Raw genomic sequence first — 53821 nt, 5'->3', positions numbered from 1 at the left:
CTGATCTTTCGCAGCGTGCGGCATCCGCGCCGGCCGTTGAGCGACAGCACGTTGAGCAAGGCGTATCGCGAAGCCGGGTTTACCGGGCTTCACGTCCCTCACGGCTGGCGATCGACGTTCTCGACCGTCATGAACGAACTGGCGGGGGTCGAGAGCAGGGTAGGGGATCGTGCGATTATAGACCTGATGCTCGCTCACGTGCCGGGCAACAGCGTCGAGGCGGCGTACAATCGTGCCGCGTACATGCCACGTCGGCGCGAGCTGGCGCAGGAATGGGCGGACATGCTTGTGCAGGACCTCGTGCCGCTAGAATCGCTGCTGACGGGGCTACGGCAACACGCCTGACCCGTCAGGGAGCAGCGGCATGACCGCGCGCTCCCTCTTCAAGATAGTCGGTGGCAAGGCCTCGAAGGGCCATCGGACCGGACAGCCGGTCCGTCGTAGCAGCTATCGTGCAGGCGAGCGCGAACAGCGGTATTGGAGGCCGTTCAATAAGGCTGAACGCAACGCGCGTATGCGTGCTGCGGAAACCTACGACCGCAAGCACAAGATCGCTGGCAAGCGTAACGGGCCGCTGGGCGCGATCGGCGTCGACGTGCTGCGCGAGCTGATGCGAATGATCGACTTCAAGACCGGCAGGCTCGAGCCCGCCATTGCGACGCTGGCGGACCGGCTACGCCGCTCGCGCGGCGCGATCGTCAGCGCGCTTGCGCGGCTCAAGGATCACGGCTTCCTCAACTGGATCCGGCGGTTCGAACCGATCGAGGATCCCGACGCCTTCGGCCCCCAGGTCAAGCAGGTGACGAACGCATATTGGTTCGGCCTGCCGAAGGAAGCGGCCGACATGGTTCGCCGCATGATGGGCAAGGGGCCGATGCCGGACGACGAGGTGACCCGTAGGAAGGCCAACGAAGAGGAAACCGCAGCGATGCTGGCGACGATCTCGGCCGAGGACCTGGCGGCATTCCGTGCCGGCGACGAGTCCCCTCTCGCGAAAGCCCTCGCTTCGCTAGGCCGTCGCGTAGACCTCTGTAACGCGAATTCACCGGGTGGTCAGAACCCCACCCTACAAGGTTAAATATAAAAGGAACGCCGTTGGCGTGCGCAGATTTGCTGCTCCACCAAGCCCCCGAGGCCCCGAACCCAACGGGTTCAGCATCCAACGAACGCGGGTGAGCGTGCCGGCTTGCGCCGTCCCGTGCATCCTGGGGAGGATGCGCAAATTCGGTGCCATTTTACCAACAAGCTCCATTCCTCGTTGCCGATGTGTCCAAATTCAGTCTTGATGGCATCTGCTCAAGGATGACGAGCGGGAGTGGTGAGATGATGAAACTCGTGTGGCTCGGGGTTGCGGCATGCATCATCATCCTGTTTGCCCGCAGCATGGATGTTACCCCGCGCTCGACGTCGATTTCCCGGGAAGAGATCGCACCGATCGCGCAAAAGCAGACTTCACCGGTCGTCCCGGCCGAGCCTCGCACGAAAACTGCTGACGAACTAGTTTCTGACGGAAGGGCGATATTAGCTGATGGCGAGCGGCAACGAGCGTCGGAATATATCAGCGAAATGGATGACTTCGAAACGCGTTGGTTGAGCGATGTCCAATCGTCAGCACGTGCTGAGTATGTACATTATTGCGGTTTGCGCTCGATCGAGTGGCAGATGCGAGTGCAGGGACTGGTTGAAGGCGGCATGGCTCGAGATCCCCAGTATCTCGCGTTCAACGATAAACAGCGGGCTGAAGCGATGGGTTGGAGGGACCTGGTCCGGAATTCTGAAATCCAACGCAACGGGCAGAACGGGTCTGGCTGCCGCTCCATAAGCTCTCAACCGTGGATCGTGGATCTAGACCAGATGGCGACTCAGTAAGCTCCGTTCCTCTCTCCCCGCGCTGGCGCGCTAGACCAAGCTGCAGGTGCATCAATCCGCATCATCGTCGGAGCCAAAATTGGCCGTGGAAGCCGGCAGTTCTTAAGGGGCCGCATCAGATGCCGACATTGCATCAAAAGCGACCCATAAAGCGGGCGGGCGAGGCGGGGGGAATAGCGCGTGATTTGGGGGCGCAGGATCGGCGGGCGGCAATGCATTCCGGTCGGGACCCAGGGGGCGTCAGGGGCAGGCGATCGACTTGGCGCCAACGTTGAGCTGTTCGTTAGACCGCCTCTGTACGGGCTTCTTATGGGGCCGCTGCTGCGAACTCGCCATTCAGCTTACGCCCAAAATCAGACCCTTTTGCGGGGCAATCACATGCTCAAAAGTGGACACTCATTCATCACGACGTTCGAAAGCATCCGTCAGCGCGCAGCAATTTTTCAATCGCTATCCGGAACTGACGGCGGGATTGTTCGTCGCCGGTTGGCGTAAGCGCTTTGGGATTTGGCCGAAGCCACTAGGCGTTCCTAGAAGGAACAACATCCTGAAATCAACAGGGGCCTTCCACCGACACTCGCAACATATTATACGATTATCATCCCGCCGTATTCGATGTGAATGGGCAGATAGTAGGACGACTGTCGGGCAATGTACGAGTGGCGTAAGAATCTTCTGGTCGGCTTAGCAATCGCCACCTCTTCTGCGGCTTTGGTCCACGCGCAACCGGCTCAGTCCGATGCTACGCTAAACGTACGCATCACTCCCGAAAGCGCTGAAGGAAGGGTCGTTGCGATCCGCATAAGGGAGGAAATATCCAGTCCATCGATCCCCGCCGGCCGACGCTTTCTAACGATGCCGATGCAGCTTGAGTCAATTCCCGGCGTACTTACCGATCCCTCAACGCTGAAAGCCAGCGACGCGACAGGTCCACTGCCGCTTGTCATGAGCGAAGATCCACCGTCAGCCGACCAATTTCATCAAGAACGGCACTGGTCCCCTGCCAGGGCGACGAATGGTACAATCGTCGTAACCTACATGGCAACGCCGCGGGCCGTCACACCAAAGACGCAACCCGGACCACTGAATGACGTACGCACAGAAGGCAGCGGCATTTACGGAACAACTGCATTATTGCTCGCATTGCCTGATGCGGACTGGCCGCGCCGTGTTACGTTGCAGTGGTCCTTGAATGATATGCCGCCTGGCGCGCGCGTCTCTAGTAGCTTTGGCGAAGGTAACTCGACAACTGTGCTAAGCAGGGATCAGGCCCAGGCAGGCTATTTCATGGCCGGACCTTTGTTCCGTCTGCCACCGAACGGCGAGAGTAAATTCACCGTTTATTATCTCACGCCGCCTAAATTCGATTTAGATAAAGCTGCTGCATTTACCGCTGCGACATACAATTATGCGGGCGAATTCTTTCACGACTCTTCGAAGCCATTCCGTGTTTTTATGCGGACGACGGACCGTTTTCAAGGCGGCGGCGGTGGAGGCTATCAGTCATTCATGTTCGGTAATGTGAAGGGGCAGGATAGAGACCTTGATGAAGTGCAGCATCTGATGGCGCATGAGGCAATCCATAATTGGATATCGTCTTTCGGGTCAGGATACGCGGGTAAGTGGTTTATCGAAGGCGGCACCGAGTATTACTCTACTGTAATACCGCGCCGTGCCGGCCTCAGCTCCGTCGCAGAGTTCGGTAAGCAGATCAACGAGTGGGCTCGAGACTATTATACCAATCCCCGCCGGACAATGTCGGATACGGAAGCGACGAAGGTCTTCCTCAGCGATGGGGGTGCTCAGCTTTTACCCTATCAGCGCGGCCCGCTTTACATCGCTCAGGTCGATGCACGCTTGCGCGCTGCCAGCGGCGGCCGGCGACGCGTAGATGAACTCGTAAGGCCAATGGTTCAGGCGATCCAGAAAGGTAACGCGAACGAAGCCCTTTGGGCAAAGCTGGTCGCAAACGCTCTCGGGCCAAGAGGCGCAGCTGATTACGCTGCGTTCAAGGCTGGTAAGCTTCTTGTGTTGCCGAGCAACCTTTTCGGCGCATGTTTTCGAAGCAAGACCGTGACCTATCGAGCCTTCGACGCAGGATTCCGGATTGAACCCGATCCAGACGGCACCTATCACGCCAGGTTCATCAGCACGGGGCAGGCAGGTAGTTTGGCCGGACTTCTCGATGGCGACGAAATCGAGAATAACAGCGCCTTTGCAGAGGCCCGCATGCACGAAGGACAACCCTTCACGCTTCATATCAAGCGCGGCGGAGTACCTATGGACCTGAAGGTAGATCCGTGGGGTCCCCCCGCACAGGGCCTACAGTGGGTTCGAACGGCGACACCGGAAGCGCTCTGCGACCTTTAGCGTCCGCTCGTTAAGTTACGTCCCGCCCCATAGGCTACGACACAGGATGGCTGCGGCATATATTGCGGACCGACGATGCCAAATCGACGTCTTAATTCGAATTTAATTCGACGAAAGCAGCCGGTCCGCTTTCCTCCCAAACCAGACATTGAGGTCACTGTGGAGTTCAGGTGGCATCACGCTCAACGAATAGGGGACTCGCGTTTGATTCAGCGGCCCGAGCGTTATCTCGACTAGCGGCGGGTGCGTAATAGCAGCAGGCATGGTTGTGAGGTAGCGGGCGCGAAGACCCGTCATCCTCGCCATCGCAAACCGGCATGGGTGCCAAGCTTCTTGGTGTCAGTGTTCGGTTTTGCGAAGACATTTGTCAGGCGGACGGGGATCAGCAGTTACGACGCACGTTGATGTCGCCGCTGGTTCCCCGCGCGGTGTAGTATTGACCGTTAAGTTGTTGAGCGTCGTCGGACAGGCTTACCTCAAGCCAGGCCACGCCCTCATGCGGCGCGGATCGGTGCTGAACAGTGGCCTTTGGACGATTTGAGTAGGAGTACCAAAGGCGGTATACGTCAGCGTCCGGATCCGCCTCGGCAATGACCCGTGTAGAATGCGAAACGGACTCACCAGTCTTTTACCTGATACTTATCGTAAAGAGCCCTTGTCGGATCGTAATTTCTGAAGCGATCGGACCAGGACTATTCCCATGTTTGTCCCGCCATGTCGTCACAAGCGTGCCGCTCCAAGTACCGTTCAAATTCGGGAAGAAGGCCTTGTGAAGGAACGGTAATCTTTTCCACAACCACTGCCATGTCCAGTTCGCCAATGTCGCTATGACGGTGCCGATAATGAAAGCCACGGTCGAGATTGCCTTGTAGAGCGGCGGCGTAGCGCCGCTCCACCACTGCTGCGCCCCCTGCAACCCTAGAATCGTCAACACCGTTAGGGCGACGATTATTAGCAGTTGTTTGGGCCTGGATATGAGTGCCCACATTTTACGCCTCAAGCCGTGCTATGGCGGCGCCTATGAAGTTACGGGCATCCCCGATTGTCCAAGCCTGCCCGTCACGGAATAGATACTTTATATCATTTACCTCTAGCGCGCCATTAACGTAGGCGTCATCTGCTAAAAGTTCCTGCATACGTTTGAAGACGCGTAATAGTCGACTAAAGCGATCATCATACTCAATGACGAAATGACCATCCTCAATCAAATATACTAGACATTCTACAAGAAATGAGGGGAGTCGTCGATTAATCGCGCCAATTTCGCAAAGTTCATAGTTTAGTCGTTTTGCCGCTCTGACGATTTTCTTAAAACGATGAGCAGTGCGGGCCCGCTTCGCAATGCCATTTGCATGATGCTGAGCAGGAAAATTCCAGGTTTCGCTACCGTCGGAGCCAGTGATTCCTACCCCGTTAAATGTGTCATAGCTGCCGTAGCTGTTAGCGATAACGTAAGACAATCGAAATGCAGGAACGAGATCGACGTCGGCATGCGAGCCATCTAATCCGTCAACTGAAACTGCCTTGTTGCCTACAGTCACATTCGCGGCACCGAAGGTCTTGCGGCAGTCAGCGGCAAGCTGATCTCGAACCTCTGCCGCTTCATTTGGCAATGTCTTACCAGTAAGAATGTATCCTAAGGCAGCATCTGCTTGTGCAGGAGATACTCCGGCTGCATATCGTACCATTAAAGTTGGGATTTCAACCCGCAGGTCCATGTCTGCCTCAAGGCGAACGTTGGTGTTATTGTAATAACTACCCTGAGGAAGAACTTTTACTCCAATCGTACTCAGTACGGCGTTGTTTTTGACAATGCTTGTTGCGATGTTCGCAGCGCGAGCGATCTTTGTCTCTTCATGATCGCTTGGCGGGCGTTCCCAGTGCCAGATCCGGTCATTCCAAGACGCGCGGCTCCGTTGGTCTGCCACTGCCGCTTCCACTAGCCAAATTAAAGGTGTCGGCATGCCCCCCCCCGATATGTTGCGGACCGAGGTGTAGGTAACGGCGCAACTTATTACTAGCGATTCTGCTGAAATGGCGAAGCGCTGTAGCGCGATTGCTCCCTATTCTGCACATTATGCTTATTAAAGAGCCGTTCACCGCAACCGTCACTGTCAGGCCTCGGTATCGGGCGTGCGCGATACCGAGAACCGAACCGAACACTCCCTTTCAGTTTTTCTTTCGGTAAACCGGTACCGTTCTCGCGGCGATGCCAATCAACAAAAGGCTTTTCGTGGCATCCCGTGCGGTCGAGTCCGGTTCGGGAGGGAGCATGTAAGTGTGAGCGTCGACGCCAGCGGCGCGAAATATCCTCTCGATCTTGCGAGCAACAGCCTCTCGGTCAGGCGACCAGTAATGTACAAGCACCTCGCCGCGCTCGCCCGCCGGAGCAACGACGGAGCCTGCCGTTGGTGGAAATCTAAGCCGTTGGTCGGCGCGGACGAACGCTGTGGTCAACTGCAGCAAGCGCCGCTGGGCTTGTCTGTCATTGGCCGCACCCCAAGCTATCTGCGTATCGGCAAGGTCTAAGTCGATGAAGCCTTTCACAATCTCGCCTATTTGCGTGGGTGTGAAGAGCGAAATCTTATTCGAATCGTCGAGGTGTAACTGTGTCAGGGCAAGGCGCTCGTCAACCTGTGCGGTTTCCAGCTTTGCTCTTTCCGCTTCAGCCCGTGCACTCTCCGCATCTGCCTGCGCATTTTCGGCCCGCTCGTACGCCTGCGCGATCTTCTTATCGGCGTCGAGCTTGTACCGCTCTAGGGCCCGATCTTTGTCCCGGTCAGATGCCTGAGACAATACATAGACCGCGATACTCGCCACCGTCGTAAAAAACGTAAAAATCAGAAGCGCGACGTTCGAGACTGTTAGCCAAGACAACCGCATTCTCCATCTACTAGGGTTCGTCACGAGCTGCCCTCGTAGTAATTTCACCAAGCCGTAGGCGTCTGTTCACGTTACCGCCTTTTCAGCCCGATGCCACCTCTCAGCCGTGGATCTGTAAAACTGTTTCTTATCAATACCGTTTGCCCGGTAGCCGCTCGATTACGGCGTAAGGAATGTCAATGACTTGTATAGCCGGGGGCATCGGGACCGCCGGTTGGATCGCGGCGATGCAGGAAGCGATGGAGGAGAAGCTGTCCGCTATACGCCCAATACGCGACATGCGGCAGCACTCGATCAGCTCCGGGAACCGGACGCTTGTTCAGCCTCTTCGGTCATAGGCGACCCGCTCCTTTTCGCGCACAAAATGGGCGCCCCCTGCGACAGCATAACAAATAAGCTAGTCTTCGATCAATTCATTGGTTCCCATCGTGATACGCCACCTTACCACGTGATCGACAGGCTCTGTATCTTGTACCATCATCCATACAATGTGATCGAACCACTTCCGCATACGCTTAGGGTTAGCCCGTAACGAATATAAGCCGACCTCCTGCCATGCGCTCAGTACGCTATGTGCGACCAACTCCGCCATTGTCGCGGCCGCGCGCGCATCTCGCTTTATCGACGCGTCCCATGGTGAAATGCCGCCGTGGATTAAGCGCGATCGTATATTGTAAAGGCGCTTGAAGTCCTCCTCGGTTTGTTGCCGGGAAGCCTTAGAACCGATATCATAAATCAAAGCAGCAACTCGACGTGAGACCTGTCTTGTTACGTCTGGCTCGCCGGTCAGCACTATATGTTCGACTGCGGTAATTAATTTAATAAAGCGTGTTGCAGGCGATCGTTCGCGGGCCGCCTCACCGAACCATTGTATCGCACTGAGCATCCTTAGACTCAGCGGTCGTCGTTCGCAGGGTAGAGCGGACTCTACGACAATGCCGCATATTTTTAGGCCCAGCTGCATGCCAGGATGCTCCAACTCCTTCGACCAGCCCTTCTCGAAATTAGCTCCCCCGTGGAATGTGTGATGCAGAGTTACGTCCAGCGCGCCGCGTTCATTCAGCCGTAGATCAGCCGTCCTATTCCATTGACGGGGATTGCCTCCGACCGCCATGTCTCTCGTAGCATCGGCGCCCAACATCAATTGAAGGCAGCTCAAAGCAGCTGTCACGGCATTGTGGGCATATCCTTCGGCGCTTTTCTGATCGCACTGCTTTATCGTAATAGACGCTATCCATTGGAAACCGCGATAATAACGCGCAGCTTGTGCGTATGTTTTGCGATCCCAATCGGTAAGGTCTTTAACGGAACCACGTAGTTCCTTGAGCCCTTCCAACATCGTTTTCCGAAACGCCGTGCGGTTTAAGAATGTCACGGGGCCTATGTTAATCCGATCGGGATCAGGTGTGTCCGTAAGGTGGCAGGGGAGGAAGTACGTTCGGTCTGCGAGAGATGGCTTTAGAGCATGCGCCATCTCTTCAAACGCGTTGTTTATGAGTTCTTCTGTAGGTCGGCGCCTATCTATCATCACTCGTTGCACTAGGATGGGACCAAGTGCCTGTTGAGCAGCTTCTACCGTTGCACGGCCAGATAGTGCGGTGTAGTTAAGTCCCGTTTCCGCAAGTTCGTTAAGAAGCAAATATGCCTCACGACCTATCGTCAGATGGCTTCCGCTGCCATCGGGATGCATAATATCGCAAAACACGTCCTCAGGTTCGCGATGAAAATTGCCGCCATTAAGCGTGCGCTGAAAATATATCATCTTCGTGAATACAAATTCGGCCTTTTTTACATTTGAAAGCTTGTATTCTCTGCGTGTCATGCCGCGTTGTAGCATATCAATTGCGATTGAGAATCTTTGATTGTCGATGCTGCCAGAGCGCACCGTTCAAGATAGCTGCCGTGACGGGGACGGCGTATCGTCTCGGTGCACTTCACGTGGGCGCGGCCAAGCTGAACAAATGGCCGGTTATCTCATGTCGTTGCGCCAAAGGAGACGGACCGCTCACCTTCCCATTGCCGACGCTCAGTCCCGCGGCACCCATAGGTCTCGGATCCCGAGCCCCATTTTCCCCGCGCCAAGATACTCGCCAAGGATACGGTGATCGTCCTCGCTCAACGCGGTCGGCCGACCGGTCTTGATAAAGCGTCCGAGATACCCTGGCGATCGGTTGATCATGCGCGATAGCGCGGTCAGGCTGTCGCCGCCCTCAGCAACCGCCACACGAAGCGCTTCGCGCGGATCGGCCGGCGCGAGCGCCCATCGTAACCGAGCGGCCATCAGTAGCTCATCCAGTCGATCTCCGCGTCGTCGATCGCCGCGAACGCATCGCCGTCGGCCGACATTTCGCGCAGGCGCTTGCGCACCGCCTCCGGGTCGCCGTCCTTCGGAAACTGGTGATCGGCACGCGCCGTGTCAGCAACGGCGTCGAGCCAGTCGCCGCGATCGCGCTGCTTCAGCAGCCAACGGCCGAACGGCTCTGCCGTCGCCGCAACCGTGTTTTCCTCGCCAAACATATCCAATCTCCTTGCCGACTCGATGACGCCATCGTTATCATGTTCCTAATATGTTCTCAAATATGGCGGCGCATGCAGGAGTTCAGTTTGGCCGTGGTCGGCATCAAATATCCGAACAAGGACAAGAGCAATCGCCGCTACGAGGCGATGCTCTGCGTACCCGGTGACGAGGTGCACTTGGTGCCGGAACCGAAGAATAAACACGACGCGCGAGCGGTGGCGGTCGTGACCGATCGCGGCACGCAGATCGGGTATCTGTCGGCCGAGCGCTGCGGGTGGATTGGCGGCCGAATAGCAGCGGGCGAGATTTGCCACGCCATCTTCCAGGCGCTGGATACCTACACCGCGACGATCCGGATCCGGTTCGGTGGCGAGAGTCCCACACTCCCGGGTGCGCGTCGGCAGCCGAAAGTGTGGGACGAATATTGCCAGTTACCGCCGGAGGACTGGGCAACCTAGATCGCGAAGTTCGACACGATCAGTTCGCCCGCTTTCTGTGCCGCGCCGGCACCAACTGTGTACGTCGTCTCGGCCGTGTTGACATTGAATCGCGCGAACGTCGCGCGTGCGCCTGGCGTATCGTTGATCGACAGGATGAAGAAGCCCTTGATCCCCGCGAGCTGGTCCGCGAGCTGGTCGAAGTCGGCGCGGCCAAATACATCTTGGCCGTAGTCCGTCTCGCAACCCCAGTAAGGCGGATCGAGATAGAACAGCATGCCGGCGCGATCGTAGCGCCGGATAAACTCGGCATAGCCCAGTTGCTCTATCACGACTCCAGCGAGACGCTCATGGATATCGGCCAGCAGCGGCTCCAGTTTGGTGACGTTGAACCGCGCGCCCTGCGTCTTGTCGACGCCGAAGTGTCGGCCGTTGACCTTGCCACCGAATGCCAGGCGCTGAAGGTACAGAAACCGGCATGCGCGTTCGAGGTCGGTAAGCGTCTCGGGCGGCGTCGCCTTCAGCCGTTCGAACTCGGCGCGGGCGGCAACGCGAAAGCGCAGCATATCGATCATGTACGGATAGTGGCGCTGAAGGACGCGGAAGAACGTCACGACGTCGCCAGACACGTCGTTGATGACCTCGACCTTCGGCCGCGATCGGCGGCGAAGGAAGATGCCGCCCATACCAACGAACGGCTCGGCATAGCCGTCGTGATCGACGCGCTCGATCATCGCGACTAGGCGCGACGCCAGATTACGCTTGCCGCCAATATAGCCAGCCGCGGGTGCGACGGGCTGAACAAGATTCAGGGTGTTCACTTTACGTTCTCGCCTCATAAGGCCCGCACCCTGCGAATCGGCAGGGTGCGGGACGGCCAGTGGCCGATGGTCGTGGCGAGCTTCCCCTCGTCGGTTCGCCGGGCTGCAACCCGGCGTCCCCCGCTCGGCTTGCGCCGAGGCAGAGCTTATTTCGCCGCGACTGATCGCGGCAGAAACTTGACGGCTTCCATGCCGAGCTGGTCGTTGATTTCGAGACACGCCGCTTGAATGGGCGCGATTTCGAGTTCGAAGAACATATCGACGGACTCGCTGATCTTGCCGAGTTGCGAGCCCTGCGCCGGCACGATGCCAAGCAAGGATGGCGGGACGCGGTGCGCAGCCAGCACGTCGTCGCGCGTTGCTGTCTTGATACCGAGGAACTCATCCTTCGCGCCTGCTTCGGCGATCGGTATGATCTTGATGCTACCTTCTTTGCCGTTTGGGGCATGCACCATCAAATTCCGGAAATTGCCCGGCCCCTTAGCCTGCCGCAAAGCCTCCTTCATTTTCCCGACGTCGTTGGTATCAATATCGCCGGTAGCATAGAGGATATACCCGGCATGACTGCCGTTGAGGTAATAGCGACGACGAAACAACGTAGCTGCCTCATTGAGCAGCGCAGCCTGAAGCGCGCTTAAATACTCCGGTACGCCGTAAATCTCTTGATTTACGTCCGGCTGCATTATCTGAACCACGTTGCCGGCTGGAAACTCGATTGGATCGTTTGCACCGGGCACCCACCAGAATTGCCCCGGCATGACGCCGCGCCTGGTATAGCGCGCCATCGAGTGGACCAGGCGCAGCGGGTCGCGGAACGTGTTGCGCTTCACCTCGACATAGCCGGTGCCGAACACCAGGTAATCCTGCACCACCTTGCCGAACTCGGCACGGGTCAGGAGCGACGTGGGATCGAGCGACGCGACCAGGAGGTTGCGTTTCAGCATGATCGCCGAGCTGTGATGCGGCGATACGCGGAACGCTCGCGCCAGGCCATCGAGCGGCAACGGCGGTTCATACCAGCGTCCATTGTGCCAGCATTCGAACATATCGATCAGCTGCCGCCCTTCCAGGACGGGCTCGGGATCGCCGAACGCGAACGATTCAACAGCGCCGCGGCTGTCGCTGGCGGCGACGATCGCGCCGGCCGACGCGTCCCGCGCTTCGGTGCGCGACATCGCACGCGCCTTTCTGGCCTGGCTACTCTTGCTCATGTCAGAACATCTCCATTGAGCCCTTGGGCTTTTCCTGGCCGTCGAGCGGCTCGTTGATCATGATGTGCATGGCTGCCCAGGCGAGATCGGCGTGGCCGGTCTCTTCGGTGCGGCTGGCTTTGAAAGTGACGGCGCGGCCCGACGTGGTGAGCGCCTTCTTGATCGACAGGAACGCCGACGCGAGATCCATCCACCCGCCATCGAACTCGATCCGGCCGCGCTGGAAACTATGCTGCGCCTTCATCACCATCGCGGTTTTCGCCTCGAGCGAATAATCGATCTTGGTGAGCCCGCGGACCTTGCCGACCAGAAGCTGGCACACGGCATCACCGATGCCGTTCGCGTCGATCCCGAAATAGGTGCAGTTGTACCGCGACAGCCGGGCAACGATGAACTCGGCCTGCTCCTGATAATCGCCGCGCAGCTGATGGCGCTCCAGAAACCGAAACTTGCCGCCAGGTCCGCTCGGCGGGAGTGCGATCACCAGCGCGGCATTGTCGCCGTCGACGCTGCCTTGCGGATCGTAGCCCGCCCACACCGGCTGGTCGCCGACCGGGCGCGCGGCCAGGACGTTGAACCACTTCCACTCGATCTGCGTGTCGACGGTGCAGGCGAGGATATCGTTGAACTTGAACGCCGACAGGCTGTCGTCGACAAATTGGCACCCGTACAAATTGGCATATTCGTCGGGCGCGTTTTCGTCGCGCACCTCTTCCAGGTTAAACAGGTCACAGCCTTGCTCGGCTGCGTCCTCCAGCGTCAGCATGTGCCGCCAGATCCGGTCGTCGCCCAGCGCGCCGGCCTTCAGGGCGTCGTAGCTGACGTCGATCGTGACCTGGTCGGCTTTCTTGCGCCGGCGATTGTAGGAAGACCCAGTCCAGAGCCCGTACGCCTGGTGTGCAACGGTCGACGGCGTCGACAGGTACGTCTTGCGCCAGTGCTTATGGCTGGCCATCGCTTTCGCGACCTTGTTCAGCTCGTCAAAGCCGAACGTCCAGAAGAACTCGTCGAAATAGAAATTGCCGGTGTAGCCCTGCGCAGTTCGCGCGTTGGTGCCAAGGAAGATCAGCTCGGCGGTTGGCTTGTCTTCGGGTAGCAGCTCCGACGACACGATGATCGGGTCGCCCTTGAGCTTGACGCCAACCCGTGCCGCAAATGCTACAATGTATTTCTTAAATACGTGCGCCTGATTTTTCGATGCCGACAGGAATATCTGGTTGCCGCCACCTTCGAGCGCGTCGAGCAATGCCTCTCGCGCGAAGTAGAATGTCGCGCCGATCTGGCGCGACTTGAGCAACATGCGCGTGCGCTGATGCCGGTTGGCGTACCATAGCTCGTTATATTCGAAATTCTCCCGGTGGAAGATTTCCTTGAGTTGGTCGATCTGCTCGGCAGTGAAATGGTTCGGGGGTGCCTTGTCCTTCTTCGGACCGGAATTTCGGTTGGCGACGTTGTCGTTGAGATGCCCCTCATGGCCGCCAGGTGCTTTGTACCGCTCGATCTTCGCGGTCATCGCTACCTGCCGCATCAGCAGGTCGATCTCTTTGAAGTCCCCGCCGGTCTTGTTGTCTTTCCAGATCAGCGTGTTGAGGCGACCCTCCAGCGAGTCCTGGATCTTCTCGACGCAGGTGGCATCGTCCCACCCCCCGCGCTGTTTCCAGCTCTCAACCGTAGCGCGCGCATAGCCTTTGCCGGTCTCGTCGTTGGCATAACCGAGCTGGCCCAGCTCCTCGGTGATCTGGCTCACGCCCCAGCCGCGCCAATACAGGCTGCGCGCCATGCGTTGCGCCGTCACCGGGATCGGGAACGTCGCGGCCGGCAGCGGCATGTCGATATCGGGGCGCAGAAGCTTGCTCATTGCCGCGGAGCCTAGCCACGGCCAGCCCGCCAACCGGAGCGCCTGTGCTTGTAGAAAGGGTTTCTACAAGGCGGCTCGCTTGAGGTGAGACCCGTATTCGGTCCCTGTTCTCCTGGTCAACGCGGTGGATGCCGCCAGCCAGATTTCGAACCGAGGACCGCAACGCGATGGGCACCAAGAGCAAGCTTTTCAGGGTTTTCGTCGAAGGCGAGACCATCAGCGACGGTCGCAAGGTCACCGCCGAGATCGTCGATCAGTGCGTCGAAACCTTCAATGCCGAGACCTACTCGCCGCGGATCAATATCGAACATGTCCCTGGCTATAGCCCGGAGCCCCCCTTCAACGGTTATGGCGACGTCGTTCTGTTGAGCGCATCGACCGACGATATCGTGATCGCCGGCAAGACCGAAAAGCGCCGCGCCCTCTACGCCGTTGTTGATGCCAACGACCAATTGGTCGAGCTGGCGAAGAAGGACCAAAAGCCGTTCCCGTCGGTCGAGCTGACCCCCAACTATGCTGGCTGCGGCAAGTTCGGCGTCATCGGCCTCGCCTTTACCGACACGCCCGCCAGCATCGCCACCCAGCGTCTAAAGTTCTCGAACCGCGTGCCCGGCAGCGTCTTCGCCTATGCGGCCGACGCCGTGACGATCGAATTCGAGGCAGCGCCTGCGGATGCCGCGAAGGTCGAGAACGCCATCGCCGGTTTCTCTTCGGCCCTCACCGCAAAATTCAAGGCGGGCGACCCGGAAAAGCCCAAGGAAGAGCCAATGCCGAAACCGGCGAACGATAACGGCTTCGACCTGGCCGCGTTCACGATCGAGCTGCAGGCTGCCGTCAGCGGCTCGATCGCCGCAGCGCTGAAGCCGGTGACGGACGCGCAGACCGCGTTCCAGTCCGAATTCGCAACGCTGAAGGGCAAGCTCGAAACGACCGAGGTGCCGAACGGCTTCTCGCGCACGCCGCACGCCGGCGGGGCGGTCGACGCTCAGTACGCCACCGACTGCTGATCGCAGCCCGCCGCATCCCGTCTATTCCCCCGGAGCTTCTTCATGCAGACCCCCACTCGCCTACTGTTCAACGCCTTCGTCGGTCAGCTTGCCAAGCTGAACAGTCTCGACCCCAGCCTTACGGTTATCCCCGGTGAACTGAAGCAGTTTGCCGTCGCCCCGGTGATCGAGCAGCGGCTGCAGGCCAAGCTCCAGCTTGGCAGCGACTTCCTGAGTCGCATCAACGTCGTGCCCGTCGCCGCGCAGCAGGGCGCACGCGTCGGCGTCGGCGTCGGCCGCTCGCTCGCCGGTCGTACCGACACTGCCGCAGGCCATCGCCGCAATCCCGGCGATCCGACCTCCAGCGATACGATCGACCAGTATTTCTGCAAAAAGACCGATTACGATTATTCGTGGGGCTACACCCTGCTCGATGCCTGGTCGCATCGCCCCGAATTCCAGCAGCTCGTCCGCGACGCCGTGCTGGTCCAGAAGGCCGAGGACGTCATCACGATCGGTTTCAACGGTGTCGACGCCGCGGTTGAGACGAATCGCAACACGTTCGCGCTGCTTCAGGATGTGAACTACGGCTGGCTCTACAAGATGCGCACCTATGCGCCGTCGCGTGTGATGAGCCACGGCACCAAGGACAATCTGAAGGTCTACGTCTCCGACACCGGCACCGCCGACTACGTCAATCTCGACGCCCTGGTGTTCGATGCGATCGGCAACCTGATCCATGAACGCTACCGCACGGCGACCGACCTGGTCGTGATCGTCGGCTCCGACCTGGTCCAGGAGAAATACTTCAAGATCATCAGCGCGGCCGGCGACAAGGCAACCGAACAGGTCGCCCGCGACATCATCATGTCGAGCCGCCAGTTGGGCGGTAAGCCGACCATGCAGGTGCCATTCTTCCCGGCGAACGCGATCCTCATCACGAGCCTGAAGAACCTTTCCTACTACTGGCAAACCGGATCCGCGCGTCGCGCCGTGAAGGACGAGCCGGAGTACGATCGCGTCGCAAACTACGAGTCGATCAACGACGCGTTCATGGTCGAGGAATACGCGAAGGCCTGCCTCATCGAGAACATCCAGCTTGGACCGAAGGCTTAACCGCCTTCGAATCCTACGACCTGCACGCCCCCTCGCTACGGAAATGATCATAAGCCCAGCTCGACTTCACCGGGAACGCATCGCCGCTGCTGCGGCTATGCCTGGCCCGAAACAGATCGTCTCCAGCGACGGGGGCGGGCAACCTACCGCTGCCGTATCCATGCCCGTCATGTCGCCTGCGCTTGAGCATCGCCTCACCAGCGCGATTGCCGCAGGCGGCAACGCCGCGGTGCAGCTCGCGACCGGCGTGGATCCGGACGTCGCGCAGATCATGCTGCGCCTGACCCACGATCTGCGCCGCCTGAAAGACATCCAGTCGATCGAGCGCAAGATCGACGCAAAGCGCGAGATGCTGCCCGATTATCGTCCGTGGTGCGATTTCCGCCTAGAACTGGGTGCATCGGCTGAGGGCCGCGAACTGCCGACGTCGGGTGCCGACGACGTGCTGCCAACCATGATGATCTGGTCGATCGACGTCGGCGATTGGCCGCGCGCACTCGAACTGGCCGCGCATGTGTTGCGCTTCGACGTGCCGCTGCCGGCACGCTACCAGCGCGGGGCAGCCCCGTTGATTGCCGAGGAAGTCGCGACGGTCGCGCTCAAGGCCCAGGCGAAGGGGCAGTCATTCCCTCTCGACGTCCTGCATGAGGTCGATTTCCTGACCGGCGACGTCGACATGCACGACGAGATTCGCGCCAAGCTCATGAAGGCGCTCGGCACGGAACTCGCGCGCGAGGCCGACAACGTTGCAGGCACGCCCGGATTCACCGCTGCTGCCGCCCGAGCGCTGGAGCCACTGCGACGTGCGCAGGATCTGCACGATCGCGTCGGTGCCAAGATGACGATTGGCCGACTGCAAAAGGCGATCGACGGCGTCGCAAAGGCCGCAGCTGAGGAGGCCGCAAAGCCCGCGACCGACTCCGTGAAGATCGATGCCGACAAGCCGGCCGCGTCGGTTTCCGCCCCGGATGTTGCCGACAAGACCGAGACAGATCCCGCTGCCGTTGCAGCTGACACCGAACAGACCGGCCAACCGCCGGTCGCATAACTCGCTCCCCGGCGCTCGGGGGCGGATCGCGCGAGACGGGAGGCCTCAGGGCCGAAGGGCCGTCGATCGACCCGATCCCCACCCCCGTAAACTTTCGTCCCTGCTCTGAAAGACACCATCGTGCTCGTCATCGCCACCACCCTGTTGACCGTCATCGCCCTGGCGGCCGGGGCATGGCTGACGTTGTACGCGATCATCCTCCTGATCGACGTCACGGTCGACCTGTCGATCGCGAACGTCGCCGGCGCAGTTGCATCCATGCGACACGCCATCTTCGCCGTCTGGATCGGCCTGGCGCTCTTCAGCGCGGGCTCAACCGGCGTCGCAAAGATCCTCGCGTGAACAGATTCAGCTGCCCGCCGGTCTTGGCACCCCCGCCGGCCGCGCCCGCCGAGGCCATCATCACCAATGACGGCTGGTTCCCCGACATCGATCCTACTGCCGCACGCCTCGGCTTGCGCGTGAAGGACAGCGTTACGCCCGAGCGCCTGCGTCGGGCGCTGATCGGCGCGATCATCACTACCGGCAATCAACTGGTCGCGTGGCAGGCAACCCAGCTCGCCGCAGGATATGCCAGCTTCGGTGCGGTCCCGACGACTGTCATCGACGGCAAGGGCCGCCTGGTGCTGCTCTACGAGCGCGCGATCGGTAGCTACGCCAAGGCCGAGCTGGTCGAGACGTACCGTGACGTCGACCTTACCGGCGCGGGTCAGCGCAAGGTGGAGGATGCCGAGCCGTCGATCGGTGAGCTGCGCCGCGATGCCATTCACGCGATCCGCGACATTCTCGGAACCACGCGCACCGACATCGAGCTGATCTGATGCCGGACACGCTCACTGCCTTGCAGGGGGACACGCTGGACGAACTGATCTGGCGCGAACGTGCGTTTGGGGCGGCCGACATCAGCCGCGTGCTCGATCTCAATCCCGGCATTGTCGACCTCGGCCCGGTGCTGCCCGTCGGTACCGTCGTGATCGTGCCTACTGGCTCGGCTCCGGCGGCAACGGTGCTTCCCCTCATCCAGCTTTGGGACTGACCGTATGAAGGATCTACTCCACGAATTCGGCGTGTCGCTGCTGGCGTTCCTGTTCGGACTGACGCCGGCCGCGCTCGGTGCCGCGGTCAGCCTCGCCTACGAAACCGGCCTGACTTGGTCGCGCCGCTTCCAGCAAATGTCCGTCGGCATCGTCGTCAGTTATTTTGCGAGCGGTGTCATCCGCGTGCTGTGGCCGTGGGGCCATCCCGACCCGTTCGTCATTCAGGCGGTCGGGTTCGTCGTCGGCATGATCGCATTCAAGGCGACGCCCAAGTTCATCGCCGGTCTCAGCGAGCGCGTGACCGACATTCCCGCGGCATTCTTCGACCGCTTCTTCCCACGAAAGGATGGCCTGTGACCTATGACATGGCACGGCTGTCGGCCGAGATCGCCCGCGATGAAGGCGACAAGCTGCGCGTCTATCGTTGCACGGAGGGCAAGCGTTCCATCGGCAGGGGGCGCAACCTGGACGACGTCGGTATCTCCGCTGAGGAGACGCGCTTGCTTGGGATTACCCTGACAAGCTGCCTCACCCGCGGCATCACGCAGGTGCAATCCGATGCGCTGTTCGCAAACGACATCAAGCGTAGCGAGCGCGATCTCGACGCGAAACTTCCTTGGTGGCGTACCCTTAATGGCGTCCGCCAACGCGTGCTGCTGAACATGTGCTTCAATATGGGCATTGGCCGCGCGCCAGACGCCAAGCGGCAGATCACCGGTGCTGGTCTCCTCGGCTTCTACGGCACGTTGCCGAAGCTCCAGCGCGGCGACTGGGCGGGTGCCGTCGCCGGCATGAAGGCGTCGAAGTGGCACGATCAGGTCGGTGCCCGCGCCATCCGTCTCGAGGCGATGATGCTCACCGGAAAGGAGCCGAAATGATCAAGAATGTGTTCGCCAAGCTGCGCGGCGACTTTGCGTTCATCGTCCTCGTAATCGTCGCGGCGGTCGGTGCCTGGCAGTATGTCGAGGCGCGGCAGGCGCGCGCCGATCGCGACGATCTCCAGCATACCGCGCAGGTCATCTGCGCTGGTTCCGGTACCGGCTTCGCCGCAGCCGGCAAGACGCCGCGCGGGGAAGCCTGCGCCGCCACGGTCGCCGGGCTCGTTCGATTTAAGGCCAGCAGCGACCAGCTCGCCGCGGCGACGCTCGCCCAGGCGATGGCCGATCACGACGCACGACAGAACGACGACACCCGCGCCGCGCGCGCTGCTGCTGAGGCAGCAAGCTCGGCCGCACAACGAATGGAGATGGCAGATGCGCAAGCTGAACGGACGAACCTTGTCGATCGCGATTGGTTTCGCGCTGTTAACGGTGTTGCCGGCCTGCGCGCGGCCCGCTGAGGCCCCGCCTGCGGTCGTCTCCGCGCCGATCGTCGTCAAGGTGAAGGACACGCCCCCCGCCGAGCTGCTCGGCTGCGCTGACCGCCCCGAGGGACTCCCCGAGGATCCGGCGCTGATCGCCCAGATCCCGACGAAGATCCGCGCCGGCATTATCCGCCTCGCGCGCGCCTTCGCCGCCAACGCCGATCACCTCGATCGTCTCATCAACTGGAACACGCCCGCTGCGTGCCCGTCGCCCAAGGGATAATATTTTGGCCGGTACCCGCTTCGTCGTCACCGAACACGCTGACCTCGCTACACCCCGCGCGCCTGTTTCGTCGCAGATCCGCCCCGCCGCCAAATCCGCGACCGTTTTGGCGACGGCTACCGGCGTCGTTTTCACGTTGTCGCGCCTGCTCGGCAGCACCAGTCAGCTGGCGCTCGTCACCGGATCGAGTGCGAACCTGAAGCTCGACGTCGCGACCGGCGCGATCAGCGCGACCGCGGCGATCGGCGCAGGGTTCAGCCAGAAGGTGCTGGTCCGTGAGAATGATGGCGACATTGCGCTGGAATATCCGGTTACGATCACGGGGGCGGCGTCGACCGTCGTTCCGGTCCCAACGCCGACCGTGTCGATTTCGGTCGCGCAGTCCAAGTCGGAAGGGAACAGCGGCGCGACCGTGTTCACCTATACCGTCACGCGGTCGGCATCGTCCGGCGCGGTTGCGGTGCCCTGGTCGTTCACCGCCGGCACCACCAGCGCCGACGACTTCACCGGCGGTACCTATCCGGCCGGCGGGACCGTCAACATGACAGATGGCGTCGCGACGGGTACGTTCACTGTCAGCGTTGTCGGCGATACCGTCGTCGAGGGTGACGAGACATTCACCGTCCTCATCTCGACCCCATCGGGTTATGTGGCAGGGTCCGCAACGTCGGCAACCGGTACGATCCTGAATGACGACACGGCAGGACTGCCCCCGTTGCAGGTCATCACCAGCCGCAATTTCTTCCATGGGGAAGGCGTCGCCACCACGTCATCGAACAACATGGATGCATGCCGGTTGCCGTTCACAACAGGCAATGCGCCGGTCTCGACGATCGCGTTCGTCTATTCGACCTACTATGGGCAGAACGTCAAAGGTCCAGGCTACCTGCTTCGGGCGCATATCGAATATAACGGCATCGTCGTCGTCCTGACGTTCGATGGCGCAACCTCGCGTCAGCTCGTCAGCGGGGAGATGGATGTTCGCAGCGACGAGGTTCCGGCGTCCGCGTTCGGTCTCACGCAGTTCCCCGCCAATTTCACCGGCTTCGAGGTGACGGAACGCGAGTGGGTTGCCGGTACCAACCGCATCAACATCGGCACGCCGCTGACGATGACAGGTTTCGGATGCGTCCGCGGCCCCATCGGCAGTCCGTCGAAGATCGGCGTTGCCGGCGCGTTCAACAATTCCAACACCACTTGGGCAGACTATAGCGCCCGGTTCTTCGGCCCGACGCTCATCGTCGGCCGTCCTGTCGGTCTCATGCCGGCATGGATCACGCTCGGCGCGAGCATCGAGGCGGGGACGGCTGATGACGCCAACCGCGGCTATGCTGCTCGTTCGGCGCAGATCGTGCCGCAGTATGCGCAAGGCAACCTTGCCCGCGGCGGGGAGACCTCGACCGGGTATCTGTCGAGCGACGGGGACAGCCGGCGCGCGCTCTATAAATACTTCAACTGCGCGATAAATGGCTATCTCGGCAACGATTTCAGTGGCGGTACGCCCAAGGAAACCGGCGCGACAAACATGGCGACGATCAATGCGCAGCTGAAGGCGGCGGGGATCAAGCGGATCCTGCAGGTCCGTATGGCACCGAAGTCGGACACGACCGACGCCTATGCGACGACGGCGAACCAGACCGTGCGAACGATCAACGGAGGGTTCAACGTTTATCGCAACTACATCGATGCGCAGGCGCTGCTCGATCCCAACGTGAACGGGATCATCGACATGACGTCGGTGCAGGAGCCGGCGAACGACAATGGCAAGTGGGCGGTCAATGGAACCGCCAGCTATGCGACGGCAGACGGCACGCATCCCAGCGCCGCAATGCACGCGCTGATGGTGCAGCCGTGCCGCTGGGCAATCGATCAGCAGAACGTGCAATATACGGCGATGGCAGCATGACCGGCAGCGCCATAGGCCTTGAGAGGAGGGGTATTCGGTGAAAAAAACCGAAAGCCTGCGCCTGATGTTGCAGTCGTTCGTACCCGCCCTCGCGGCCGATCCGTCCAAATTGTCGCTGTTCGTCGACAAGGGCCGGATCGCGGCGCGGGCGGGATCACTGAGCCTCGAATATCGCTACACCGTCAACGTCGTCGTGCAGGACTATGCCGGCGACGCTGATGATCTGATGGTTCCTGTCCTGGCGTGGATCGGTCAGCACCAGCCGGAGCTGTTGCACCGCGGCGACCAGGAGCCGTTTCGCTTCGAGTCCGAACTCCTCGACGCGGACACGGCCGACGTATCCATCTACATCGACCTAGACGAAGCCGTGCGTGTCACCGCCAAGGAGGGTGGTGGCTTCACCGCGGAGCGCATCGAACCGGAGAGCGATCCCGATAGCTTCGGCATCGGTTGCGTGCCCCTGTGGCAGCTGTTCATGGATGATCAGGTCGTTGCGGAAACCAGTGATCCGCGTTTCGTGGATAACCAGTGAGCGACGGGTTCGCAGAGATTGAGGCAATCGCGGGCGCGCTGCTGCGCCAGCTCGCGCCGGCCGCGCGCCGGTCGCTGTTGCGACGCATGGCGCGGGACGTCCAGAAGACCCAGTCCGCCCGCATCGGCCGCCAGCAATCGCCGGATGGTCAGCGGTATGAATCACGGCGTCCGAAGAAAGCGGCCAAGCCGGGCAACTTCGCGGTGCACTTCCTCTACCCCAAAGGCGCTACCGAACCGCGCGCCGTCCTGATGAAAAGCTGGGTGCGGCAGGGACCGTTGGTCACCGGCTTCGACGTCGAGGCTGGCGGCATCCGAAGCTTCTTTTGGGACAAGGTCGATCGGTGGTTGCCGGTCGACCAGGCCCAACAGAACGCCAGCGCTGGCAAGTACCGCCGGCAGGGCTCAATCAAACAGCGCGCGATGTTTCGCAAGCTGCGCAACGGGCGCAACCTGCGCGCCGGAGCCAGCGATAGCGAGGCATGGATTGGCTTCACAGGCAGGGCCGCCGAGATCGCCGCGGTCCACCAGGAAGGCGGAACCGACCGGCCGTCGATGAAGGCAAAGCCGGTGCGCTATGCGCAACGCAAGTTGCTGGGTCTCACCGACGTCGAGCGATCCCGCGCTCTCGATCTCCTGCTCGAAACCGTTACCGCTGCCTTGTAGAAACCCTCTCTACAAGGCGCGGTGCTGGCCTCCGTCGCATACGTCGCCACGACGTGATCTATGGCCGACAACTTTACCGCCGTTGATCTTTCGCGCTTGCCCGCGCCTGCGGTGGTCGAGGTGCTGGATTTCGACACGATCTTCAACGCCATGCTCGCGCAGCTGCTGCTGCTGGTCCCGGAGTTCGATGCGACGATCGAGTCTGACCCGGTGGTCAAGCTTCTTCAGGTCGCTGCGTATCGCGAAATGCTGCTGCGCCAGCGGGTGAATGACGCGGCTCGCGCCGTCATGCCGGCGTTCGCGATCGGCGCGGATCTCGATCATATCGCCGCACTGTTCGGCGTCGCCCGTTTCCTGATCACACCAGCCGATCCGTTGACCGCGATAGCGGCCGTCTTTGAATCAGACGCGGATCTGCGACGTCGCCTGACGCTTGCGCCAGAGGGCTATTCGGTCGCCGGTCCGGAAGGCGCCTATATTTTTCATACGCTGTCGGCCGATCCCGATGTTCTCGACGCCAGCGCAACAAGTCCAAGCCCTGGTGAAGTCGTCGTGACGGTCCTGTCGCGCAATGGCGGTGGCAGCGCGTCAGCCGATCTCGTTGCCGAGGTGAATGACTACCTGTCGGATCAAACCCGTCGACCAATGACCGACTCGGTGACCGTACGGTCCGCCGCGATCGTGCCGTTCGTGGTCGAGGCGGAACTGGTCACCTTTGCTGGGCCCGACGCCGCGATCGTGCTGGCAACCGCCCAAACCAACCTAGCGGATCTGCTCGCACGCACGCACCGTCTCGGCATCGATGTGACCCGCGCGCGGATCTTCGGTGCGCTGGCAAGCCCCGAGGGCGTCCAGAACGTGAGGCTGATCCAGCCTGCAGCCGATATCGTTCTCGATCGCAGCCAGGCGAGCAACTGCACCGCGGTTACCGTGCGCCTGGCCGGCATCGCCGAATGACCCTGCTGCCGCCAAATTCTAGCCAGCTCGAGCGAGGCATCGAGATGGCGATGGCGCGGCTTGGCGAAATGCCGGTGCCGATCCGACAGCTGTACGATCCCGATACCTGCCCGGTCGAGCTGCTGCCCTACCTCGCCTGGGGGCTCTCGATCGACTCCTGGTCCACCGCCTGGCCCGAAGCGGTCAAGCGCGCCCGCGTGCGTAGCGCCATCGCGATCCAGCGGCGCAAGGGCACGGCATCGTCGGTCCGCGATGTCGTCGAGTCCTTCGGCGGATCCGTCGCCCTGCGCGAATGGTGGCAGATGACGCCACCCGGCGCCCCGCACACGTTCACCCTGCTGCTCACTATCACCGACCAGACCGGTGCCCCCGTCGACGCCGCGTTCGTCGATGCCGTGATCGCCGAGGTCTACCGCACCAAGCCGGTGCGCTCGCACTTCACCTTCAGCCAGGCGCTCAACGCCACCGCCGGCATCGTGTCGGTCGCAGCCGCACGTCCTGCCGTTTTCGCCCGCCTCACCATGACCGCGCCCGCGGCCTGACCCGGAGAGATCATGTCGATCGTTCTACGCATCACCGACGCCGGCCGCGCCGCGCTCGTCAACGCCGCCCGCGACGGCACTAACGCCGTCCGCATCGCATCCGTCGGCGTCACCCCGACTGCGATCGTCGCCGCAGCGAACACCGCCGCGCTGCCAGGCGAGGTCAAGCGCATCGCAACGATCTCGGGCGCAGGTGTCGCGGCCGATGTTATCCACCTGGTTGTGCGCGACGAGACCGCCGACACGTACACGGTACGCAGCCTCGCATTGTACCTGACGGACGGCACGCTGTTCGCATCCTATGGCCAGGCCGCGCCGATCATCGAGAAGTCGGCGGGCGCGCTGCTGCTGCTCGCGATCGACGCCACGCTTCTCGACATCGCCGCCAGCCAGATCACGTTCGGCAACGCCAATTTTCTCAACCCGCCAGCCACGACTGCGACGCCCGGCGTGATCGAGCTGGCGACCGACGCCGAGGCGACCGCGCTGACCGATGCGGTTCGCGCGCTCACCCCGAAGAACATGGCCGCGATCTTCACCGCGGCGAACGTCCTGTCGCGGCTGCTCGCGGTCGACGGTGCGGGATCGGGGCTGGACGCGGATCTGCTCGACGGCCGCGAGGGTGCCGAGTTCGCCCGTTGGGCGGGTGGCAACTTCACGGGGCCGGTCGGCATTCGCCATGCTGGGCTGGCGGCGGGCCTGCGGGTGTCGGACGGGACGAACGGCTATGGCTTCATGCAGTTCGGCGAAGCGTCCGACGCGAACGTGTCGCTCAACTGGTATATGGGATCGTCCGCCGACAACGCCTTCAGCATCTACCAAGGGCAGTTCGGTTTCGGTGCGCTGCGGCTGCGCGTGACGCAAACCACGGTCGCGTTCAACGGGTCGCTGATGTGGACCGCCGCGAACGACGGTGCCGGGTCGGGACTCGACGCGGATTTGCTCGATGGGCAGCAGGGCACCTGGTACGCCGACGTAACCGCCCGGCTGGGCTACACCCCCCTCGACGCTTCGAGTTTTACCGGCGCGACCGTGATCTCCCGCATGCTGACGGTCGACGGTGCCGGGTCAGGCCTCGACGCCGATCTGCTCGACGGTCGGCAGGGCAACGAGTTCGCGCTGCTCGCGGGGGCGGCATTCACAGCGCCTATCACGGCACCCTCGGGGACGATCGGCAGCGTGACCGGCGACACCGGGGGCAACCTGCTCGTCGGCGTATCCAGCGGGAGCGCGCACGTCCTCGCGAAGGGCGGCGCGGAGAACGCGCTGCACACCGGCTTCCTCGGCCCGAACGGCTATGTCGCCAGCTTCAACGTCGCGACGGCACCGGGACAGAGCGCTGCCCCATCGGCGTTCTACGTCTCGAAGAACAACAGCACCGGGCGGTCGATCAACGCGGCCGGCACGATCAACGCCAGCGGCGCGGATTATGCCGAGTATATGCAGAAGGCGGACGGTTGCGGCCTGATCACGGCGGGCGACGTCTGCGGCGTCGACGCGAACGGCGCGCTGGTGACAAGCTGGTCGCAGGCGCTGAGCTTTGTGGTGAAGTCGGACCAGCCGGGTTTCGTCGGTAACGACAACTACGGCGCGCACCTGGGCGAACGCCCGACAGCGCCAACCGACGAAACCGCGGACGATTGGGCCATCGCGTACGATGCGTATGTTGCAGATCTGGCGGCGTTCGAGGACGCCCTCGAGGCGGCGCGCGCGAACGTCGACCGGATCGCCTTCTGCGGGCAGGTCCCGGTCGCGGTCAGCGGACCGTTTGCTGTCGGCGATTACGTCGTCGCGACGGAGGAGGGGGGCGGGATCAAGGCCACCGCCATCGCTGCCGCCAAGATCACGTTCGCGCAGTATCGCAAGCGTCTCGGCAAGGTCTGGGCGGTGCGTGACGGGCGCGCATGGATCGACGTCCAGCACGGCTGACCCGCCAATCCCGTACCTACAGAAAGGATCACCCATGAACATCACCATCGGCGAGTATGATGCCGCCTCCCGCACCGTCACCGCCACCTTCGCCAGCGGCGACGTCATCCACGAGCGGAGCGTGAACGCCTGCCATGACAAGACCGGCGCGTATGATCCGGTCGCGACCGCTGCCCGCCTCGACGAAGTCGGCCGCGGTGTCGCCGTTAAGATTGGGCTTGGCGTCATCGCTACCCCGACCGAAGAGCCGGCCGACGTCGACGGCTAACCGTTCCACCGATCATCGCGAACGATACCGGCTCGCCTTGTAGAAACCCGTTCTACAAGGCGAGCCTCGCGCTATCCGCGCCACGGGGCGGCAATGTCGCGCCTCATGAACGAACTGCCAGATCCTCGCCGTGTCATCGGCAACATCATTCAGATCGGCACGATCGAGTCCGTCGATCGCGCCGATGCGACGTGCCGCGTGCGCGTGGGCGAAACCGTCACCGGAGACATCTGCTGGGCCGTTCAGCGCGCCGGCAAGACGCGCACCTGGTCACCGCCGACGACTGGCGAACAGTGCATCCTGCTATGCCCCGAGGGCGACACCGATAACGGGCTCGCCGTCCTTGGCCTTTTCTCCGACGCCAATCCCGCGCCATCGGCCGACGACGTCGACCTGATCCGGTTCGATGACGGCGCGATCATTTCCTACGACGCCGCAGCTCATCTCCTGGTCGCCCAGCTACCTGCCGGCGGGAAGGTTCAAATCGATGCGCCTGGTGGTGTGACGATCACAGGTCCGGTCAATATCACCGGCAGGGTTTCGATCACCGGCGACGTCGACATCGACGGCAAGGCCACTGCGACCAACGACGTGGTCGGCGGTGGCAAGAGCCTCAAGAACCACAAGCACCTCGGCGTCCAGGCGGGCGGCGGTGTTTCGGGTCCGCCACAATGAGCACCCGACCAAAAGCCCCAGGCGGTCCCGAGTTGCCTCTATGGCGCCGCATCCTTCTTGTGGTCGGCGTGATCGCCTTAGTAACGGCAATCGCTGCCGGACCTCTGATCGGCCTGTACGCCGTCAATGCTATGGTCGCAGCAGTACTGTCAGGTCCGCAGAAGTGATAGGCATGGACGCAACCACCGGCAAGCTGCTCGACGGTGTCGCCCATATTCGCCAATCGATCGCCGATATCCTGTCGACGCCGATCGGCTCGCGAGTTGCCCGTCGTGACTATGGGTCGCTTCTCCCCGAGCTGGTCGACCAGCCCATGAACGCGCTCGGCCGAATGCGCCTGATGGCGGCAACCGCGCTGGCGATTCAGCGCTGGGAACCGCGCATCAAGCTGTCGGCCGTCGCGATTCAGCAAACCGGTCCCGCCGCCTTTTCTGCCGTTCTCGATGGCCAGCGCACCGACGTCGCCGGCCCGAACGCACGCGCACGCCTTATCGTCCCGCTGCCCAACAGCGGCAGTCTCACCGTCTACGCCTGAAGGAGCCACCATGCACGGCATCACCATTACCGAAGTGACCGAGGGCGCACGTTCGCTCGTACTGGCCGCAACCGCCATCATCGGACTGGTCGCGACCGCGACCGCGCCAGCCGGTGCCGCGACGGAAGCGCTCGATGCGGCATTCCCCTTGAATCGCCCCGTCCTGGTCGTCGACCTTGAGGCCGCGATCGGCGTCGCCGGCACGACCGGCACGCTGGCATCGTCGCTCCGGGCCATCGCCGACCAGGCGAAGGCTCCGGTCGTGGTAGTGCGCGTCGCGGCCGGCGCGGACGCCGCGACGACTAGCGTGAACGTCATCGGCACCACCGTGAACGGTCTCAAGACCGGCATGCAGGCGCTCCTGTCGGCCGAGTCGCAGCTGGGCATGAAGCCGAAGATCCTCGGCGCACCCGGTCTCGATACCCAGGCGGTCACCACCGCCCTGGTCGTGATCGCGCAGAAGCTGCGCGGCTACGTCTATGCTTCGGCGATCGGTGCGGACATCACCGCCGTCACCGCCTACCGGGCGAACTTCGGCGCGCGCGAGCTGATGCTCATCCATCCCGACTTCATCGCCTTCGATACGCGGGTCGCGGCCAACGCAACCAGCTACGCTGTCGCCCGCGCGCTCGGCCTGCGCGCCCGCATCGACCAGGAGCAGGGTTTTCACAAGTCGCTGTCGAACGTCACGGTGGAGGGCGTCGTTGGCCTTACCAAGGATATCCAGTTCGATATTCAGGATCCGACCAGCGACGCCGCGCGCCTCAACGAAAAGCAGGTGACTGCGCTGATTCGCGCAGGCGGTGGCTTCCGGTTTTGGGGTAACCGTGGCTGCGTCGAGGCGACGTCGCCATTCAGCTTCGAAACCGCAACGCGTACCGCGCAGGTCCTGCTCGACACGATCGGCGCGGGGATGATGTGGGCGATCGACAAGCCGCTGCGGCCGAGCCTTGCCAAGGACATCGTGGAAACGATCAACGGCTCGATCGCCGGCATGGTCACCGCCGGGCAGCTGATCGGCGGCAAGGCGTGGTTCGTCGCGGACAAGAACCCGGCATCCAGCCTCGCCCAGGGAAAGCTGGCGATCGACTATAACTTCACGCCGGTCCCGCCGCTGGAGAACCTCGCGCTCACCCAGCGCATCACCGACACGTATCTCGCCGACTTCTCCGTCGCCTGATCGCCGCACCAAGGAGGCCCGCCATGATGATTCCCAAATCCTTCCTGATCGGCTGCGCCGTCATCGGCTTGGCTATTGCCCTGCTGCTCTGGTGGTTCGGTGTGGTCGCATGGTGGGCGGTCCCGATCATCGCCGTTCTCGCTCCCGTAAGCATTTTCGTAGCGGTCGTAGGGGCATTTTACATGCTCTGGATCGCCTCGGGCAGCCACTGATCTTAACTCACCCGAAGGAACCCTTACGATGGCTTTCCCGTCCAAACTTAAAAACATGAACCTGTTTAACGAGGGGGCAAGTTATCTTGCGCTCGCGATGTCCGTGACGATGCCAAAGCTGGCCCGGAAGCTCGAAGATTACCGCGCGGGCGGAATGGACGGGACGGTCAAGATCGACCAGGGCGCCGAACCAATGGAGATGGAGTTCACGTTGGGCGGTCCTGACCGCACCGTGATCCGCCAGTTCGCGCGGCCCGGTATTGCAGGCACCTTTCTTCGCTTCGCAGGCTCCTACCAGAACGATGCGACTGGCGCGTACGACGTGATCGAAATCACCGTCCGTGGGCGTCACGAAGAAATCGACATGGGTGAGTCCAAGGTAGGCGAGGGCGGCGAAACGAAGGTCAAAACGCAGTGCGCCTACTACCGCCTGGAATGGAACGGCCGCGTCGAGATCGAGATCGACGTCCTAAACATGATCTACATCGTAGATGGCGTCGACATGCTCGCCGAACAGCGCGCGGCAATCCTGTGACGGTCGCCCCCATACGGGGGCTTCTACGCCCGCCGCGCCGGCAACGTCGCCTTGCCGATCATCCTCGCCTCAATTCGGATAATTTCTCATGACCGATACCGACACGACTAAGCCCACCTTCGTAACCGTGACCCTTGATTATCCGTTCAAGCGAGGCGATCAGACGATCGAGACCGTCCAGGTTCGCCGCCCCAAGTCCGGCGAGCTGCGCGGCCTCAACATCGCGGACCTGGTGCAGATGAACGTCAACGCCACGACCACACTGCTGCCGCGCATCACCGCCCCCTCGCTGACTCTCCAGGAAGCGGCCGACCTCGATCCTGCCGACTTCACGCAGTTCGGCATGGAGGTGATGGATTTTTTGCTGCCGAAGGCAACGAAGGGGTCGGACTCCCCCGCAGCGTAGACGACGCGATGGCCGACCTGGCCATCGTGTTCCACTGGCAGCCCCGGGCAATGGCGACGATGTCGCTGGCCGAATTGATGGGGTGGCATGCGAAGGCCGCGGCGCGGCATAACCAGGAAGGCTGATTCGATGGACCGCGAATTGCGTATCCGCATGTTCCTGAAAGCAAGCGACCAGGTCACGAAGCCGCTCCGCGATATCGCGGGCGGCAGTCGCGCCGCTACCGAGGCGGTGAAGGAAGTCAGCGACCGCCTAAAACAACTCAATCAGCAGCAGTCCAAGATCGACGGCTTCCGCAACATGCGTGCCGGACTGAAGGAAACGACCGGCGAGTTGGCGGCTGTAAAAACGCGCGTCAATGAAATGCGCGCCGCGATCGGATCGGTCGATACGCCGACCAAGAAGATGACAAACGAGCTGGCGCGGGCCGAAGTTGCCGCTGGCAAACTTGCCACCAAACAACGCGAGCAAGCAGCTGCATTGCGATCGAGCCGTGAGGGATTCCGACAGGCCGGTATTTCGGTCCGGGATATGGCAGGTCGTGAAGCTGAGCTGCGCACCAGCATCGAGCGCACCAACAGCGAACTCGCGGAACAGAACCGACGCCTTTTGACAGCCGATGCCCGTGCGCAACGCTTCGGTGCTGCCCGTCGTAGCTTCGGTCGCGTCCAGGGTATGGCTACAGGCCTGGCTGCCGGCGGTGCCGCCGGGATCGCGACCGGTATGACGATCGCGCGACCGCTCACCGGGGCGGTAAAGGAGGCACAGGAATATCAGTCGGTGATGACTGATATCGCGCAGAAGGCTGGCCTGTCGCGCGTCCAAGCTGCGGCTATGGGCAAGGAGCTGCTGGTGGCCGCTCGCGCCGCCAATCAGATGCCGACCGACATGCAGACTGGCGTCGATACCCTGATGGGCTTCGGCAAAGGGGCAAAGGACGCGGCGACGATGATGAAGCCAATCGGCCGCGCCGCCACGGCATACAAGGCGGAGATCGGCGACCTGGCTGCCGCAGCATTCGCGGCGAACGACAATCTGAAGGTACCGGTCCAACAGACCGCGCGTGTCATCGACATCATGGCTGCGGCCGGCAAGGCAGGGGCGTTCGAGGTCAAGGACATGGCGGGGGCATTCCCCGCGCTCACCGCCGGCTATCAGGCACTCGGACAAACGGGCGTTGGCGCCGTCGCGGATCTTTCTGCGGCGCTTCAGATCGCGCGCAAAGGTGCGGGCGATAGCGCGACGGCCGCAAACAACGTCGCCAACATCATCCAGAAGATCACCTCGCCGTCGACGATCAAGGCGTTCGATAAGATGGGCATCAACCTGCCCAACGCGCTGAAGAAGGCCTATGCGGAGGGCAAGACGCCGCTGGAGGCCATCGCCGAGCTGACCCGAAAGGCCACAGGCGGCGATCTCGGCAAGATCGGGTTCCTGTTCGAGGATTCGCAGGTGCAGCAGGGCCTACGCCCGCTAATTCAGAACATGGAGGAATATCGGAAGATCCGTGCCGAGGCCGGAGCCGCGAGCGGAACGACAGATACCGATTTCGCCGAGCGCATGAAAGACTCGGCCGAGCAGACCAAGCGGCTAAAGATCCAGGGTACGGCACTGGCGATCAGCATGGGAACGGTGCTGCTGCCAACTGTGAATGCGATCGTCCAGAAAGCGGGCGTCTTTGCCGACCGATTGGCGAACCTTTCACAGCGGCACCCAATGCTTACCAAGGTGGTGATGATCGGCGCTGCCGCGCTGACAGGCCTGTTTCTAGTGCTTGGCGCAGGGGCAATAGCGCTCGCGGCGTTCATGGGGCCTATCGCGATCGTCAACGCTGGCCTGATTGCGATGGGCGTGTCGGGCGGTATCGCATCGATCGGGCTTCTGCCAATTATTGGAACGGTTCTAGCAGTCGTCGCGGTAGTCGCCTTGCTCGCAGCTGGTGCCTATGTGATTTATAAAAATTGGGGGGCAATAGGCGGTTTCTTTGCGGACCTATGGACGGGCGTTCAAACAAGATTAGCAGCGGCTAGCGACGCAGTGACCGGCACGTTTCGGGATATGTGGAGTGGGGTTAAGTCCCTGTTCTCGATGAGTCTGTTCGAAGTATACCAGAGCATCGCCTACTTCGTCGGCTATGCTTTGGGGTCACTTGTTCGTTTCGGCTCGGCCGCATTGTCATGGTTGACCGGAACCCTCCCCGGTATTCTCGCCTCTGGATGGAATGCCGCATGGGTAGGGCTGACTAGCGCTCTAGCTGCGTCGTGGGCGTGGCTGACGACCCGCCTGCCGGCAATACTCTCCGGCGGTTGGAATGCGGCTTGGAACGCCTTCAAGGCAGTCCTTCGCGCGGCATTCGTGACGCTACCGGCGATGTTCTATGATTTCGGGTCAATGATAGTCACCGGACTTTGGAACGGAATAAAGAACGCGCCTGGCAAGCTCTGGAGCCGTGGCGTGGCAATGGCGAAGTCTCTCGCTGGCGGCTTTCAGGCCGGTGCCAAGATACAATCACCTAGTCGTGTATTCATGGCGCTCGGTGGTCACATCATCGGTGGCCTCAACGTCGGGCTAGACAACGGCCATGACAGTGCCGTGGGTCGGATCAGGCGGCTCACTCGCAACATGGCTGCAGCAGCGGCTCTGCCAGCCCTGGCGGCAGGCGCGATGGTCGGCCCTACCGTTGCTACTGCCGAATCGTTTGCCCAGCGGGGGCGCAACGTGAAGGTGATCGATACGCGAACGCGATCGCCGATCGCCGCGACTGGACGCGCTTCAGGTGGAGGGGGCGGCGAGGGGGCGGCAAACGCCTATTCGCCACCGGTCTATCAGATCACCGTTCATGCCGCGCCGGGCATGGACGAGCAGTCCGTTGCGCGGGCCGTCGTGCGAGAACTCGATCGGCGGGAACGCGACGCTCAGGCGCGACGCCGCTCGACCTACCGGGATGATGCGGACGGAGCGGATCAATGAGCACGATGATGAGCTTGGGAATGTTCGTGTTTTCGCTCCCGACACTCGCCTACCAGGAGTTGCAACGCGACAGCGCCTGGCGCCACGCGCGGTCCGGTCGAGTGGGCACAATCGATGCCGTGCAGTTCACAGGCCGAGAGAACGATATCATCTCGCTAAACGGCGACGCGCCGGCTGAACTGATGGCGGGTGCCACCTCTCTCGATAGTTTGCGGCAGATGGCGAAGGACGGTGAATGCTGGAACCTTATCGATGGCAGCGGCCGGGTGTATGGCGCATTCGTCATCACGCGGATCCGCGAAGGCCAGCGCTTCTTTTTTCCTGACGGGACACCACGACTGATTCAGTTCGGTGTCGATTTGCTCGAGGTGGAAAGTCCACGGGCGGCGGAGGCAGTATGACGTCGGTCGCTAACGTCGCGGATTTCCGGGTGTCCCTCGACGGCAAGGACCTAAGCGATCGACTCCGACCGCGGCTGATCTCGTTACGACTGTCGGAGAAACGTGGCGGTGATGCCGACGAGCTGGAGATAGCGATCACCGATCACGACGGCCGAATGGCCATTCCCGCGCCTGGCGCAACCTTGACGGTTCAACTCGGATGGAAAGCCGGCAGCGACGTGGCTGTCGGCCTGGTCGACAAGGGAAAGTTCGTCGTCGACGCGATCGAGCATAGCGGACCGCCCGACGTGATCGTGATCCGTGCCCGATCGGCCGACATGACCAGTGCCATTCGAACGCGCCGGGACCATAGCTGGCACAAGACAACGCTGGGTGCGATCCTCGCCCAGGTGGCAGCTCGGAACAAGCTTTCGGCTCATTGCGCACCATCGCTGGCGTCGCATCAGGTGGATGCGCTCACGCAGAGTCGGGAAAGCGACATGGCGCTGCTGCGCCGTCTCGGCCGGGAGCATGATGCAACGGCAACGATCAAGGCGGGCACGCTCATCTTCACGCCGATCGGTGCGGCGACGACGGCATCCGGTCAAAAGGTGCCAGGGCTCACAATCCGACGCGGGGATGGCGACCGGCATACTTTCCGCATCGAGAAGCGCGAGGAGGCCGGCGAAGTCGAGGCGCACTGGCATGATCGCAAAGCGGCCAAGAAAAAGACCGTGAAGGTGGGGTCCGGCAGCGGTCCCACCCGACGTCTGGCAAGGGCCTACGGATCGGAAGCGGCTGCGCACAAAGCTGCGTCGGCCGAGAGCAGCCGGGCGGGGAGGGCGCCGCGTAAGCTGGATCTCGGCCTGGCGCTTGGGCGTTTAGAGATCTATCCTGACCGACCTGTTATCGCCTCGGGCTTCAAGGCAGAGATCGACGCTATCCGATGGCTGGTGGCCGACGTAACGCACGAACTCTTACCCGATCGCGGTTTCACATCATCTGTCACATTGGAGAGCGCGGCCTAACGTCGACGCGCTTCTGCTTCGGCTAAGCAGGCATTATCCAGCAGCTCAGCGAACTCCGTGGACCAGTGGTGTTCCCGGTCGCATACCACGCCGTCAGCAGCGACCACACGCTCGACAAAGCGACGGAGGACCTTCGCCGAGGTGCTACTGTGGCCGTATTGACGAATTGCCTTAGCAAAGACTTCGCCGTCAGGCGCCAGACGTCGCGCATGAGATCGGATAAGGTCAAGCGGTGGTTCCCCCTCCCACTCCTTTCTCATCCATAGCGTACATACGAAATCTTCGATTACCTCTTCTTCGAGAGGATGCCATTTTCCGTCACACCTTGCCATAAAGCACAGCACATTCAGGCCAGCGACAATCAACGATTTGCGCTGTGATGTGGTGTTCCAGTCATGGGCTTTTTCGCGAATGCGACCGACTGTGAATTGATCGAAAAATGCGCCGGTGCCTAGCGACTCTCCTGTTACCGCGTCCGTAACTTCAAGGATACGATCGCACCTGAACAGCTTGTAGCGGTTAGACCGGCCGCAGATCGCTCCAATCAACGGGTTTCCATCGTGAAGCTCATAGCGTCGGCAGGATATGAAGCGCTCGGAGACCTCCCCGTTGACGTCCGCATATTCGATGACGCAGATAAAACCGGCAATGGCTTGAGGCTCATCGTTATCTGGTAATTCAGCGGTTTCGATATCGTCGCAGGAGTCTTGAAGGACGATCGATGGCAATACCGCATCGCGTTGCGTTAGTGTGCTATCTTGCGCTGGCGAATAATTCATATCTGCCCCCAGATTATATAATTAAACTCGCCGCACGATATGTGAGACTCGGCCAACAATGTTCATTTCATCGGGATGCGCCTGATCTGGCGGCACCCGATCATTATCGGATAGTATCGTTACGTTCTCTCCACGCACACGGAGGCGCTTCATCATTGCGATGTCGCCAATCGTGAAAGCCCATATCGCGTCCTGATTGCGCACGGATCGGTCCGACCGGTCGATAAGGACTAAGTCATTGTCCTCAATCGTCGGGGACATCGAGTTTCCACGGCCGCGAGCCCAGGCAAGCTCTTGTGGCGCGGTACTAGTCATCGCCTCAAGCCAAGCGCGAGGGAAAAGCATCATCTCAACGTCAATATGGTCGCCGGCATATCCGAGCCCCATTCCGTACGCCATGTCGACGGACGCGATCGGTACAAGGTCGAGGAGCTCGGCCATGTCCTCCCGGCTAGGCGCCGGTGGAGCATCCGAAGACGGATCCGAGGTGTCACCTGCTAGATATGCAGTGCTGGTCCCTAGCACGGCCGCGATTTTGTGGAGGTAGGCCGACGATCGTGAATCGCCCTTGACCAGACTGTTGATGGTGGTTTGCGCGAGGCCTACGCGTCGAGCTAGCTCAGACTGCGACATATCGGCAGCCACGAGCCGTTCAGCGATGCGCGCCCCTACCGTCATAGCACCCCTATTTACCGGTTCGCCGGTAGTTCGATACACAGTTTTACCTATTGCCAATGTACCGGCCTACCGGTAGACATACCGGTATGGGTATCGAGACAGATCAAGATTCGCCGTTAGCTGATGCGGTTCGCCGTGCAGGTGGCCAATCCGCGTTCGCACGTCTTATCGGACGTAGCCAGTCGACCGTGTTCGACTGGCTACGCTTTGAGAAGTCTCTTCCTCCCGAGCATATCCTCAAAGTCGAGCGAGCTACGGGCGTATCGCGTCATCTCCTTGATCCCGTCATTTATCCGCCTGTCGTAACTGCGGGTCCTCTCTCGTCTGATGCCGCAATCATAGACGCTGGTGTGCGTTCCAGCGATTTCGATCGCGTTGCCGAAATGAAGCGCGGTGGCGAGGCATGACGTCGCTCCGCGCCCCTGACACGTTCGCACACGCCATGAAGCGCGTCGGCGATCTTCTCACTTGGAAGGTCTGCGGACAGATGGCGGGCAAGACGCCGCGGAACGTCCGGTACTGGTCCGAGGCGGGCACGCTGTCGTCACCGCCGGTAGCGCTCGCCCTTGCCTATGATGCGGCCTATCAGGCGGCAGGCGGCGAAGGGGCACCGTTCCGTGACGCCTACACCTTCCAGTTCAAAGAGATCACGACGCGGCGTGCGGCCTGTCAGCGCGAGCTGGCTGACGCAATTGCCGAAGTCGCGCGCGAGAGTGGAGAGGCCATCGCTGCCTCGATCGCGCTCACCCAATCCAACGCCTCGCCGCTGTTGACGCTTCGCGCGTCCGCCGAGGTCGGTCAGCTCCGCGCCGCCTGCACCAGGCTGGCCCGTTTGCTGGTGCCCTTCTTTCCGGCTGGCGCGGGGTCAGTCGCAGGGATTGCCGGGGGTACCCATGACTAAGCCGATCGACCGTAGCCGTTTACCAGGTATCAAGTGCCCTCACTGCCAGAGCAAGACCATCGTCCGCGACAGTCAGGAAATCACCCCATCCGTGCGCGAGCTGCGCATGGTGTGCACGGATGATGATTGCGGCTTCAGCTGCGTCGCACAGCTCTCCCTGGTTCGCCAGATCCGGCCAAGCGCCACCCCTAACCCGGAGGTCCGCCTCCCTTTTGGGGCGTGGTCGCCGAAGCCAGCGAATGAGAATCACCGCGAACCCGCGAACGACGACAAGCTGCACGAACGTGCTGCGCTGGTCGCCGAAGCGATTGCCAGTGCCGTGACCACCTAACCCCGCCTGCGGCTCCCCGCCGCACCACGCCCCGCTGAACACCCCCAACCGAAAGCCCCCGCTTTCGGCAACGTCACCCCCTTGTCTGGAAGGACTGCCCGATGATCCATTTTGCTCCTCCGCGTCTCCCCTCCGATCAGGTGCCCCACCACGCCACGTCCGCGCTGCAGCCGTCGGCATACCTGCGCATGCGTCGGGTAGCCTCTGGCATGACGCCGCGCGACGTTGGCGCGCGGATCATCACCAGCAAGGAGGACTTGCCGAGCGCGATCGCACTGGTCGCTCTGCTGGAGACGCCAGGGGTTGTCGCGAAGCGGGAGGAAACTCTGGAGGCGCTCCGGAGCGTGTTCCGCTTCGACGCTGACGTCTACCGCCAGCTCGCGCGCGATCCCGAAGGTTCGCACCCGCAGATCTGCCAGGGCTGCGGTTGCAGCGCCTGGGATCCGCACGTCGATGCGGACGGGTGCGAAAAGCTCGAATGGGCCGCACCGAGCCTGTGCGTGATCTGTGCCGACGCAAAAGCCCTCGTAGCTGGTCGCTCACGTTGAGCGCGCCCGCACTCACCGCGCCGGCCGCGCCCCCCGCTGCCCGCTTCGCTCGCGCGAAGGTCGTTGCGGTCATCGTCCTGGCGGTTGTCCTCTTTCCTATCACGATCGTCGTCCTGATCGCCGCCAACTCGTCGGAGCGTCGATAATGATCCACGATATCCTCGTGGGCGCGGCGCTCACCGTGTTTGGCAGCGCCGGTGCAACGGCGATCGGTGTGATCATCACGTCGGTCGCTCCCCAGTGGGAGCGCATCTACCGCCTCGCGCTCGGCAACGTCGAACCGAACTTCGTCCCTTTGACGCGGCTGCGCGCCCGATGACCGGCACCAATCCAGCCGACCGATGGCCGCTACGGCGCATGTTCCTTTGGGTCGCCATCGCCAGCATTTGCGGTTGGTCGACCATCCTAGCTGTCGCTCGGCGGTTCCTGTGACGTGGCGGACGTCGCTATTTCCTGCGGCGATCGAGCCTTGTTCGAGGGGCTCGGCCAGACTGGCAAGCAATGCGACGTCCTCGCCGTTCGCAAGTCGTTTGCGGCGGTTCGCTTCGACGACGGCCAGGCAGTCCTCTGTCTCGCCAAGAATCTGCACCCGATCCCGCGCCGTCCTCCGCCCATGTTTTGACCGCCCGGCCCTTGGTCAGCCCCTTTCTACAAGGAAGGCCGCTGGCGCGAGCGCTCAGTCCCCCCGCACGAACAGGATCTCCATGATGATCAGCGCCGCTCCCACCGAAGCCCGCCAGACTCAGCCATCGACGCAGCCAAGCAACTGTTCCGGTAAACCGGAACAGCGAGGTCTGCCGGTCGGCATGTTGCGGATAATGGGGCTGGAAACTGCCGCGAAGTTCATCGGTAAAGGCCGGCTCGCTGACGAACTCTGCATAACGCCGCGCTCCCTGCATCACAAGCTGGACGCAGCACGCGGCATATCAGATGCCGATCTCATCGCAGCAGCTCACGGGCTGGAGCAGGAGGCCGAGCGGATCCTCGCGCACGCGCAGAAGCTGCGGGCGGTCGTGAACCCTGCCGTATCCGATGCTGTGACGGCCGCTCCCTTGGGACATCCCCCTACGCGACCGCCAAGGCCGTCCGCGGACGGATCGCCGAACTGTTCGAACAAGAGCGCCTGAAGGAAGCCGCATGACCGCCCTCACTCTCGCAACCGCCAAGCAAACAGGTGCCGCCAGCTCTGGCGGGCGCTTCCTCCGCATACCCGACGTGATGAAGACGACGGGGCTCGGGCGGTCGACCATTTACCGCATGGTCGCCGCCGGGACCTTTCCCGCTCAGGTGAAGCTGACGGTCCAGTGCAGCGGATGGTGGCAGGCGCAAGTCGACGAATGGATGCGTGACAGACTCGGAGCAGACCCAATGCGCTCCTGAGCCTGGGGGCACTTTAGGGGGCACTTACCCCAAGACTGAAATGTAAAAGCGTAGGGATTATAGTAAGATGACCGGTATAATTCGGCAGAGGCCAGGGGCACCACCGCACTTCGCCGCACATTTGTGCAAGGCGAGGCGGATCTACCATCCGCAACGTCCGCGTCGGCTCGCACGTTCCACGCGGCGGTGTGACCGATCGCTCGCAACCTCAGCCCTCTGACTTCCCTACCGCCGGGTCCAAAGATCCAGTCGGTACGATGCCGTCCGCTCCGCCCGCTCGACCGTGATGGCGTCGCCGATCGCCGCGGATATTTTGTCGACGGCCGCGTCTCCGGTCTGCGGATAGTCGGTGTCGCCGATCCAGTGCACCAGCAATATCCGTCCGCCGGGGACGACATGCGCCCGTAACCACGCCCCGGCGGTGGTGATGTCGTCATCGCTCCAATAATACACGACCTCGGAGAGTAGGACGAGATCGAGGGCGTTGGTCGCGGGAACCTGATCGGGGAAAACGACCTTCTCGAAGTGAACCTGCGGCAGGGCTTCGCACCGCTTGCGTGCATAATCGATCGCCTGCGCGGCAATGTCGATGGCGAGGAGATCGTCGCATAAAGGCGCCAATTGCCTGGTCAGCACCCCGTGAGCGCAGCCAATCTCGAGCGCGGCGGCATAGCGACGATCGTCCAGCACGGCGATGGTCCGCGCAAACTTGGCCGCTTCATACGGGCTGCTGGCGAGCGACCACGGATCGTCGTCGCCGGCAAAAATGTCCTCGAAATAGGCGGCAGTCAGGCTGCCCCCGCTGTGGGGCGGCTTATCGGGCATCGGCACTTCCGTTCAGATGAAGGACGTCCTCCGCCGGCATCCGCCAGGCGGTCCGCGCAAGGCGAAAGCCCGCGCCATAGGCTGCACCCGTCTGGCTGCGATGCGCCAGAAGTGCCCTGCGGCGCTGGCCGACCGGCATCGGCCGCGTGCGAAATGTCGTACGCGCGGGCGGCACGGCGGGATCGGTCCATACGCGGTAGTCGAATATCGTCACCGTGCGCCGGGCGGCACGGATTGCGGCGAGCGCGATCGTCCGGAACGCGGTATGATCGCAATGCGGTTCGTCGGCGCCGGTGACCGCGATCGCATCGACGCCACGTGAGCGGATCAGTGATGCAAGGCGTCGGACCGTCGCGCGCCATGCCGCGCTGTCGGGGCGATGGGGATGCGCGTCAGGCCAGTCGAGGAACACGGGCAATGCCGCATCGCGTCCGGCCAGCCGCCGGACCGCCAATGCCGCCTCACGCCGCCGCACCCGTGCCAGCCAAGCGCCCCCTACTTCGTGCGATCCGGCGCCATCGGTCAGGTAGACGACCCCTGCAAGGCGACGTGCCGCCGCCGCCTCGACAACCAGCGCGCCTGCGCCCAGCGTCTCGTCATCGGCATGCGGCGCCAGCACCAGCCAGCGCGCGCGCGCGAACCTGCTCGTTGCGAGCGGGCGGGCAATGCCTACCACAGGCGATCCTCGCCCCAGCAATCATGATCGATCCAGTCGCGCACGGCGGCGTCGCGGACCTGGTCGGGCCCTGCCTGACGCAGGTACAGGCTGAGATCGCGGATGATCTTGTCGATGCGCTGCCCCTCGAATGTGCTGCGGGTGCCAACAAGCCGTGCCGCATGCTCCATCACGTCGAGCCCGGCGCGCTCGACGACGCCGCGGGTCATCCGTGCGAACGCCGCCGCGTCGGCATCCTCGCGCGCCGCGCGCACCGCCGCCTCGCGCACCCACAGCCCGGCGGTACGGGTTGCGACGACCGCGTGCCCGAATGCCACACGCACCAGCGGATCGGCGCGGGCCGCCCCCGAGAGCGCCGCGCGAGTCTCCGCCAGCAGCGCCTCGATCCCGCCGAGTTGGACCGCGGTGAACCGCCACGCACCCGCGGTGAAGCGCGGTTCGCGATCATAGTCGCCGGGCTGGCCCAGCAGTGCATCCTCGTCGATCGGATAGCCGGTCAGGTCATAGGCGCCGCTCATGCTCGCGCGCATGCCCCGGACACGCCAGCCGCTGGCATCGGTCCGGTCGGGATCGTCGGCGCCGACGATGGCCAGTCGGCGGTCGCCGCTATCGGGCTGGATCGTGACGATCGCATAGCCGATCCCGCCTGCGCCACTGGCGAAGCTCTTCGCGCCCTGCAATGTTCGCCCGCCCAAATTCTCGATCAACGCGACCCCCGGCGCCGGCTCGGTTGCCCATACGCCGAACGCGGCGCCATGATCGAGCACGCGGCGCAGCCAGTCCTTCTGGCCGGCGGTCGCATACCAGCCGAACAGCGCCATCGCGTTGACATGGCCTTCGAACAACCGACCCACACTCAGGTCGCCGCGACCGACCCGACGCAGTGCGTCGAACATTGCGCGATGGCGGGCGTCGGCGTCGGCAAACGTCTCGCCACCCGATTCGACCGGGGCGAACCGGCGCAGCAAACCCGCCTCCGCGAGCAGCGCGATGCTGTCGGCGGGATGCGCGCGCTCCGCGTCATAGCGTTCGCCCAGCCTGGCGAGCGCAGCGACCAGCGGATCGTCGAGCACCGTTGTCATTCGTTCGCTCATCCGCGCTCTCCATCGGCCAGGGCCATCACATACGTTGCCAGACGGGCTGCACCATCCGGGTCGTCGAGCGCCACCTGCGCGGCGGGATCGAGCCGCTCCGCATGCGTGAGCAGCATCGGCCAGTCCGCTACGGCGGCATCGTCGCACATCAACGCCGCGCCCGCCGCGACCAGTCGCTCGGCCTTCGATCGCTGTTCATCGAACGGTCGATCCTCCGGCAGGCAAATAAAGGGTCGGCGTGCCGCCAGCACCGCACCGACCACGCCGTCCCCTGCGCTGCCGATGACGATCGCGGCGCGTGCGATCCACGCCGCGGCGTCGTCGACCCAGCCTGATTGCTCGAGATTGGTTGGCGCGTCGACAAGTGGCGGGCAATCGCCGATGATTCGCCACATACGGTCGGGCGTGGCACGCGCCGCGCGGACCCAGACCGCGGCATCGATTGCCGAGCCGCCCCTGCCGCTAACGACAAGGATCGATCGGGGTTCGATCGATGTCGTCCCGACACGGTCGACCAGGCCGGGGGCATAGACGGTCTTTCGTCGGACCCAATCGGGGGTGGCCGGATCGTCGAGTGCTTCGGCAAATGGCGCGACGATCGTGGTCGCGGCTCGAAACGCCTCGTGATGCGGGGCGTCGTCACGCCGGCCGCCTAGCCTGACGTACACGGTCGGTACCGACGCCAGCCGCGCCAGCATCGCGATCTCGCACGACACGTCGACGATCATCAGCGCGGGTTGCTGTTCGGCGATCCAGTGCGTGATCGCCGCGACCCGGCGACGTATCCCGTCATGGTCGAGCGGTGCATAGTGCAGAGCTGCGGGCCGATCCGCGGCATCGTCGCGACCGTCGAACCCGCAAGCAAGCCGGTCGTCGGGAATGTCGACATAGCGGTGGGCACCGCTCCGCCCGGCGATGTTCGTGCCGATCAAAGTGATTCGCCCGTCGGCATGATCCGCGATCGCCAACGCCCGCATGCGGTGTCCGGCACCGTGGTGATGGACGTAATAGCCGATCGGACGTCGATTCATGATGCAAGCAAGGGCGTGACGGGCTCGATCGAGATCGCGCCGGGATATTGGGGCAGGGGCATGTCGCCAGGCATTGGCGGCAGGTCCGCCTCGCGTGCCAGCATCGCCGCGACGCCGTGGGCGTGGCGGGTTGCACGCCGCCAATTGGCACGGGTCCGCCAATGCTCGAACGCAGGTACCCATGGATCCGCGCCCCGATCGAGCGTTGCTGCGAGTTCGGCCATCGCGAGCGCCATGCCCCCTGCGGCACGCCCCTCGGTGCGCGCCGACACGCGGGTCCAGACCGAAGGCGGATGGACCAGCCGCCCGCCCGCTGCGACCGCGCCGATGACCATCGATCGATCCTCGCCCGATGCGATTGGCGGGACCCCGCCGATCATGCGGTACAAGGCTGCGTCGATCGCGATGCTTGCCCCGGTGTGGTCGCCGTGACGCGGCGGCGGATCATGCGGGGATGGGTCGATCGCGTCCTCGATCGCGCGGACCGCGGCCCAATATCGATCGAACCGTTCGCGCATCGCGGTGATCGCCGCGTCGATCGGCTCGGCGTCGTCGAGGACGATCCGTCCACCAACGATATCCGCACCCGTGTCGATCGCGGCGAGGTTGGCGGCGAGCCAGCCAGCGGGAGGACGACAATCCGCGTCTGTGGAAATCAGCACGCCGTTGCGGTGGTCGCCGCCGATACCGCCGCCGTCGATCCCACCGTCAACGACATGGCGATATCCCATCTCCATGGCGTGGCCACGCGCGCTTCCGGCATGTGCTAGCGCCGGTGCAAAGGTGCGAGGCTCGACCGCAATATCCAGCCGTCCGGCGTACCGTATCGCGACATTGCGCATGACCCCGACGCTGTCGTCGTCGCTGTTGTTAATACACAGCGCAATCGGGATACGCCCGTCGATCGTTTGCGCGGCAAGTGCCTCAAACAATATCGGCAGGCGCAGGCTTTCGTTGCGCGCAGGTACGCAGACACAGAACGGCCTCATCGGCGCAGCGCGCGGTTGGTGGGCGCTGGTCTGCTGGCTGCCAGGGCGGGCCACATCGCCGACGCCAGCGGTTCCGGGATCGGCCCGGACATGGGCAGGGGCACGGGTGGAGCAGCCGTCTTCGCGCGCATTGCCGCGCACATCTCGGCATACAACGCCTCGTAACCGTCGATCATCGTTTCGGCATCGCAGATCGCAACGGCGCGCGCGCGGCTGTCCGATCGGGCGAGGTGCATCGCCCGTACGGCTGCGGTGGCAAGCGAGTCGACATCGTCGGGGGTCGCCAGCACGCCACTACCCTCATCGAGCAAGGTCGGGATCGCACCGCGCGCGAATGCGGCGACTGGTGTGCCGCACGCCAGTGCCTCGGCAACGACCAGCCCGTAAGGTTCGTCCCAGCACGGCGTGCACAGGAATGCCCGGGCGCCTCCGATCAGCAACGATAGCGCGGCGTGATCAAGATGGCCGACATAGCGCACGGCATCGCCGAGATGCGGGGCCACCTCCGCGGCATAATAGTCCGGATTGGAGATCGGACCGGCAATACGCAGCGGCAGCCCGACCTTCTGTGCCGCCGCGATCGCCAGATGAAGACCCTTTTCGGGGACGATGCGACCATACCAGACCAGATAGGGATCGGCGTCGGGGACGGCCCGATAGGGGAAGCGGTCGAGATCGATACCGTTGCCGACGACCCGGTCGATCGGGACGATCGGCGACCACATCGCGCGGATCGCCTCCGATACGGCGACGAACCGCGTCGCTTCGGCGCGGCACAACCGAATGCCGCTCTCGAGCCAGCAAAATGGCGGGGTATGCAGCGTCGTGACCATCGGCATCGGCAACGTATCCGCCATCGCAACCGGCAGATAATGCAGTGAATTATTGTGGACGATATCGAAGCCACCGCGACGGAGCTCGGACATCAGCCGCAGATAGGCGTGATGTTCGCGGAAGAACGCGATGTCGGTCGCTTCCGCAACGCCGGTCGCCATCAGCGCGGTCTCGTCGCAGATCGCGGTCAACCCGGTCGCGGGATCGGACCGGGTCGACGCGAACAACACGACATCATGGCCACGCGCGCGAAGCCGGGTGGCAAGAAGATGCGTGTGCATCTCGAGTCCACCGGCAAACGGCTCGACGATCGCATGCTTCAGATGAGAGATAATCGCGATACGCATGATCGAGCCGAGCGTCCCCTTTATGGTTCAGCGTCGTAACGAGCGTGCATCGGTATAAGACCCATATACAGATCGTGAATCGTGCTGATGAGGATCAATAGACCCGGTATACTATAGTTTAACCGGCTAGTGCGCTCGAATACGCATAGCGCGCCGTGGAGACTATACGGGTTGTTCGCGCGAAATCTGTGTTCGGCAGAATAGTCATCCGAGGGTGTGCGATGATCACCGCACGGCCGATGCGGACCTTTTAGGCAAGATGTCAGCGATGCGGCAACAGGATCACACGCTTGGGACGAGTCAGCGGATCGACTTGTCGACTGGCTCCGTTGCGGCGGCATACCTGGTGGCAATGCTGCCGATCTCGACATCGTCCTCGGCGACTTCGATCGCACGGTGAAGATGACAGGCGGCCAGATCGGCCCGGTCGCGGTCGAGCAACGCGAGCGCCATCTTCATCAGCGAAACAGCGGTTTGAGAACGTGTTAGCATGATCTAAGTTAGGATGACTGGTTTGAGGAGGCAAGCGAAAGCGGCGTGTTTCGTCCGGTTCGGATGCGACGGCACGGTGTGATCTCTTCCGCACGACGCCATGCCGATCGCCCTGATGTACAGCGTCACGCGCCTCTCTTGGGCACCGGCAATCAACCCAACATACCCGCATAGGTCTGCGGCGGCGGCGGCAACAGGACCCGCGCGGCGCCGCCGCTAGCCAGTACCAGCAGCAGTATGACGATACCGGCGCGGGCGATGTGTCGGGGCGGCGCGCGATCGGCCAGCAAAACCACCGCCACCGCGGTCGCGATCATCGGCCACAGGTGATAGCGCAGGTCCGACGCGATGCTGAGGACCGCGAAGCTCGCTTCCAGGGCGAGCGCGGAGACGAGTAGCGCCGTGGCAAGATCGCGGGCCGGATCGCGGGCCGGATCGGGGGGCGGATGGGGGGGACGCGACAGGCCTGTCGCCAGCGCGGTGATCGCGATCACGATCCAGCTGATCGGCCAGCCCAGCGGCGTCTCGACGATCATGGCGGTCAGGCTTTCCCAGTGCCGGGCGGCGGCGTTCGGACTGGCGAGACCGATCGTGTTGGGCTCCGACAGGGTCGGGGGGGCTGCGCTCGGCCAGTGCAACGGGACCAGCCAGCGATCGGTCGAGTTCAGATGCGCGAAGCGGTGCGCCGCATAGGCGATCGGGTGATGCAGCGCCGATCCGGCGAGCGTCAGGTAGAGCGTACCGACGGGTAGCGCCCGGAGGCGCGCCATCGTCGTTCCGCAATGCGCGTCGTCGCCTAGCGGGTCCCAGAAGAACGGCGAGGCGCAGTGGCGCGCGACCACGGTTTCCGCTTCGGCGCGGGTCAGGCCGATCGCAGTTCCGTCGGGTACGCGCGCGGCGATGCCGGCCAGGTCGAACAACGCCTGAGTCGATTCCACGCCGCTACGTTGCGCGCGCAGGATCTGGTGATTGACGACCGGCGCCACGGCTAGGACGACGACCACCGCAATCAGGCCGGTGATGATCTTGGCGACGGTTCCGGCGGGGCGGGGGGCGAGCGTTACCACCAATGGCACGACGATGAAGACGGCGTTTGCGCGGACGAGGACCGCATAGGCCAGCAGCAATACGGTTGGGACCCAGAGTGCGCGTGGCATGGGCCAGTGGGAGAGCCTGTACCAGCCGACGATCCCGCATGTCCCGAGCAGCGCGCCGGTCAGTTGCGCGTCCTTGAGGACGACGCCCTGCCACCCGAGAAACGGCGGCAACAGGCCGATGACGATGATCGCCACCGCGCTGCGGTTGCGGCCCGCTCGCGCCAGCGCGGCGGCGATCAGGCCGAGACCGAGCCAGTAGGTGCCGAGTTGTAGGACCAGCATTGGCGTCGCGCCAGGCCCGAGCGGTGCAAGCAGTGCCCAGACGCGTGCCATCGCGGGCGGATGCCAGTCGTCGTACACCCCCAATAGGACCTGCTTATATTGCGCGACGGTGTCGTACATCGCGGTGCCCGGCCAGAAGAGCGCGAGCGAGGCCACGCACAGCGCCGTCGCGACGAGCGCGATTTGGCGCGGGGTGAGGCGGGAGGCAGGGTCGATCGACATTCGCGGGTCCTGCACCGGTGGCTCATGCGCCGCGAAATCCTGAGAACCGGATGTCGGGGCAGGGCGACCTTTCGGAGGCTCGTGCGCGGGGGTCAAGAGAGTTAGGGCCGAAACGGGATGGCTTGCCCGGTCTGGTCGGTTGGTTGGGTATCACGCAACGTGATCCTGACGATCGTCAGGGGTCGGAGCCAAAAGCGTTGCGGGTGGTACCCCTGGGCCCCGACTTTCGTCGGGATGACGGGGAGGGGCATGCTCGAACTCTGATCCTCCCCCGCCAGGGGGAGGTGGCGCCGAGGGCGACGGAGGGGGAGGATGCGGAACGGAGGTTTCCCTTTCCGCCCCCTCCGTCAGGCAAGCGCCTGCCACCCCCCCTGGCGGGGGAGGATACCGGCATTAGTAGTGGATCGCGCGGCCATAGGCGGCGAGGACGCTCTCGTGCATCATCTCGGACAGTGTCGGATGCGCGAACACCGTTTCCATCAGCTCGGCCTCGGTGGTCTCGAGCTGGCGCGCGACGACATAGCCCTGGATCAGCTCGGTCACTTCCGCGCCGACCATGTGCGCGCCGAGCAACTCGCCGGTCTTCGCGTCGAACACCGTCTTCACGAAGCCCTCGGCCTCACCCAAAGCAATGGCCTTGCCGTTGCCGATGAAGGGGAACTTGCCGACCTTCAGCTCGTAGCCGGCTTCCTTCGCCTTCGCCTCGGTCATGCCGACGCTTGCGACTTGCGGGCGCGAATAGGTGCAGCCGGGGATATTGGCCTTGTCCATCTGGTGCGGCGATCCACCGGCGATCTTCTCGACCGCGATGATGCCCTCATGGCTGGCCTTGTGCGCGAGCCACGGCGCGCCGGTGACGTCGCCGATCGCCCAGATGCCGTCGACGTTGGTGCGGCCATAGCCGTCAGTCTTGATGTGACCGCGGTCGGTCTCGACGCCCAAAGCCTCCAGCCCGATATTCTCGGTGTTGGGGACGATGCCGATCGCGATGATCGCGTGGCTGAAGGTCTCTTCCGAAACCTTGCCGTCCTTCGCCTTGATCTTCGCCGTGACGCCGTTCGCCGAGGTGGTGAGACCCTCCAGGCCGGTCTGGGTCAGCAGCTTGATGCCCTGCTTGCTGAGCGCCTTGTCCATGAACGCGGACACTTCCTCGTCCTCGACGGGGAGGATGCGCGGAAGCATCTCGACGATCGTCACGTCGGCACCCATGTCGTTGTAGAAGCTGGCGAACTCGACGCCGATCGCGCCCGAGCCGATGACCAGCAGCTTGGTCGGCATCTCGGTCGGTACCATCGCGTGGCGATAGGTCCAGATCCGCTCGCCGTCAGCCTTGGCGAACGGCAGGTCGCGCGCGCGGGCGCCGGTCGCGACGATGATGTTCTTGGCTTCGAGCTCGACGGTCTTGTCGCCCTGCTTGACGCTCAACTTGCCCTTGGCCGTCACGGTGCCGACGCCCTCGACGACGGTCACCTTGTTCTTCTTCATCAGGCCCTTGACGCCCGCGTTCAGCTGGCCGGCAACCTTCCGCGAACGGTCGACGATCTTGGCAAGGTCGAAGCCGACATTGTCCGCCTTGAGCCCGTAGCTCTCGGCGTTCTGCATGTAGTGATAGATTTCCGACGTCCGCAGAAGCGCCTTGGTCGGAATGCAGCCCCAGTTGAGGCAGATGCCGCCAAGCCGCTCACGCTCGACGATCGCGACCTTCAAGCCGAGTTGCGACGCGCGGATCGCGGCGACGTAACCGCCGGGGCCCGAGCCGAGGATGACGAGATCATAGGTATCAGCCACGGTAGAGTCCTTTGATTAATTGGTTTCGGGCGGCACGGGCCGCGGTTTGCGATCGTCGCCGACCGCCACGAAGATAAAGCGCGCCTGGGTCACCTTGCAGCTGTCGTTGCTGTGACGCGCACGGCGCCACGCCTCGACCTCGATCGTCATCGAAGTGCGACCGACCGCGATCAGATGTGCGTAAACCGACACCTCGTCGCCGACGACGACGGGCATGTGGAATTTCATCGCGTCCGCCGCGATCGTGACGGCACGCCCGCCGCTGCGCCGCGACGCGACCGAGCCCGCGGCCAAATCCATCTGGCCCATAAGCCAGCCGCCGAAGATGTCGCCATAGGGATTGGCATCGGCGGGCATTGCGGTAACGCGGATCGTTGGAGCCTTTTCAGGCGGCAATTCGGTCACGCTTCACTCCTGCGGGTCGTTCGGTCGAGACGACGGGCGCGGCGCAATGGCCCCACGCCCATCAGCACGGTCGCGACCATCGCCGCCGCGCCGCACGACCAGATCACGTCCTGCCCGAGCGGATAGGACCACGCCGCCGCCCAGGTGATCGCGATTGCGACTACGAGGCCTGCGAGGATGTGCAGGATCTCGATGGTCGTCTTCTTCATGTCGAACACCCCCTAAACCGTTCGTGCCGAGCGCAGTCGAGGTACATGAGTCTCATGCCCTTCGACTTCGCTCAGGGCGAACGGAGTGGAGGTGTTGGTCACGAGCTTACGCCAGCATGCCCAGCGGGTTCTCGACGAGATGCTTGAACGCCTTCATGAACTGCGCGCCGTCCGCGCCGTCGATCGCGCGGTGGTCGAAGCTGCCGGTCGCCGACATGACGGTCGCCACGGTGAGCTCGTCGCCGACGACGTACGGACGCTTCTCGCCCGCGCCGACCGCGAGGATCATCGCCTGCGGAGGGTTGATGACCGCATCGAACTGCGTGATGCCGAACATGCCCATGTTGCTGATCGAGGCGGTGCCGCCCTGATATTCCTCGGGCTTCAGCTTGCCGTCGCGGGCCCGTGCGGCAAGGTCCTTCATCTGCGTCGAGATCGACGACAACGAGGCGGTGTCCGCACCGACGATGATCGGCGTGATCAGGCCGGACGGCGTGCTTACGGCCACAGAGATATCGGCGCGCGCAAAAGTGATCAGCTGGTCGGGCGTGAACATCACGTTGCAGGTCGGCACCTGCATTAGCGCGACGGCCTGCGCCTTGATCAGCAGGTCGTTGACCGACAGCTTCACACCGCGCGATTCGAGGCTCTTGTTCAGCTCGCCACGCAGCTTGAGCAGCGCATCGAGGCGGATGTTCACGGTCAGGTAGATGTGTGGAACGGTCTGCTTCGACTCGGTCAGGCGGCGTGCGATCGTTTTCCGCACGTTGCTGAGCTTGGTCGCCTCGTGCGGAATATCCGGCACGGTCGCAGGCTTCGCGGCAGGTGCCGGAGTAGCGGCAGCCGTAGGAGCAGCAGCTTCGGTCTTCGCAGCAACGGGTGCGGCACCCGGCTTGGCGCTCTCGATGTCCGCCTTGACGATGCGACCCTTCGGCCCCGAACCCGACACGGCGCCGAGATCGACACCCTTGTCGGCGGCAAGGCGGCGCGCGAGCGGGCTCGCCTTTACCCGGTCACCCGACGAAGCCGGGCCGGCATCTGCGGGACGACCGTGATCCTCGGCCGACGCTTCGGTACGCGGGGCGGGCTTGGCCTCGCTACCGGTGTCGTTCGGATCCTTCGGGTCGGGCTTGGCTTCCGATTCCTTGGCGGCGGGCTCGGGCGTCTCGCTCTTGGTCGGAGCAGAAACTGAAGACGCATCCTCGCCCTCTTCGGCGATGATCGCGATGACGGTGCCGACCTTCACGTTGTCGGTACCCTCGGCGACGAGGATCTTGACCACGGTGCCCTCATCGACGGCTTCGAACTCCATCGTCGCCTTGTCGGTCTCGATCTCGGCCATCAGGTCGCCGGATTTCACGACGTCGCCCTCCTTGATCAACCATTTGGCGAGGGTACCCTCCTCCATGGTCGGGGACAGCGCAGGCATCTTGATCTCGATCGACATGGATTTCCCCAGGGCGTGACGTAACGGCATGCCTACTCGCGCCCTCGTCCGCTCGGGTCAACCCCGGCGGACTTGCGTATCGACCCGCTGCGGCCCAATTACCGGCAATAACGGGGGCGAAAATGCGCATTTATCTGGTGGTGATCGACGACAGTCCGGAAGCGGGCATCGCGCTGCGCTTTGCCGCGCGGCGCGCGGTGAAGACCGGCGGCGGCGTCGAGATCCTGACTGTGATCCCGCCACAGGAGTTCATCGCGTTCGGCGGCGTCCAGGCGACGATCGAGGAGGAGGCGCACCTTCACGCACAGGGTCTGGTCGCGGGTGCGGCAGGGACGTTGCTCGAGGAATCAGGCTTGCGTCCGTCGATCACGGTGCGTGAAGGCGAGGGGCCGAAGATCATCCGCGAGATGATCGAGGCGAACCCGGAGATAGCTGCGCTTGTGCTCGGCGCCGCGGCGACCGGCGCGCCGGGCGAACTGATCGCGCATTTCACCGGCGCCGATGCGGGCGCGCTGCCGGTGCCGGTGATGATCATCCCGGGCTCGCTGACGCGCGAGGCGATCGATCGGCTGAGCTGAGCGCCCGGGGCGGGCCGTTGGCGATAGCGGCCAGTGTCGTTGATGCCGTCAAGAAGATCGATCAGCCGACGGGTACGGCGACCTTCTGATCCAGCAACATTTCCACCTTGTCGATACCGGTCTGCGTCAGTTGCAGCGCATCGATGCCGGGAAGCGTCGGTTCGAAGAGTGCCTTGGACTGCAGCACGCGCAGCCAACGCACGATCGTGGTCTGCGATAGCGGGATATGGCTGGCGACCGTCGCGATCGATGCGATCCGGCCCTCGGCTTCGGCGACATAGGTCAGCAGCAGAATCGTCCAGGCGTGATCGGCGAACAGGTCCGCCCCAAGGATGTCGTCACGCGCGCGCATGATATCGAGGAGTTCCCGAGCGCGACGCCACAGTCGATAGGGCGCGGGGTCTTGATCGAGGATGTCGTCGATCGTCGACAAGGTTCCAACCAGATGGCCGCCATCGGATCCCATCACCCGGGAAACCTGAACGTCCACCGCGATGATGTCTCCCCTGCCACCGATATAGCGTTTGCGAATTTTTGCGGATTGTCCGTTGGCCTGGAGTGCGGAGACCTTCGCCAAGTTTAGCGCAAGATCGTCGGGATGTGTGATCGACATATACGAAATACCGATGAGTTGATCTCGCTCGCGCTGCAGCAGTGTTGCGACGGGGCCGTCGATAGCCTGTATGACGCCCTCGCTGTTCGATACTGAATGCCCGATGATCATCGATCGTCCTCTCAAGACAATCATATGTTTAGCATATATATGAAAAATTTATCATACTTCGATCAGTTTTCGACCAGTTCGAGTTTTTGTAAGGGTCTGACATCAAAGCGGAGCTTGGTACGCCTGCCGCTATCGCTGATCGACCGGTGCCTTACTATTGGCTTGAGCAGCGGTGCCGATCGCGGCACGGTCTGCCAATGTCGATATACGCTCTCCCGTCGCTGCTTGCCGCCGCTGCCGCTGCCGCCGCCCCGCTTCCTGCTCCAACGCCATTGCCCGCACCGTCTGTGAAACGGTTGCAGGCGGACGTCACGACGATGGTCGGTTTCGGTACCCGGCATACTGCGTCGACGACGACCGATCCGAGGCGGGGGATCGGCGCGGCTCGGACCTGGGCCGCAGAACGTTTCACGCAGATCGGCGCATCGTGTGGCGGCTGTATCGTCGTCGACCGGATCGCCCGCTCGTTCACCGGGCCGCGTGCACCGGCCGGGGTCGTGGTCGAGGATGTGCTGGGCATCCAGAAAGGCCGCAATCCGAACCGCGTGGTGATCGTCGGCGCGCATATCGATAGCCGCGTGACCGACGTGATGAACGCCACCTCCGACGCGCCCGGCGCCAATGACAACGCGTCCGGCGTCGCGCTGGTGCTGGAGGCGGCACGGTTGCTGTCGCAACGGCAGTTCGACGCGACCATCGTCTACGCGGTGTTCTCAGGCGAGGAACAGGGCCTTTGGGGTGCCGAATTGCTCGCCGACACTGCCAAGGCGCGTGGCTGGTCGGTCTCGGCGATGCTGAACAACGATATCGTCGGCAACACCGTGGGGCAGGGCGGGGTCCGCGTTGCCGACAAGGTCCGGGTCTTTTCCGAAGGTATCCGCGCCTCGGAGGATCTGGCCGCGCAACAGGGGCGTCGTGCGGACGGTGGCGAGGATGATGGCCCCAGTCGGTCGCTGGCCAAGATGATCGACGGAGTCGCAGGCGATGTGCCGGGCGGGCTCGACGTGATGCTCGATCGTCGCCCGGACCGGTTCGGGCGCGGCGGCGATCACGAGCCATTTCTGAAACTCGGCTATCCCGCCGTGCGCTTCTCGGTCGCGGCCGAGAATTGGGACCGCCAGCACCAGGACCTCCGCACCGAAAAGGGCGTCGTCTACGGCGACACGATCGAGGGCATGGACTTTCCGTATCTGGCCAAGGTGACGGCGATCAACGTCGCGACCTTGGCTCGGATCGCGGCGGCACCCGCGGCTCCCGAAGACGTGTCGATGGCCGGAGCATTGTCGCGCGACACGACGATCAAGTGGAACGCAGTGCCGGGCGCCGTGAAGTACAGGGTTCGCTGGCGTCGCAACGATGTCCAGGACTGGACCGATGTGCGCGAGGTGGCAGCGACCGGACCAAATCCGCAGACGGTGCTGTCGCAGGTGCCGGTCGACGACAATTTCGTCGGCATCTCGGCGGTTTCGGCCGATGGCGCGGAAAGCCTCGTAAGTTTTGCGGGACGCGAACGCCGCCGCTGACCGCGCGTATTCGGGAGGTGGGTCCGGCTCGCGCCGGGCCTGCTATCGTCCGCTGGCCAGGTAGCGATCAGGCGGCGACCGCATCTTTCCAACCGCGGTTGGCGAGCGTGCGTGCGTCCTCGGCTGACATCGGCCGCCCGAAATAGAACCCCTGCGCATTGGTGCAGCCGAGATCGCGTAG

The 53821-nt window shown here is 62.9% G+C and carries 68 protein-coding genes and 1 pseudogene (2 of these 69 cut by a window edge); 42 read left to right on the top strand and 27 right to left on the bottom strand.

The window, feature by feature from the left end; all coding sequences use genetic code 11:
* From U1763_RS10610 to U1763_RS10595, 4 genes are all read left to right on the top strand, one after another.
* On the top strand, nt 1-345 hold the final stretch of the coding sequence (locus tag U1763_RS10610; protein ID WP_332755201.1) for a tyrosine-type recombinase/integrase. Its footprint begins 921 nt before the window's first position; 345 of the gene's 1266 nt are visible here — the last part of the coding sequence; its start codon lies beyond the left edge, outside the window; its stop codon occupies nt 343-345.
* A gap of 19 nt (nt 346-364) precedes the next feature.
* Nucleotides 365-1078, top strand: a complete 714-nt coding sequence (locus tag U1763_RS10605) for a replication protein A (RefSeq protein WP_332755200.1) — start codon at nt 365-367, stop codon at nt 1076-1078.
* Between the two features lie 149 nt (nt 1079-1227).
* Entirely contained in the window at nt 1228-1869 is a 642-nt protein-coding gene (locus U1763_RS10600; protein WP_332755199.1) for a hypothetical protein, read from the top strand.
* Nucleotides 1870-2520: 651 nt separating this feature from the next.
* Nucleotides 2521-4239, top strand: coding sequence for a M61 family metallopeptidase (locus tag U1763_RS10595; protein WP_332755198.1), 1719 nt, complete (start codon nt 2521-2523; stop codon nt 4237-4239).
* 382 nt (nt 4240-4621) lie between these two features.
* Here the strand turns inward: U1763_RS10595 and U1763_RS21105 are convergent.
* From U1763_RS21105 to U1763_RS10565, 7 genes and pseudogenes are all read right to left on the bottom strand, one after another.
* Nucleotides 4622-4855 (bottom strand): annotated as a pseudogene (locus U1763_RS21105) (Cap15 family cyclic dinucleotide receptor domain-containing protein); the annotation flags it as partial.
* A 76-nt stretch (nt 4856-4931) separates the two neighbouring features.
* Nucleotides 4932-5225, bottom strand: coding sequence for a hypothetical protein (locus tag U1763_RS10590; RefSeq protein ID WP_332755197.1), 294 nt, complete (start codon nt 5223-5225; stop codon nt 4932-4934).
* Nucleotides 5226-5228: 3 nt separating this feature from the next.
* On the bottom strand, nt 5229-6203 hold the full coding sequence (locus tag U1763_RS10585) for a nucleotidyltransferase-like protein (RefSeq protein WP_332755196.1): 975 nt from the start codon (nt 6201-6203) through the stop codon (nt 5229-5231).
* Nucleotides 6204-6408: 205 nt separating this feature from the next.
* A complete protein-coding gene (locus U1763_RS10580) occupies nt 6409-7116 on the bottom strand; it encodes a hypothetical protein (RefSeq protein ID WP_332755195.1) in 708 nt (235 codons plus the stop codon).
* Between the two features lie 403 nt (nt 7117-7519).
* The gene (locus U1763_RS10575) at nt 7520-9007 is read right to left on the bottom strand and encodes a hypothetical protein (RefSeq protein WP_332755194.1); all 1488 of its coding nucleotides are present in this window, start codon (nt 9005-9007) and stop codon (nt 7520-7522) included.
* Between the two features lie 141 nt (nt 9008-9148).
* Entirely contained in the window at nt 9149-9403 is a 255-nt protein-coding gene (locus tag U1763_RS10570; protein ID WP_332755193.1) for a hypothetical protein, read from the bottom strand.
* Nucleotides 9403-9639 carry a YozE family protein gene (locus U1763_RS10565; RefSeq protein WP_332755192.1) on the bottom strand — a complete coding sequence of 79 codons (237 nt, stop codon included), beginning with the start codon at nt 9637-9639 and terminating at the stop codon, nt 9403-9405. Before U1763_RS10565 ends, U1763_RS10570 begins: the two co-directional genes overlap by 1 nt.
* A 72-nt stretch (nt 9640-9711) precedes the next feature.
* Here U1763_RS10565 and U1763_RS10560 point away from each other — a divergent pair, with 72 nt between their 5' ends.
* The gene (locus U1763_RS10560) at nt 9712-10098 is read left to right on the top strand and encodes an HIRAN domain-containing protein (protein ID WP_332755191.1); all 387 of its coding nucleotides are present in this window, start codon (nt 9712-9714) and stop codon (nt 10096-10098) included.
* On the opposite strand, the gene U1763_RS10555 is transcribed toward U1763_RS10560, so the two are convergent.
* From U1763_RS10555 to U1763_RS10540, 4 genes are all read right to left on the bottom strand, one after another.
* Nucleotides 10095-10898, bottom strand: a complete 804-nt coding sequence (locus U1763_RS10555; protein WP_332755190.1) for a DNA adenine methylase — start codon at nt 10896-10898, stop codon at nt 10095-10097. The two genes, U1763_RS10560 and U1763_RS10555, sit on opposite strands and share 4 nt — an antisense overlap.
* 146 nt (nt 10899-11044) lie before the next feature.
* The gene (locus U1763_RS10550; RefSeq protein ID WP_332755189.1) at nt 11045-12109 is read right to left on the bottom strand and encodes a phage portal protein; all 1065 of its coding nucleotides are present in this window, start codon (nt 12107-12109) and stop codon (nt 11045-11047) included.
* A 1-nt stretch (nt 12110) separates the two neighbouring features.
* Complete coding sequence (locus tag U1763_RS10545; RefSeq protein ID WP_443026911.1) at nt 12111-13967, bottom strand: terminase large subunit domain-containing protein; 1857 nt, start codon at nt 13965-13967, stop codon at nt 12111-12113.
* A 116-nt stretch (nt 13968-14083) separates the two neighbouring features.
* Nucleotides 14084-14278: a hypothetical protein gene (locus U1763_RS10540; RefSeq protein WP_332755417.1), complete on the bottom strand. Its 195-nt coding sequence runs from the start codon at nt 14276-14278 to the stop codon at nt 14084-14086.
* Here U1763_RS10540 and U1763_RS10535 point away from each other — a divergent pair.
* From U1763_RS10535 to U1763_RS10405, 27 genes are all read left to right on the top strand, one after another.
* Nucleotides 14183-14974: a GPO family capsid scaffolding protein gene (locus U1763_RS10535; RefSeq protein ID WP_332755405.1), complete on the top strand. Its 792-nt coding sequence runs from the start codon at nt 14183-14185 to the stop codon at nt 14972-14974. The two genes, U1763_RS10540 and U1763_RS10535, sit on opposite strands and share 96 nt — an antisense overlap.
* A gap of 42 nt (nt 14975-15016) precedes the next feature.
* Nucleotides 15017-16069 (top strand): phage major capsid protein, P2 family, encoded by a 1053-nt coding sequence (locus U1763_RS10530; protein ID WP_332755188.1) that lies wholly within the window; start codon nt 15017-15019, stop codon nt 16067-16069.
* Between the two features lie 169 nt (nt 16070-16238).
* Nucleotides 16239-17117: a phage terminase small subunit gene (gene gpM / locus U1763_RS10525; RefSeq protein WP_332755187.1), complete on the top strand. Its 879-nt coding sequence runs from the start codon at nt 16239-16241 to the stop codon at nt 17115-17117.
* Nucleotides 17118-17237: 120 nt separating this feature from the next.
* Complete coding sequence (locus U1763_RS10520) at nt 17238-17459, top strand: hypothetical protein (RefSeq protein WP_332755186.1); 222 nt, start codon at nt 17238-17240, stop codon at nt 17457-17459.
* Nucleotides 17456-17938, top strand: coding sequence for a head completion/stabilization protein (locus tag U1763_RS10515; protein WP_332755185.1), 483 nt, complete (start codon nt 17456-17458; stop codon nt 17936-17938). Before U1763_RS10520 ends, U1763_RS10515 begins: the two co-directional genes overlap by 4 nt.
* A complete protein-coding gene (locus tag U1763_RS10510; RefSeq protein WP_332755184.1) occupies nt 17938-18153 on the top strand; it encodes a tail protein X in 216 nt (71 codons plus the stop codon). Before U1763_RS10515 ends, U1763_RS10510 begins: the two co-directional genes overlap by 1 nt.
* A gap of 4 nt (nt 18154-18157) precedes the next feature.
* The gene (locus tag U1763_RS10505; protein ID WP_332755183.1) at nt 18158-18511 is read left to right on the top strand and encodes a hypothetical protein; all 354 of its coding nucleotides are present in this window, start codon (nt 18158-18160) and stop codon (nt 18509-18511) included.
* Nucleotides 18508-19032, top strand: a complete 525-nt coding sequence (locus U1763_RS10500; RefSeq protein ID WP_332755182.1) for a glycoside hydrolase family protein — start codon at nt 18508-18510, stop codon at nt 19030-19032. The genes U1763_RS10505 and U1763_RS10500 overlap by 4 nt, the downstream gene beginning before the upstream one ends.
* Complete coding sequence (locus U1763_RS10495) at nt 19029-19493, top strand: hypothetical protein (RefSeq protein WP_332755181.1); 465 nt, start codon at nt 19029-19031, stop codon at nt 19491-19493. The genes U1763_RS10500 and U1763_RS10495 overlap by 4 nt, the downstream gene beginning before the upstream one ends.
* Nucleotides 19465-19740 carry a hypothetical protein gene (locus U1763_RS10490; protein ID WP_332755180.1) on the top strand — a complete coding sequence of 92 codons (276 nt, stop codon included), beginning with the start codon at nt 19465-19467 and terminating at the stop codon, nt 19738-19740. Before U1763_RS10495 ends, U1763_RS10490 begins: the two co-directional genes overlap by 29 nt.
* A 4-nt stretch (nt 19741-19744) precedes the next feature.
* The gene (locus tag U1763_RS10485; RefSeq protein WP_332755179.1) at nt 19745-21646 is read left to right on the top strand and encodes a Calx-beta domain-containing protein; all 1902 of its coding nucleotides are present in this window, start codon (nt 19745-19747) and stop codon (nt 21644-21646) included.
* A gap of 37 nt (nt 21647-21683) precedes the next feature.
* On the top strand, nt 21684-22178 hold the full coding sequence (locus tag U1763_RS10480; protein WP_332755178.1) for a phage tail protein: 495 nt from the start codon (nt 21684-21686) through the stop codon (nt 22176-22178).
* The gene (locus U1763_RS10475; protein WP_332755177.1) at nt 22175-22843 is read left to right on the top strand and encodes a phage virion morphogenesis family protein; all 669 of its coding nucleotides are present in this window, start codon (nt 22175-22177) and stop codon (nt 22841-22843) included. The genes U1763_RS10480 and U1763_RS10475 overlap by 4 nt, the downstream gene beginning before the upstream one ends.
* 60 nt (nt 22844-22903) lie before the next feature.
* Entirely contained in the window at nt 22904-23800 is an 897-nt protein-coding gene (locus tag U1763_RS10470; protein WP_332755176.1) for a baseplate assembly protein, read from the top strand.
* Nucleotides 23797-24342, top strand: coding sequence for a phage tail protein I (locus U1763_RS10465; protein WP_332755175.1), 546 nt, complete (start codon nt 23797-23799; stop codon nt 24340-24342). The genes U1763_RS10470 and U1763_RS10465 overlap by 4 nt, the downstream gene beginning before the upstream one ends.
* A gap of 12 nt (nt 24343-24354) precedes the next feature.
* Nucleotides 24355-26271, top strand: coding sequence for a hypothetical protein (locus U1763_RS10460; RefSeq protein WP_332755174.1), 1917 nt, complete (start codon nt 24355-24357; stop codon nt 26269-26271).
* Between the two features lie 34 nt (nt 26272-26305).
* On the top strand, nt 26306-26539 hold the full coding sequence (locus tag U1763_RS10455; RefSeq protein ID WP_332755173.1) for a hypothetical protein: 234 nt from the start codon (nt 26306-26308) through the stop codon (nt 26537-26539).
* A gap of 105 nt (nt 26540-26644) precedes the next feature.
* Complete coding sequence (locus U1763_RS10450; protein ID WP_332755172.1) at nt 26645-27214, top strand: phage baseplate assembly protein V; 570 nt, start codon at nt 26645-26647, stop codon at nt 27212-27214.
* A gap of 172 nt (nt 27215-27386) precedes the next feature.
* Nucleotides 27387-27749, top strand: a complete 363-nt coding sequence (locus U1763_RS10445; RefSeq protein ID WP_332755171.1) for a GPW/gp25 family protein — start codon at nt 27387-27389, stop codon at nt 27747-27749.
* Nucleotides 27750-27759: 10 nt separating this feature from the next.
* Nucleotides 27760-28929: a phage tail sheath subtilisin-like domain-containing protein gene (locus U1763_RS10440; RefSeq protein ID WP_332755170.1), complete on the top strand. Its 1170-nt coding sequence runs from the start codon at nt 27760-27762 to the stop codon at nt 28927-28929.
* A gap of 23 nt (nt 28930-28952) precedes the next feature.
* A complete protein-coding gene (locus tag U1763_RS10435; RefSeq protein WP_332755169.1) occupies nt 28953-29141 on the top strand; it encodes a hypothetical protein in 189 nt (62 codons plus the stop codon).
* A 28-nt stretch (nt 29142-29169) separates the two neighbouring features.
* Entirely contained in the window at nt 29170-29676 is a 507-nt protein-coding gene (locus tag U1763_RS10430) for a phage major tail tube protein (RefSeq protein WP_332755168.1), read from the top strand.
* A gap of 88 nt (nt 29677-29764) precedes the next feature.
* Complete coding sequence (locus U1763_RS10425) at nt 29765-30082, top strand: phage tail assembly protein (protein ID WP_332755167.1); 318 nt, start codon at nt 29765-29767, stop codon at nt 30080-30082.
* Between the two features lie 8 nt (nt 30083-30090).
* Entirely contained in the window at nt 30091-30207 is a 117-nt protein-coding gene (locus tag U1763_RS10420; RefSeq protein ID WP_332755166.1) for a GpE family phage tail protein, read from the top strand.
* A 4-nt stretch (nt 30208-30211) separates the two neighbouring features.
* Complete coding sequence (locus U1763_RS10415) at nt 30212-33052, top strand: phage tail tape measure protein (RefSeq protein ID WP_332755165.1); 2841 nt, start codon at nt 30212-30214, stop codon at nt 33050-33052.
* Nucleotides 33049-33453 carry a phage tail protein gene (locus U1763_RS10410; RefSeq protein ID WP_332755164.1) on the top strand — a complete coding sequence of 135 codons (405 nt, stop codon included), beginning with the start codon at nt 33049-33051 and terminating at the stop codon, nt 33451-33453. Before U1763_RS10415 ends, U1763_RS10410 begins: the two co-directional genes overlap by 4 nt.
* A complete protein-coding gene (locus U1763_RS10405; RefSeq protein WP_332755163.1) occupies nt 33450-34460 on the top strand; it encodes a contractile injection system protein, VgrG/Pvc8 family in 1011 nt (336 codons plus the stop codon). The genes U1763_RS10410 and U1763_RS10405 overlap by 4 nt, the downstream gene beginning before the upstream one ends.
* Here the strand turns inward: U1763_RS10405 and U1763_RS10400 are convergent.
* Nucleotides 34457-35239 carry a tellurite resistance TerB family protein gene (locus U1763_RS10400; RefSeq protein WP_332755162.1) on the bottom strand — a complete coding sequence of 261 codons (783 nt, stop codon included), beginning with the start codon at nt 35237-35239 and terminating at the stop codon, nt 34457-34459. The two genes, U1763_RS10405 and U1763_RS10400, sit on opposite strands and share 4 nt — an antisense overlap.
* Before the next feature lie 21 nt (nt 35240-35260).
* Complete coding sequence (locus U1763_RS21230) at nt 35261-35917, bottom strand: XRE family transcriptional regulator (RefSeq protein WP_503676874.1); 657 nt, start codon at nt 35915-35917, stop codon at nt 35261-35263.
* Between the two features lie 86 nt (nt 35918-36003).
* Here U1763_RS21230 and U1763_RS10390 point away from each other — a divergent pair, with 86 nt between their 5' ends.
* From U1763_RS10390 to U1763_RS10355, 8 genes are all read left to right on the top strand, one after another.
* A complete protein-coding gene (locus U1763_RS10390) occupies nt 36004-36324 on the top strand; it encodes a transcriptional regulator (protein WP_332755160.1) in 321 nt (106 codons plus the stop codon).
* Nucleotides 36321-36818, top strand: a complete 498-nt coding sequence (locus U1763_RS10385; RefSeq protein WP_332755159.1) for a hypothetical protein — start codon at nt 36321-36323, stop codon at nt 36816-36818. The genes U1763_RS10390 and U1763_RS10385 overlap by 4 nt, the downstream gene beginning before the upstream one ends.
* Nucleotides 36811-37149, top strand: coding sequence for an Ogr/Delta-like zinc finger protein (locus U1763_RS10380; RefSeq protein ID WP_332755158.1), 339 nt, complete (start codon nt 36811-36813; stop codon nt 37147-37149). Before U1763_RS10385 ends, U1763_RS10380 begins: the two co-directional genes overlap by 8 nt.
* Nucleotides 37150-37358: 209 nt before the next feature.
* Nucleotides 37359-37697, top strand: a complete 339-nt coding sequence (locus U1763_RS10375; RefSeq protein WP_332755157.1) for a hypothetical protein — start codon at nt 37359-37361, stop codon at nt 37695-37697.
* The gene (locus U1763_RS10370) at nt 37694-37843 is read left to right on the top strand and encodes a hypothetical protein (RefSeq protein WP_332755156.1); all 150 of its coding nucleotides are present in this window, start codon (nt 37694-37696) and stop codon (nt 37841-37843) included. The genes U1763_RS10375 and U1763_RS10370 overlap by 4 nt, the downstream gene beginning before the upstream one ends.
* Complete coding sequence (locus tag U1763_RS10365; protein WP_332755155.1) at nt 37843-38016, top strand: hypothetical protein; 174 nt, start codon at nt 37843-37845, stop codon at nt 38014-38016. Before U1763_RS10370 ends, U1763_RS10365 begins: the two co-directional genes overlap by 1 nt.
* 388 nt (nt 38017-38404) lie before the next feature.
* Entirely contained in the window at nt 38405-38824 is a 420-nt protein-coding gene (locus U1763_RS10360) for a hypothetical protein (RefSeq protein WP_332755154.1), read from the top strand.
* Between the two features lie 10 nt (nt 38825-38834).
* On the top strand, nt 38835-39077 hold the full coding sequence (locus tag U1763_RS10355; protein WP_332755153.1) for a helix-turn-helix transcriptional regulator: 243 nt from the start codon (nt 38835-38837) through the stop codon (nt 39075-39077).
* Between the two features lie 225 nt (nt 39078-39302).
* On the opposite strand, the gene U1763_RS10350 is transcribed toward U1763_RS10355, so the two are convergent.
* The 12 genes from U1763_RS10350 to U1763_RS10295 form a co-directional block, all read right to left on the bottom strand.
* The gene (locus tag U1763_RS10350; protein ID WP_332755152.1) at nt 39303-39902 is read right to left on the bottom strand and encodes an SAM-dependent methyltransferase; all 600 of its coding nucleotides are present in this window, start codon (nt 39900-39902) and stop codon (nt 39303-39305) included.
* On the bottom strand, nt 39892-40578 hold the full coding sequence (locus tag U1763_RS10345) for a PIG-L deacetylase family protein (protein ID WP_332755151.1): 687 nt from the start codon (nt 40576-40578) through the stop codon (nt 39892-39894). Before U1763_RS10345 ends, U1763_RS10350 begins: the two co-directional genes overlap by 11 nt.
* Nucleotides 40572-41672, bottom strand: coding sequence for an acyl-CoA dehydrogenase family protein (locus U1763_RS10340; RefSeq protein WP_332755150.1), 1101 nt, complete (start codon nt 41670-41672; stop codon nt 40572-40574). The genes U1763_RS10345 and U1763_RS10340 overlap by 7 nt, the downstream gene beginning before the upstream one ends.
* Nucleotides 41669-42703 (bottom strand): glycosyltransferase, encoded by a 1035-nt coding sequence (locus tag U1763_RS10335; RefSeq protein ID WP_332755149.1) that lies wholly within the window; start codon nt 42701-42703, stop codon nt 41669-41671. Before U1763_RS10335 ends, U1763_RS10340 begins: the two co-directional genes overlap by 4 nt.
* Nucleotides 42700-43692 carry a glycosyltransferase family 2 protein gene (locus tag U1763_RS10330; RefSeq protein ID WP_332755148.1) on the bottom strand — a complete coding sequence of 331 codons (993 nt, stop codon included), beginning with the start codon at nt 43690-43692 and terminating at the stop codon, nt 42700-42702. The genes U1763_RS10335 and U1763_RS10330 overlap by 4 nt, the downstream gene beginning before the upstream one ends.
* A complete protein-coding gene (locus U1763_RS10325) occupies nt 43689-44873 on the bottom strand; it encodes a glycosyltransferase (RefSeq protein ID WP_332755147.1) in 1185 nt (394 codons plus the stop codon). Before U1763_RS10325 ends, U1763_RS10330 begins: the two co-directional genes overlap by 4 nt.
* Nucleotides 44874-45173: 300 nt before the next feature.
* Nucleotides 45174-45332 carry a hypothetical protein gene (locus U1763_RS10320; RefSeq protein WP_277982345.1) on the bottom strand — a complete coding sequence of 53 codons (159 nt, stop codon included), beginning with the start codon at nt 45330-45332 and terminating at the stop codon, nt 45174-45176.
* A gap of 185 nt (nt 45333-45517) precedes the next feature.
* On the bottom strand, nt 45518-46966 hold the full coding sequence (locus U1763_RS10315; protein WP_332755146.1) for a hypothetical protein: 1449 nt from the start codon (nt 46964-46966) through the stop codon (nt 45518-45520).
* Between the two features lie 393 nt (nt 46967-47359).
* Nucleotides 47360-48754, bottom strand: coding sequence for a dihydrolipoyl dehydrogenase (gene lpdA, locus U1763_RS10310; RefSeq protein ID WP_332755145.1), 1395 nt, complete (start codon nt 48752-48754; stop codon nt 47360-47362).
* Nucleotides 48755-48769: 15 nt separating this feature from the next.
* Nucleotides 48770-49111, bottom strand: coding sequence for an acyl-CoA thioesterase (locus U1763_RS10305; RefSeq protein ID WP_107952653.1), 342 nt, complete (start codon nt 49109-49111; stop codon nt 48770-48772).
* Nucleotides 49112-49155: 44 nt separating this feature from the next.
* Nucleotides 49156-49368 (bottom strand): hypothetical protein, encoded by a 213-nt coding sequence (locus U1763_RS10300; protein ID WP_332755144.1) that lies wholly within the window; start codon nt 49366-49368, stop codon nt 49156-49158.
* A 106-nt stretch (nt 49369-49474) separates the two neighbouring features.
* On the bottom strand, nt 49475-50815 hold the full coding sequence (locus tag U1763_RS10295) for a pyruvate dehydrogenase complex dihydrolipoamide acetyltransferase (RefSeq protein WP_332755143.1): 1341 nt from the start codon (nt 50813-50815) through the stop codon (nt 49475-49477).
* Between the two features lie 122 nt (nt 50816-50937).
* Here U1763_RS10295 and U1763_RS10290 point away from each other — a divergent pair, with 122 nt between their 5' ends.
* Nucleotides 50938-51393, top strand: coding sequence for a universal stress protein (locus tag U1763_RS10290; RefSeq protein ID WP_132738806.1), 456 nt, complete (start codon nt 50938-50940; stop codon nt 51391-51393).
* A 61-nt stretch (nt 51394-51454) separates the two neighbouring features.
* Here U1763_RS10290 and U1763_RS10285 read toward each other — a convergent pair whose 3' ends face one another.
* Nucleotides 51455-52117 (bottom strand): PAS domain-containing protein, encoded by a 663-nt coding sequence (locus U1763_RS10285; RefSeq protein ID WP_332755142.1) that lies wholly within the window; start codon nt 52115-52117, stop codon nt 51455-51457.
* A 197-nt stretch (nt 52118-52314) separates the two neighbouring features.
* On the opposite strand from U1763_RS10285, the gene U1763_RS10280 reads away from it, so the two are divergent.
* Nucleotides 52315-53640, top strand: a complete 1326-nt coding sequence (locus tag U1763_RS10280) for a M20/M25/M40 family metallo-hydrolase (RefSeq protein WP_332755141.1) — start codon at nt 52315-52317, stop codon at nt 53638-53640.
* 67 nt (nt 53641-53707) lie between these two features.
* On the opposite strand, the gene U1763_RS10275 is transcribed toward U1763_RS10280, so the two are convergent.
* Nucleotides 53708-53821 carry the final stretch of a putative bifunctional diguanylate cyclase/phosphodiesterase gene (locus U1763_RS10275; RefSeq protein WP_332755140.1) on the bottom strand. 2244 nt of this gene lie beyond the right edge of the window, so only the last 114 of its 2358 coding nucleotides appear in the window; the start codon falls outside the window, past its right edge; its stop codon occupies nt 53708-53710.

Source organism: Sphingomonas sorbitolis (assembly GCF_036663875.1).
In the GTDB taxonomy this organism is placed as follows: Bacteria; Pseudomonadota; Alphaproteobacteria; order Sphingomonadales; family Sphingomonadaceae; genus Sphingomonas.
Note: the sequence above shows the minus strand (reverse complement) of the source record. Positions and strands in the feature narration are given on the sequence as shown.

Excerpts from the sequence above, each read along its gene's own strand:
- U1763_RS10315 (WP_332755146.1), bottom strand. The coding sequence starts at position 46,966 with ATGTCGATCGACCCTGCCTCCCGCCTCACCCCGCGCCAAATCGCGCTC.
- U1763_RS10545 (WP_443026911.1), bottom strand. The coding sequence starts at position 13,967 with ATGAGCAAGCTTCTGCGCCCCGATATCGACATGCCGCTGCCGGCCGCG.
- U1763_RS10605 (WP_332755200.1), top strand. The coding sequence starts at position 365 with ATGACCGCGCGCTCCCTCTTCAAGATAGTCGGTGGCAAGGCCTCGAAG.
- U1763_RS10595 (WP_332755198.1), top strand. The coding sequence starts at position 2,521 with ATGTACGAGTGGCGTAAGAATCTTCTGGTCGGCTTAGCAATCGCCACC.
- U1763_RS10285 (WP_332755142.1), bottom strand. The coding sequence starts at position 52,117 with ATGATCATCGGGCATTCAGTATCGAACAGCGAGGGCGTCATACAGGCT.
- U1763_RS10450 (WP_332755172.1), top strand. The coding sequence starts at position 26,645 with ATGAACGAACTGCCAGATCCTCGCCGTGTCATCGGCAACATCATTCAG.
- U1763_RS10430 (WP_332755168.1), top strand. The coding sequence starts at position 29,170 with ATGGCTTTCCCGTCCAAACTTAAAAACATGAACCTGTTTAACGAGGGG.
- U1763_RS10405 (WP_332755163.1), top strand. The coding sequence starts at position 33,450 with ATGACGTCGGTCGCTAACGTCGCGGATTTCCGGGTGTCCCTCGACGGC.
- U1763_RS10505 (WP_332755183.1), top strand. The coding sequence starts at position 18,158 with ATGAAGGATCTACTCCACGAATTCGGCGTGTCGCTGCTGGCGTTCCTG.
- U1763_RS10440 (WP_332755170.1), top strand. The coding sequence starts at position 27,760 with ATGCACGGCATCACCATTACCGAAGTGACCGAGGGCGCACGTTCGCTC.
- U1763_RS10510 (WP_332755184.1), top strand. The coding sequence starts at position 17,938 with ATGCCGGACACGCTCACTGCCTTGCAGGGGGACACGCTGGACGAACTG.
- U1763_RS10365 (WP_332755155.1), top strand. The coding sequence starts at position 37,843 with ATGATCCACGATATCCTCGTGGGCGCGGCGCTCACCGTGTTTGGCAGC.
- U1763_RS10570 (WP_332755193.1), bottom strand. The coding sequence starts at position 9,403 with ATGGCCGCTCGGTTACGATGGGCGCTCGCGCCGGCCGATCCGCGCGAA.
- U1763_RS10390 (WP_332755160.1), top strand. The coding sequence starts at position 36,004 with ATGGGTATCGAGACAGATCAAGATTCGCCGTTAGCTGATGCGGTTCGC.
- U1763_RS10565 (WP_332755192.1), bottom strand. The coding sequence starts at position 9,639 with ATGTTTGGCGAGGAAAACACGGTTGCGGCGACGGCAGAGCCGTTCGGC.
- U1763_RS10320 (WP_277982345.1), bottom strand. The coding sequence starts at position 45,332 with ATGAAGATGGCGCTCGCGTTGCTCGACCGCGACCGGGCCGATCTGGCC.
- U1763_RS10420 (WP_332755166.1), top strand. The coding sequence starts at position 30,091 with ATGGCCGACCTGGCCATCGTGTTCCACTGGCAGCCCCGGGCAATGGCG.
- U1763_RS10335 (WP_332755149.1), bottom strand. The coding sequence starts at position 42,703 with ATGAATCGACGTCCGATCGGCTATTACGTCCATCACCACGGTGCCGGA.
- U1763_RS10445 (WP_332755171.1), top strand. The coding sequence starts at position 27,387 with ATGGACGCAACCACCGGCAAGCTGCTCGACGGTGTCGCCCATATTCGC.
- U1763_RS10300 (WP_332755144.1), bottom strand. The coding sequence starts at position 49,368 with ATGAAGAAGACGACCATCGAGATCCTGCACATCCTCGCAGGCCTCGTA.
- gpM (WP_332755187.1), top strand. The coding sequence starts at position 16,239 with ATGTCGCCTGCGCTTGAGCATCGCCTCACCAGCGCGATTGCCGCAGGC.
- U1763_RS10410 (WP_332755164.1), top strand. The coding sequence starts at position 33,049 with ATGAGCACGATGATGAGCTTGGGAATGTTCGTGTTTTCGCTCCCGACA.
- U1763_RS10355 (WP_332755153.1), top strand. The coding sequence starts at position 38,835 with ATGACCGCCCTCACTCTCGCAACCGCCAAGCAAACAGGTGCCGCCAGC.
- U1763_RS10280 (WP_332755141.1), top strand. The coding sequence starts at position 52,315 with ATGTCGATATACGCTCTCCCGTCGCTGCTTGCCGCCGCTGCCGCTGCC.
- U1763_RS10530 (WP_332755188.1), top strand. The coding sequence starts at position 15,017 with ATGCAGACCCCCACTCGCCTACTGTTCAACGCCTTCGTCGGTCAGCTT.
- U1763_RS10425 (WP_332755167.1), top strand. The coding sequence starts at position 29,765 with ATGACCGATACCGACACGACTAAGCCCACCTTCGTAACCGTGACCCTT.
- U1763_RS10435 (WP_332755169.1), top strand. The coding sequence starts at position 28,953 with ATGATGATTCCCAAATCCTTCCTGATCGGCTGCGCCGTCATCGGCTTG.
- U1763_RS10585 (WP_332755196.1), bottom strand. The coding sequence starts at position 6,203 with ATGCCGACACCTTTAATTTGGCTAGTGGAAGCGGCAGTGGCAGACCAA.
- U1763_RS10455 (WP_332755173.1), top strand. The coding sequence starts at position 26,306 with ATGAACATCACCATCGGCGAGTATGATGCCGCCTCCCGCACCGTCACC.
- U1763_RS21230 (WP_503676874.1), bottom strand. The coding sequence starts at position 35,917 with ATGACGGTAGGGGCGCGCATCGCTGAACGGCTCGTGGCTGCCGATATG.
- U1763_RS10415 (WP_332755165.1), top strand. The coding sequence starts at position 30,212 with ATGGACCGCGAATTGCGTATCCGCATGTTCCTGAAAGCAAGCGACCAG.
- U1763_RS10360 (WP_332755154.1), top strand. The coding sequence starts at position 38,405 with ATGATCAGCGCCGCTCCCACCGAAGCCCGCCAGACTCAGCCATCGACG.
- U1763_RS10470 (WP_332755176.1), top strand. The coding sequence starts at position 22,904 with ATGGCCGACAACTTTACCGCCGTTGATCTTTCGCGCTTGCCCGCGCCT.
- U1763_RS10385 (WP_332755159.1), top strand. The coding sequence starts at position 36,321 with ATGACGTCGCTCCGCGCCCCTGACACGTTCGCACACGCCATGAAGCGC.
- U1763_RS10325 (WP_332755147.1), bottom strand. The coding sequence starts at position 44,873 with ATGCGTATCGCGATTATCTCTCATCTGAAGCATGCGATCGTCGAGCCG.
- U1763_RS10495 (WP_332755181.1), top strand. The coding sequence starts at position 19,029 with ATGATCAAGAATGTGTTCGCCAAGCTGCGCGGCGACTTTGCGTTCATC.
- U1763_RS10540 (WP_332755417.1), bottom strand. The coding sequence starts at position 14,278 with ATGTTCGATATTGATCCGCGGCGAGTAGGTCTCGGCATTGAAGGTTTC.
- U1763_RS10400 (WP_332755162.1), bottom strand. The coding sequence starts at position 35,239 with ATGAATTATTCGCCAGCGCAAGATAGCACACTAACGCAACGCGATGCG.
- U1763_RS10290 (WP_132738806.1), top strand. The coding sequence starts at position 50,938 with ATGCGCATTTATCTGGTGGTGATCGACGACAGTCCGGAAGCGGGCATC.
- U1763_RS10305 (WP_107952653.1), bottom strand. The coding sequence starts at position 49,111 with ATGCCCGCCGATGCCAATCCCTATGGCGACATCTTCGGCGGCTGGCTT.
- U1763_RS10560 (WP_332755191.1), top strand. The coding sequence starts at position 9,712 with ATGCAGGAGTTCAGTTTGGCCGTGGTCGGCATCAAATATCCGAACAAG.
- U1763_RS10550 (WP_332755189.1), bottom strand. The coding sequence starts at position 12,109 with ATGAGCAAGAGTAGCCAGGCCAGAAAGGCGCGTGCGATGTCGCGCACC.
- U1763_RS10330 (WP_332755148.1), bottom strand. The coding sequence starts at position 43,692 with ATGAGGCCGTTCTGTGTCTGCGTACCTGCGCGCAACGAAAGCCTGCGC.
- U1763_RS10350 (WP_332755152.1), bottom strand. The coding sequence starts at position 39,902 with ATGCCCGATAAGCCGCCCCACAGCGGGGGCAGCCTGACTGCCGCCTAT.
- U1763_RS10380 (WP_332755158.1), top strand. The coding sequence starts at position 36,811 with ATGACTAAGCCGATCGACCGTAGCCGTTTACCAGGTATCAAGTGCCCT.
- U1763_RS10340 (WP_332755150.1), bottom strand. The coding sequence starts at position 41,672 with ATGAGCGAACGAATGACAACGGTGCTCGACGATCCGCTGGTCGCTGCG.
- U1763_RS10465 (WP_332755175.1), top strand. The coding sequence starts at position 23,797 with ATGACCCTGCTGCCGCCAAATTCTAGCCAGCTCGAGCGAGGCATCGAG.
- U1763_RS10375 (WP_332755157.1), top strand. The coding sequence starts at position 37,359 with ATGACGCCGCGCGACGTTGGCGCGCGGATCATCACCAGCAAGGAGGAC.
- U1763_RS10460 (WP_332755174.1), top strand. The coding sequence starts at position 24,355 with ATGTCGATCGTTCTACGCATCACCGACGCCGGCCGCGCCGCGCTCGTC.
- U1763_RS10295 (WP_332755143.1), bottom strand. The coding sequence starts at position 50,815 with ATGTCGATCGAGATCAAGATGCCTGCGCTGTCCCCGACCATGGAGGAG.